Raw genomic sequence first — 56,898 nt, forward strand, 5'->3', positions numbered from 1 at the left:
GGCAAGTTTCGGCTCCCAGAAAGGTGAAATCAGGCCAATCGAGGCTCAGATCCGCCAAAAATTGTTCATTCCGAGCAAATTGGAACCTTGGCCTCTCTTTCAGGGCTCGTTGCCCAGAGGTTCCTTAAAATTCCCGCCGAATGAACCCGTCCACCATTCGGTTGGCAAGCAATAGCTTAGCCGGTCAACATGAAACGGCGGCTAGAATTTACTATTGCAAAAAGCGGAACGCCCAATGCTCCAATCTGATTTTAGTCTTCCCAGCAGACTCTTCGGGTTTCAACTGATAACTGCTGCCTATACTCCCGTTACCGCCAAGATGGGCAATGGTGACTGGCCAATCGAGCCGCAAGATAAGTCTTCACCAACCAGTTCAGCGCTCACTGCCAAGGTTGCAGATCCGGTAGAACCGATACAATCCAGCAACACTCACTTCACCAATCCACAGCGCGCTCTCACCTGACTCCCCATAAGAAATCTCTCTCAAATCAACCGACCCATGCAACATCTGACATCAGCATCCGGTCTCTTCGGTTTCATGCAATCTGGCGCGATTGAATCGCACACCACCGCCAAGGTGTCATCAGATACTGAGCCGCATCCCGATAGTCAGCGAGCTTGCGAGCCCTCTACCAGCAGCTCACACAAGACCTTTGCGATTCGCAATGCTTCATAGATACTCGCTCTAGCATCTGTTGATTGAGAACGCTCTCAACCGAGCGCTTCTTCTCAATTTGCGTCATCAGTTTAGCCTCATTCTACTACCGCATTGATCTAGTGAACACTACCCATTCCCCAGCTCCCCTCAACCTTTCGCGCGTCCCTTGGCTTCAAGCTAGTTGAGATCACAAATTCGGCTACCACTTCCAAGGTTGGTGGCTTGGAACCCATGCCCGCGAAACCACCCACCAAGCCGTTGGCCAGCTGAGTCGCCTAGTTCCCCTTCTGCGGTTCAAGGACTGAGGCTGTGATTGCTGACGAGGTCGGCCTTAGCAATAGGGTTCTTAGCTGTCTGAACAGCGCCCAAATCCACTTGGCTGAGTCTCTTTCGCTGCTTGACAAAGCTGCGCCTGATTTATCCATTGGTGATGTTGTTCGAGAGTTAAACTTGCTCTTGAGCCAACACCCTGTTGGGCTGAGCCCTTGGATTTATCTTGGCTATTACGAGCTTGGAAAAGTGGTGTTGCAGGCAGGGGGCAATCCCCATCCACCTGGTGGGCCACCCCAGCCAAGCCCTGATCAGCAGGTGGTGGAGTTCCATGCAGCAAACGCACTTGCACTGATCCAGCATGGATTGACAGCGTCTAGATTCAACACCGAAGCTCGCAATCCACAGGTCATAGGCTTCGGCGATCCCGCCGAGGCCTCTGCTCAGATGTGGGCTACACTGCTGGCCATGTTGCAGGAGGGAGGTGATTTTGTCGTCGACATTTGTTCGCCAAGCAGCGAGACAATTGGACAATTTGAAGCGGCAATTCGCGATGCCCGGCGTTTGATCTCACTGGTGAACCCAGCGCTGGATACCCTGATGAGTCGGCTGCAGCGACTGCTGCTGCTGGCTGAACCAGGTCCGCAGGCTCGTACCGCCGGGCAGAATTTCGGGGGCGCCACCGCTTTCTTCTTTCGCGGTGGCAGCGTGATCAACGCCAGCCGGCAGCTTCACCCCACAGCGATGCTGGAGCTGCTGGTGCATGAATATGCCCACGGTGAACTGTTCGCCCTGGGGCAGGAGCAGGTGCTGTGCCTGAATCAGGATGATGAGCGCTATCCGGTGCTGATCCGCAGCGATCCTCGGCCGATGCATGGCATCCTCCATTCCCTCCACGTGGTGTCGCGGGTGGTGGGCGTGATTGACAAGATCCTGCAACTCTCTCCGGCTGCACTCCCTGATGGGGGTGCATCACAGCCTGCCTTCCGCGACTTGCTGGTTCGTCAGCATGCCTACGGGCGCTCCTCCCTGGCCGCCATTCGCGAGCATGCCCGGCTCACCCCTCTTGGCCAGGAGGTGGTGGAGGCCGCGGTCTGGCGGCTGGGTCTGCAACAGGCCGAGCCGTCCTACCTGCAGACCGCAGAGAGCCTCTGAATGCCGACGACCTGCCTGCGCAACCAGCTGCAGGAGCGTTGGCTGCACATCACCGCTGCGGATCCAGGTGCACCGGCCATCGACTGGCTGGGGGAGGAGACCCTCAGCTTCCAGGACCTGGCCGAACGGGTTGCGAATGAACAGTCTCAGCTCGAACGGCTGATCACAGCAACCGAGTCGAACGCAATGCCCAGGGTGGGTGTGCGGATCGCCAATGGCGCCCAGAACCTGATCAGCGGGCTGGCACTCTTGCTGGCGGGCATTCCTCAGGCCATCCTGCCGATCACTGCCACAGCTACGGAGCAAGAACACCTGGAGCGTCGTCTCGGGCTGAGCCATCGGCTCGGCCACGAAACCCCGCAAACTGAAGGGCCTTGGACCTTCCTGGGCCGTGTGCCCTCCGGGCTGGGCTGTTGGCACAACCCCACCCAAGAGCTGACGGAACCTGGAGACCCGGGCGATCCCGACGTCTTTCTGGGTACCACGTCTGGCACCACATCCGGGTTGCCCGGAGTGATCAGGATGCGGGCCAAGGCGGTGCTGGCCCCTGCCAATCCCGATTCCCCCTACCAGCAGGTGCGGACCCCGCTGCTGGGAGAGGGTCTCCAGAATTGGAGCGCCCGCTTATACAAACTGATGACGCTGATCCGCGGTGGGCAGTTGGTGATCCGCCGATTGGATCAGCCGTTTCAACCTGGAACCATCCCGTGCCGCTGTGACGGCATGCCGATGCCCCCGAACATGCTGCGGATGCATCTGGCCTGGGACGATCTGCGCCACTGCCCGGAGGGTTTTCTGCTGATCAGCGGCAGCGACCGTGTGCCCATGGCACTGCGACAGGCAGTGGTCGCCAGCGGACCCGTGCGTCTCGGCATCACCTACGCCACCAGCCAGAGCGGCCCCCTCACCTGGCTGCCGCCCGAGGCCGTGCTGGATGAACGGGAGTCGGTGGGCTGGCCCATCCCCAGCGTGAAGCTGGAGCCCACAGGTCCGGAGCGCTACGCGCGTGACGGTTTGTGCTTTCGCGAAGTGATCGCCACAGCTCCAGGCCGCGACCCGTTCAATCCCGGAGATCTGCTGGCGTTCTCGGCATCAGGCCAGGTGATCTTCGGGGGCCGCTCCAATGATGTCTTCCTGTTTTCAAGCCTGCTGATCTCACCCTTTGAGATCGAGGAGGTGCTGAGCCAGCACCCGGCTGTGGAGCAGTGCGTGGCCTTCGGGGCCCAATCCGAGCGCTACGGCGGAGTGCCGATGGCCGCCGTGCGCCTGCGACCCGGCCATGAAGCCGCCACAGTTCTCACCGAACTCGACCAGCTGGCCCGCGACAGCCTCGGTCATCGCCGTCCCCGCCGGATCATTCCCCTGGACACCATCCCCGAGGGGCCAACGGGGAAGCCACTGCGACGGGTTCTTAGTGAGCAGTTCGCGCTCCAAACATGACCGTTCCCCCCCAACTCGCCTGGGAAGAGCTGGAGCGGCAGCTGCGCGCCGAAGACCCGCAGATCTGGTATCAGCGCCTCAAGACCTTGGAGACCAACCGCTTCAATCAGCATCAGATGCTGCTCGACCGCTTCGCCACGGGAAGCGAACTGAAAGCCCTGTTCAGGCTGGCCCGCCGCGATGCGAACGCCCATCCCGGGTTCCAGCCATGGCGACAGAAGGCAAAACAGTTCTCACCGTCCTATGGGTCGGCCACGGCGCGCTTCCGCCGGCGCGTGCACCGGGGCCGACACCACGAGATCCTGCACTATCAAGGCGCTCCTCTACCCGGTACCGACCCATGTCCTCGGCCTGTGTTGATCGGCTTCACCGGGAATGTGGGCCTACTGATGGCACCAACCCCTTACATTCTGTCGGCGCTCGGGATCATCGGACACGATCTGCTGCTGGTTCGACGGCACACGTTGGAGGGATATTTCCACCACGAGGGACAGGTTTTGCGAGACATCTCCCGTCATCTACGTCAGCGTCTGGAAACGCTCGCCCGCCGCGGCCTCTGCCGTTCCCAGGTGCAGTCTCTGGGCACCAGTGCCGGAGGACTTGCAGCCCTGGCGGTGGCCCAGAGGCTGGCACTGGCCCAAGGAGTGGCCATCGGTGCAGGGGGTGGGCCGGAAACCTTTCGTCCCGGTGGCCCAGTGCAGAGGGCCCACTCCGGGATCGGCAGCTGGTGGCCGCGCTCCCAGCGGACACCCCTGGTGCTCGCGTACCCCGAGCACAACGATACCGACCGCGTGAGCGCCGGCTGGGTCGCCAACTACTACCAGCAAAAGCACCCTCGCCAAACCACCATCAGCGGACGTGCCTACAGGGGCTGCACCAACCACACACTGTTTAAGGATCTCATCCAGCAGGGGGTGACTCTGGAGGACGCCCTGCCCGGCCTCCTGCGCCGAGGACCTTGGGCCGACACTGCGGCGAAACATACTGATCCGCTGGCCCGGAAGGTGGGGGCGGCAGAGCTGCAGGCTGGACGAATGGTCGCTGGCGAGAATGTCTGAGCCGTCGCTGGCCTCCAGGACGTTCAGTCCACCTGGGCCCGGATCGACTGGATCAACGCCTCCACCGACTCCATGGTGATCAGGGTTTCCGGGGTGATCACCACCCCATGATCAAGTTCCAGATGGATGCAGAACTCCATGCGGCCGAGGCTGTCCAGCCCAAACCGCTCGATCGGCAAGGTGGCGTGATGCTGACGCAGCTCAGCCTCCAGCCCCTCGAGATTCGGCGGAGGCAAGGAGAGCGACCGAAGCCCGTTCAGGATCAGGTCAATCTCCCTGGCAGGGTCAAGGACCTCATCCACACTCACTGTTCCAGATCCTGGCGAATCGCTCACAGTCTGCTCCACACCAGGCAATCGACCACCAGACTGCCCCTGCATGACAGTGACGAAGCTCCATTCGTGAGGAACCAGCCGAAACTTACCGCACCAGTAGGGGCGCCACAGCTGATCCGCGAGGTCGAATCAGCTGTGGCGCCATCGCTCTTGCAGCCCTGGTCAGCAGCCTTGGTTACCCCTGCTCGGCAGAGGAAATGGAACAACGACTTGACTCCATGCCCCGGCATCTCTACAAGAAATTCGTAGCCGGGATAGATGGAGTTGCCACAGGACTGGTAGGAGTTATCATCGCTCCCGTTTATACCCACAATGAGCCGATTGGCTGAATCCTGGTGCTGGTAGTCGATCCCGCACAGCGAGGACAGGGCATCAGCAATCGACTTCTCATCCATGCCGAGCACTACATGGTCAGCCGGGGCGTGCGGGCATCCCAGCTCTACTCAAAGATGTCCAACCGGCCGGCCCACCTCTTTTACAGCAAGCGGGGCTACGCGCCCGAAGCATTTCGGTTTCTCAAACGCCTGGCTGGCTGAATTCGCCGTGGGGATCGGGTCCAGCCCATCGACAAACTGCACCACAGCCATGGGAACGGCGCCATAGACGCTCGACTCAGCACCGAAGACCACAGCTTCTCGAACACCAGGCTGGGCTTCAAGGAAGGCCTCCAGTTCAACCGGCGAAACCAGCACGCCTCTCAGCAGAAAAACATCGTTGGCTCTGCCAGCGAAGGCAAACTGGCCATCCTGCAAACGACGGAGGTGATCCCCCGGACGAAAGCCGTGGAGGTGTTGCTGGTGAGTTCGCCACCCACCACCGACCTCCGGGACAGCGAGCATCTGGGTCTTCTCCACAATGATTTCGACAGCCCCGTCAGCACCCGCTCCTCCACAAACCCCAGGCACACCCCCGGAACAGGCCAGCCGACAGACGCCTCCGCTCCCATGGGCTGATCGGAGGGAAGGAAGGTGATCGGACCGCACTGTTGCTGGCCCCAGGTCGCCAGCCCTGAGGTGCGAAGCCGGGGCTATCGCTAAGTATCCAGTCACAACCATGCATCCCCACCAGAGCCTCGATCTCCTGGGAAGGGGCATAGCCCGGCAGCACAATCTGGCAGTGTCCGACCAGCAACAGTGCGATCCCCAAGACGAGATTGGGCAGGCCATCTTCAAAGTGGATGCCGATCTGACCGGGGTCATCAAGCCAGCCACCACCTACCAGCGCGGAAGTGGGCCTGGTGCACGGCAAAGGCGAATGCGTCGCGGGTCGCAGCCCGTTCCGTGCTCCACACGACATCCGCAGCCGGAGCCTCTTCCTGCCAGCCTTGAATAAAGATCCGGAGAAGCTGGCGCAGGTCGCCGCAGGCCTGGGCCAGTTGCTGGTGCCGAGGAAGACCTCCCGCTCCGGGCCAGCCGCACAGGCGGTTCACTGCAACAGGGGCATGGTGATCAGCGGATTGCTGAGAGCACCTTGTGAACAACCCGCTGTTCCAGCCGGCTCACCGAAACGACGGCCAACAGAGGAGTCGCTCTCCCCCACTCGCTCACCCCTCCAGCTTGAAGTCCTGCAGGGCGGTGAAGTCAACCTGCACCGAGGGGCCCATGGTGGAGGTCACGTAGAGGGAGCGCCAGTAGCGGCCCTTGGCGCCGCTGGGTTTTTGGCGGTCGATGGTTTCCTGCAGGGCCTTGAGGTTGTCGAGCAGCTTGGCGGCGTCGAAGCTGGCCTTGCCGAAGCGCACGTGCACGATGCCGGTGCGGTCGGCGCGGAACTCGAGTTTGCCGGCCTTGAATTCGGCGATGGCCCCGGCCAGGTTGGTGGTGACGGTGCCGGCCTTTGGGTTGGGCATCAGGCCGCGGGGACCGAGCACCCGGCCCAGCTTGGCCACCTTGGGCATCATGTCGGGGGTGGCGATCAGCAGGTCGAAGTCCATCTGCCCCTGGGCGATGGCGTCGACCAGGTCCTCGTCGCCGGCCAGGTCGGCCCCGGCGGCCTCGGCGGCGGCAACCGCTTCACCGCGGGCGATCACGGCGATGCGGATGGACTGACCCGTGCCGTGGGGCAGGGCCACGGTGGTGCGCAGCTGCTGATCGGTGTATTTGGGGTCGATGCCCAGGCGCACGTGGGCTTCGATCGTCTCGTCGAACTTGGCGGTGGCGTTGGCCTTCACCAGCTCAATGGCCTCGAGCGGGGCATAGGCCCGGTCGACCACCTTGGCGGCCAGTTCGGTGTAGCGCTTGGAAATCTTGGGCATGGCAGGAGTGGGGTACGGGCGACCTTGCGGTCTCCCCCGGGTTGGGTGAACGGTGAACGGGACTGGCGCGGGTGGCCAGGGCGAATCGGTCTGCGAATCAGTCAGCGAATCAGTCGTTGACGGCCACGCCCATGTTGCGGGCGGTGCCTTCGATGATGCGCATGGCCGACTCCACACTGCTGCAATTCAGGTCGGGCAGCTTGGTCTTGGCGATCTCCTCGAGCTGGGCGCGGGAAATGGCACCCACCGACCCCTTGGCGGAGGTGGCGGCACCCTTCTCGATGCCGGCGGCCTTGGAGATCAGCACCGAAGCGGGCGGGGTCTTGGTGACGAAGGTGAAGCTGCGGTCTTCAAAGACCGAGATCTCCACCGGAATCACATAGCCGGCCTTGTCCTGGGTGCGGGCGTTGTACTCCTTGCAGAACGCCATGATGTTGACGCCGTGCTGACCGAGGGCAGGGCCCACGGGAGGTGCCGGATTGGCTTTGCCGGCCTGGAGGGCCAGCTTGATTACGGCAACGACTTTCTTGGCCATCGTCTGGGGCTAGGGGGCGGATCTGCGGATGACCCCCATCGCCGGGGGTATGCGGGAGACGGCCGCCCTCCGCAGGGAGACGGCCGCTGAGCCTTGGCCGCGGCCTCAGCTCTGCTTGCTGATCTGGGAGAACTCCAGTTCCACCGGGGTTTCGCGGCCGAAGATCGAGAGCAGGGCCTTGAGCTTGTTGCGGTCGCCCGACACCTCGATCACCTCGCCCTGGAAGTCCTTGAACGGACCGGCAGTGACCAGGATCTGATCGCCTTCGGCCAGATCCACCTTCACCACCGGCTTCTTCTCGGCCGCGCGCTTGAAGATGCGGTCTACCTCCTGACGGCTCAGGGGGCGGGGCTTGATGTGGCCCCGGGCCCGCGCTGTGGCGCGGCGCTCTTCGGCCCCCACGAAATTGATCACGTTGGGGGTGCTGCGCACCGCCATCATCGTGTCTTCATCGAGCACCATGCGCACCAGCACGTAGCCGGGGAACACCTTTTCCTCGGTGCTGGTGCGGTTGCCGTCCTTCTTGATCTTCACCCCGGGGGTCTGGGGGATCTCGATCTCGAGGATGCGGTTGTCCACGCCGAGGGTCACGGCCCGCTGCTCGAGGGTGGCCTTCACCTTCTTCTCACAGCTGGAGGCCACCTGCACCGCATACCAACGGGCCACCTGGCGCTTCTCAGCCTGCTCAGCTGCAACCGCCTCACTGGCCTCAGCGCTGGGGGCGTCGATGACAGCTGGGCTGAGGAGGCTCTCGGGCAGGGACTCGGACACGGGGCTCACGGAAAAAACGATCGACGGTTATGGATTGGCGAACTCAGCGGAACACCTGGGAAGCGCCCCATCCGAAGAGGCGGTCGATGGCGGCGATGGCGGCGGCCGACAGACCCACCATCAGGATCACCGCCACCGATTCACTGAACAGCTGCTGGCGGCTCGGCCACACCACCTTGCGCAGCTCATCGAGGGTGGCGGCGGTGAAGCCGGCCGGCTGCAGGTCGCTGGTGTCCGCGGTTTCAGCCGCGGCTGCCCCCACAGCACCATCTGCCGCGCTCCCAGGTTCCGGTTCGGTGGCCGTGGCGGCCTCCTGACGGGACTGGGCGGATTGGGGCGAGTCGGGCTCCACGGCGGGCTCGGCTGGGGTGGACAGTCAGGGCGCTGGAGACGCCACGACGCTGGGGCCGCGACGCTGAGGCGGATGACTGTGCGTCTGGGCAATCTCTCACCCTACCGGAGGGACTGGAAGCTCAGCTCCCCGCCCCCCTCGGAAGCCAGCTCCACCCGCACGCCGGCAGCGCCGCTGAAGCACTCCGCCAGCAGCTGCGTGGCCAGGGGATTCTCGAGACGCCGGCGCAACACCCGCCGCAGGGGCCTGGCGCCGTATTCCGGCTCATAGCCCTGCTCCGCCAGGGCCTGCACCACCGGCTCCTCCACCACCAGCTCCAGCCCCTGCTCAGCCAGCAGCGCGCCCAGTTCGGCCAGCTGCAGGCGCACGATGCGCTGCAGATCGTCGGCCGCCAGGGGGCGGAAGCGGATCACCTCATCGATGCGGTTGAGAAACTCGGGGCGGAAATGGCTGGCCAGCGCCGCCTCCACCGCCTCATCGAGCTGCCGTTCACGGACCTCGGGATCGGCGCCCGAGCGGGCGTTCTCCAGGATCGCCCGGCTGGCCAGGTTGCTGGTCATGATCACCACGGTGTGGCGGAAGTCCACGGTGCGGCCCTGGGAATCGGTGAGGCGGCCGTCGTCGAGCACCTGCAGCAGCAGGTTGAACACCTCGGGGTGGGCCTTCTCCACCTCATCGAGCAGCAGCACGGCGTAGGGGCGGCGGCGTACCGCCTCGGTGAGCTGGCCACCCTCCTCGTACCCCACATACCCGGGGGGGGCCCCCACCAGCCGGGCCACGGCGTTGCGCTCCATGAATTCGCTCATGTCAAGGCGCACCAGGGCCTCCTCCTCGTCGAACAGGGCGGCGGCCAGGGCCTTGGCCAGTTCGGTCTTGCCCACGCCGGTGGGGCCCAGAAACAGGAACGAGCCCACCGGCCGGGTGGGGGCCTGCATGCCGGCCCGGGCCCGGCGGATCGATGCCGCCACCGCCGCCACCGCCTCCACCTGGCCGATCACCCGCTTCTCCAGCCGGGCCTCCAGTTCCAGCAGCTTCTGGCGTTCACCCGCCAGCAGGCGCTGCACCGGGATGCCGGTCCAGCGACCCACCACATCGGCGATGTCACCGGCCTCCACCATCTCCCGCAGGATCGACTCCCCACTGCGCTGATCAGCCAGCTGCTCGGACTCCAGGGCCTCACGGCGCTGCTGCAGCGCCTGCAGCTGGTCCACCTGCAGCCGGGCCGCCTCCTCCCAGGCCCCATCGCGCTCGGCCTCGGCGATGGCCTGGCGCAGCTCCTCCTCCTGCTGAAACAGCTCCCGCAGCTCGGCGAGCTGCTCCCGCTCCCGCTGCCAGCGCTGCCGCACCTGCTGCAGGGCCTCGGTGACCCGCTGGCGCTGCTGCTGCAACGTCACCCGTTCGGCCTGCGGCGCCGCCTCAGCCGAGAGCAGGGCCAGCTCCACCCGGCGCAGTTCGGCCTCGGCGGCCTCCACCGGCTGGGGCTTGGAGGTCACCTCCATGCGCAGCTGGGCGGCGGCCTCATCGATCAGGTCGATGGCCGAATCGGGCAGGCTGCGGTCGCTGATGTAGCGCTCGGCGAGCCGGGCGGCGGCCACCAGCGCGCCATCGCTGATGGTGACGCCGTGGTGCAGCTCGTAGCGCTCCTTGAGGCCGCGCAGGATGGCCACGCTGGTCTCCAGGTCGGGCTCGCGCACGACCAGCTGCTGGAAGCGCCGCTCCAGGGCCGGATCCTTGGCGATGCTGCGGCGGTACTCCTCGGAGGTGGTGGCACCGATGCAGCGCAGTTCGCCGCGGGCCAGGGCCGGCTTGAGGATGCTGCCGGCATCGGCGCTGGAGCGGTCGCTGCTCACCACGGTGTGCAGCTCGTCGATGAACAGGATCACGCCGGGATCGGCGTCACGCACCTCCGCCAGCACGGCGCGCAGGCGCTCCTCAAACTGACCGCGGAACTTGGCACCGGCGATCAGAGCCCCCAGATCGAGGGCCACCAGGCGCTGGCCGAGCAGGGCTTCGGGCACCTCCGCGGCCACGATGCGCTGGGCCAGCAACTCCACCACGGCGGTCTTGCCCACGCCCGGCTCGCCCAGCAGCACAGGGTTGTTCTTGCTGCGGCGCGAGAGCACCTGCATCAGCCGTCGGATCTCGGCGTCGCGGCCGATCACCGGATCGAGCTCGCCGGCGCGGGCGGCGGCGGTGAGATCCCGGCCGTAGCGCTCCAGGGCCGTGGGCTCGCTCGCCTCGGCCTCCAGGCGCAGCTCCCCGGCGGCGGCCTCGCTGTCGGCGCCGCGGGCGGGAGCGGGCCTGGGAGCGGGGGCCTGAGCCGGGCCTGGAGAGGCGGCGGCGGGGGGGTCGATCCAGGCGTCGGCGGCGGCAGGCGCCGGAGCCACCGGGGCCGGGCGTTCGCTCCGGGGCTCGGACACCCCCGGCCGCAGGCAGCGCAACAGCTGCTCCTCCCCCAGCCCCTCGGCCGCCAGCAGCGACGCGCCCAGGCGCGGTTCATCCAGCAGGGCCAGCAGCAGATGGGGGAGATCGATCAGCCGCGACCCCCAGGCGGCCCGGCAGCGGTCGGCCTGCTCGAGCAGATCCTCAAGGGCATCGCCCACGTAGAGCTCCGGGCCCTGGCCGCCGGGCTGCTCCAGGCAGAAGCTCTCCAGGCCATCGAGCACCCGGTCGGCATCGATCGGCAGGCGCCCCACCCAGCTGGCGAAGCGCCGCTCCAGCAGCAGGGCCTGGAGCAGATGCTCCACATCCATGGCGCCGTGGCGCCAGCGCCGGGCGGTGTCCTGGGCGGCCAGCAGCAACTCCCAGGCGTCGTCGCTGAAGCGCTCGGGTTCGCGGGTGAGGCTCACGCCCAGCTGCTCCTCGGCCAGGACGGGGGAATCGCTGGGCATCTCAGGCGGCGGCGCGGGAGGAGAGCTGGATCAGCTCGACTTTGTAGCCGTCCGGATCCTCCACAAAGGCGATCACGGTGCTGCCGTGCTTCATCGGCCCCGGTTCGCGCACCACCCGGCCGCCCTTGGCGCTGATCTGCTCACACACCCGGTGGATGTCCTCCACCCCCAGAGCGATGTGGCCGTAACCATCACCCAGCTGATAGCTGCTGGTGTCCCAGTTGTGGGTGAGCTCCAGCACCGTGTGATCGCTCTCCTCGCCATAGCCCACAAAGGCCAGGGTGAAGCGGCCGCCGGGGTACTCCTTGCGGCGCAACAGGCGCATGCCCAGCACCTCGGTATAGAAGGCCAGGGAACGCTCCAGATCACCCACCCGGAGCATGGTGTGCAGCAGTCGCATGGGCAGGGGGCGCAATCAACCCATTGTGGTGGCGCCGGTGATCGCGCCGGTGGGGGTGTCGGTTGGCCCATGCAGTGCCCTCAGGCACTGCGGCAGCCCCCGGGGTGACCCATAAACTCCACCCCAGCACTTCAGCACCGTCCCTGTGATCGATTCCCTCGACCTCGTGATCGACACCGTGGTGGCCCGCGAGGTGCTGGATTCCCGCGGCACCCCCACCGTGGAGGCCGAGGTGCTGCTGGAGGGCGGCGCCAGTGGCCGGGCGATCGTGCCCAGCGGCGCCAGCACCGGCGCCCACGAGGCCCACGAACTGCGCGACGGCGGCAGCCGCTACATGGGCAAGGGGGTGCAGCTGGCGGTGAGCAACATCGAAGAGAAGATCGCCCCCAGCCTCTGCGGCCTCAGCGCCCTGGATCAGGGTTCCGTGGACACGGCCATGATCGAACTGGATGGCTCCGACAACAAGAGCGCCCTGGGCGCCAACGCCATCCTGGCGGTGAGCCTGGCCACCGCCAGGGCGGCCGCCAACGGGGTGGGCCTGCCCCTCTACCGCTACCTGGGCGGGCCGATGGCCAGCCTGCTGCCGGTGCCGCTGATGAACGTGATCAACGGCGGTGCCCACGCGGCCAACAGCCTGGATTTCCAGGAATTCATGCTGGTGCCCCACGGCGCCCCCAGCTTCAAGGAAGCCCTGCGCATGGGCACCGAGGTGTTCCACACCCTCAAGGGTCTGCTCAAGGACAAGGGCCTGAGCACCGCCGTGGGCGATGAGGGCGGCTTTGCCCCGGATCTGGGCAACGAGGAGGCCGGCGAGCTGCTGGTGCAGGCGATCGAGAAGGCCGGCTACCGCCCCGGCGACCAGATCTCCCTGGCCCTGGATGTGGCCAGCACCGAATTCTTCAGCGATGGTCGCTACGCCTTCGGGGGCGGCAACTACGACAGCGCCGGCATGGTGGAGGAGCTGGCCAGGCTGGTGAGCCGCTTTCCGATCGTGTCGATCGAAGACGGCCTGGCGGAGGACGACTGGGAGGGCTGGGCCCTGCTCACCGCAAAGCTGGGCGACACGGTGCAGCTGGTGGGGGACGACCTGTTCGTGACCAACACCTCCCGTCTGCAGCGCGGCATCGAACAGGGGGTGGCCAATTCGATCCTGATCAAGGTGAACCAGATCGGCTCTCTCACCGAAACGCTCCAGGCGATCGACCTGGCCGGGCGGGCCGGCTACACCAGCGTGATCAGCCACCGCAGCGGCGAAACCGAGGACACCACCATCGCCGACCTGGCGGTGGCCACCCGTGCCGGCCAGATCAAGACGGGCTCCCTCAGCCGCAGCGAGCGTGTTGCCAAGTACAACCAGCTGCTGCGCATCGAGGACGAACTGGGCAGCCAGGCCGTCTACGCCGGCGCCGAAGATCGGGGACCCCGCGGCAAGGGCTGAAGCCGCCCCTACTGGCCGCTGCCCATGCCCGGCAGTTGATCGAGGCGGCCGTCGCGCCTCAGGCGTGCCTGCAGCTTCAGCCAGCTGAGGCCCACCGGTACCCCGAGCACCAGGGGAACGGCCACCAGGGCCGGCCGGGCGCTCACCGCCAGCAGGGCGGCGGCCACGGCCAGGCCGGCCAGCAGCATCGACTGGCCGGCGCTCTGCTGGGCGAGGGCCAGGCGGCGCAGCAGGCGGTCGGTTTCGCCGGCGCGGATCTGCACCTGCAGATCCCCCTGCTCGATGCGCAGGAGGCTTTCATCCAAGCGCCGTGGAATGCCCAGGGCGCGGCTGCCCACTTCGGCAGCCTGGCGGGAGAGCTCACCGAAGAGGTCGGAGCCGCCCGGCCCCCCGCCAACGCCACCGGGTCCACTGCTCGAGGTCATCAGGGGAAGCAGGTAGGGACGGGCGATCGACACCAGGCTAAAGCCGGGATCGAGGCTGCGGCCCACGCCCTCGAAGGTGGACAGGGCGCGCATCACGAAGATCAGCTCCGGCGGCACGCGGAACGGCTGGCCATAGACCAACGCGTAGAGATCACCGGAGAGCTTGTTGATCACGTTGGCCGAGAACGGCGGCGTCAGCGCGTCGGCGAGCATCACCCGCACCAGACGCCGCACCGGCCCAGGATCCACCTCCGCCGCGATCACCCCGGCGGCCTGCAGCTCCTGCACCAGGCCACCGGCATCGCGGCCGGCGGCGGCCCGCACCATCCGGCCCAGGCGTGAGCGCAGCCGCCCGGAGATCTGCCCCATCATCCCGAAGTCGTAGTAGATGAGGGCACCATCGGGGGCCACCGCCAGGTTGCCCGGGTGGGGATCGGCATGGAAAAACCCGAAGCGCACCAGCTGCTGCAGGTAGCTGGCGGCGCCCTTTTCGGCCACCGCGGCCGGATCGATGCCGGCCTCCAGCAAGGCCTGACGATCGGTGACTTTGATGCCGGGCACGTAGTCGAGGCACAGCACCCGGCGGGCACTGAGCTCCCAGATCACCGCCGGGATGCGGATGCCGGGGTCGTCGAGAAACTGCTGGCGAAAGCGGGCGGCATGCTCGGCCTCGAGACGGAAATCCAGCTCCCGCAGCAGCACCCGCCGGCATTCCTTGGCGATACCGATCCAGTCGCGGCCCCGGCCCCAGCGGGGATGGCGCTGCACCAGGGCCGCCACCTGCTGCAGCACCTCCAGGTCAAGCCGGAACAGGTGCTCCAGCCCCGGCCGCTGCACCTTGAGCACCACCTGCCGGCCGCTGCGCAGGCTGGCGCGGTGCACCTGGGCCAGGCTGGCGGAGCCCAGGGGCTTGGGGTCGAGGTCGATGATCTCGGCGCAGCGCTCAGCCAGCTCCGCCTCCAGCAGTTCCTGCACCACCGCGAAGGGGAAGGCGGGCACGCTGTCCTGCAGGAGGGCGAGTTCCTCCACCAGCTCGGCGGGCAGCACATCGGGCCGGGCCGAGAGCAGCTGGCCCAGCTTGATGAAGGCCGAGCCGAGAGCCAGGAACTCGGCGGTGAGCCAGCGGGCCCGGCGGCGGGCCCGCTGGGAGCGGCGCTCGGGGGTGGGCCCGCCGGGATAGCTCCAGCTCTGGCCGTCCCACCACAGCCCCAGGCTCAGACGCAGGGCCAGCCACCAGATCCGCAGCGGCCGCCAGAACAGGGGGCGGGCGATCACGACACCTGATCGAGGCGACGGCTGAACCCAGCAACCTGGGACCTCAGTCCATCGATGCGCTGCTGCACGTCCGCCGCTGAGGGCACCGGTGATCCCGGGTCATGGCCAGCGGGCCAGGCCAGGTCGACATCGGAGGCGGGGGGGGCGGCGGCATCACGCTCGAGCCGCTGGGCTTCCCGCTCCACCTCGTCCCAGAACAGCCGCAGCTCCCGGCGCACCTGCTCCGGCGCGTCCTGCAGCACCACAGCGGCATTCGCGGCCGCATCCAGCAGACCACTGCCGAGGCGGGCCCCCAGCCGGGCGAACACCGCCTGCATCAGGGTCTGGGGAGCTGGCATCGGGGCCTGCCGCGGCTGGGGGAACTGTGGCAGATGGAGGCTTCAGGGGGTGAGCAGCTCGGAAGGCGCCGAGCTGGGCGGATCCAGGGGTGGCCGGGGGTCGGCCGCGGGCGGAGGCGCAGGGGCGGGCAAGGGCAGAGGGGCGGGGGCGGGCTCCAGCTCGCGGCTGAGGGGGGGCTCCAGCCGCTCGCGCTGACGTTCGGCCTCCAGCTCCTGTTCCCGCTGGCGCCGCTCGGTCTCAACCTTGCGCTGCTGCTCCTCCTGCTCCAGGGCACCGAGATCGCCGCGGATCGGCCGGGGTTCCTCGCCCAGCTTCAGCCGCAGGCTCTCCAGGGTGGTGCCGGGAAACTCCTTCATCCGGAACGACTCCACCAGTTGTCCCCCCCGAGGAAGCTCCAGCTGCATCAGGCGCTGCACCACGCCGTAGCCGAGGCCGAAGCAGAAGCCCGCCAGCAGCGGAATCCGCCAGCGCTGCGGCACCACGTGCCGGGACGAGCGAACCGGGGCGGGAGTCACCATCGAAGGAAGTTAGGTGGTGTAATCGGCGTTGATGCGCACATATTGGTCGGAGAGATCACAGCCCCAGGCCACTCCCCGGCCGGGGCCATCGCCCACCCGCAGGCGGATCAGCACCGTGTCGCCGCCGGGTCCGCTGCCGCCCAGGTAGGCGCCGGCGGCCCGTTCGCGCAGGGTGGCCGAGGCGGCCGCCCGATCGAAGGGCAGCGGCTCGCCGGCGGCCATCAGCTGGTGGTCCCCCAGCCACAGGGCCACGGCCGCCGCATCAAAGGCCACCCCTGCCCGGCCGGCGGCGGCCACGATCCGGCCCCAGTTGGGGTCGCGGCCGTGCACGGCGCACTTCACCAGCGAGGAGCCGCAGACGGTGCGGGCGATGGCGCGGGCGCCGGCGTCATCGGCCGCTCCCTCCACCCGCACCTCGATCAGGCAGGTGGCGCCCTCACCGTCGCGGGCGATGGCACGCGCCAGATGCTGCGACACCGCCGTCAGGCCGGCCTCCAGCGCGTCGAAGTGCTCAGGGCTCAGGGGCTCGCCGGCTGCAAACGCCAGGAACGTGTCGTTGGTGCTGGTGTCGCCGTCCACCGTGATCGCATTGAAGGAGCGATCCACCGCCCGCCGCACCATGGCCTGCCACAGCTCCGCCGGCACGCCGGCATCGCAGCTCAGGTAGCCGAGCATCGTGGCCATGTCGGGGTGGATCATTCCCGAGCCCTTGGCCATGCCGCCGATGCGCACCGTGCGGCCGCCCAGCGTCGCCTCCAGGGCGATCTGCTTGTCCACCAGGTCGGTGGTGAGAATCGCCCGGGCTGCCGCCGGGCCACCGTCGGGGCTGAGGGCGGCCACCAGGGGATCGAGGCCCGCGACCAGGGTGTCCATCGGGATCGGCACGCCGATCACGCCGGTGGAGCAGATCAGCACCTCCTCAGGCGCCAGGCCCAGGCGCTCAGCCGTCGCCGCCGTGGCGGTGAGGCTGTCGGCCAGGCCGCGCCCACCGGTGCAGGCGTTGGCCTGGCCGGAGTTGGTGAGCACCGCCCGGGCCCGGCCGCCTGAGGCCTGCAGCCGCTCAGCGCAGAGGTCCACGCAGGCGGCCCGCACCAGGGAGGTGGTGAAGGTGCCGGCGCACACGGCCCCCTCGGGGGCCAGCAGCAGGGAGAGGTCGGGCTTGCCCGAGGCCTTCAGGCCCGCAGTGATCGCCGCCGCCAGAAAGCCGCTGGGAGCGGTGAGGCCGCCGGGGATCGGGGTCCAGGGGTGAGTCAAGGCAGGGCGGCCAGTGTCTGCATCCTGAATCGGCGCCTGCAGCGGATCGAGCCGGAGGCCGATCCCACGGAAAATGGGTGCGCATGAGGGGCGATGCCAGCCATGGATCCGCGCAACCGCCTGGATGCCGAGGCGGCAGCGCTCTGCCACCACCTGGCGGGCACTGCCTTCCCCTGGGACATCACCCGCGCCCTGGAACTGGCCCTGCTCAAGACGTTCTGCCTGCCCTCGATCTCAGCGCTGCTCAGCCGGACCGGTGAATTCGAGCAGCGGCCGCGCAAGCGCTACGACGACACCGGGCTGATGGTGGCCGAACTGCTGCGCCATGGCCCCGACAGCCCGGACGGCCTGGCGGTGATCCAGCGGCTGAACCGCATCCACGGCCACTACGCCATCGCCAATGCCGACTTCCTGTACGTGCTCTCGGGCTTCGTGGCCGAACCGATCCGCTGGCTGGAGCACTACGGCTGGCGGCCGCTCACGGCCGGGGAGCAACAGGCCCTGTTCCGCTTCTGGCGGCATGTGGGGGAACGCATGGGCATCACCGGGTTGCCGGCCAGCCTCGAGCAACTCCTGGCTCTGAACAACCGGGTGGAGGCCAGCCTGTTTGCCGCCGCTGCCTGCAACCGGCGGGTGGCCGATGCCACCCTGGCCATGCTGCTGGCGGACTGGCCTTCTGGCCTGCGCCCGCCTCTGGCGGTGCTGCTGCGGGGGGGGCTGGGGTTGGCCCTGCGGGCCCGCAGCCGGCTGGTGAACGGCTGGCAGCGGCTGCATCCGCCGCGTCGGAGCCGGTTTTATTCAGAGCGGCCCACCCCCAGCTACGGGCGCCACTTCCAACTGGAGCAGCTGGGTCCACCGCCGTTGCTGGAGGGGCTCAACCAGGCCCGCTGGAGCGGCCAGCAACGCCGCATCGGCCTCACCGGCGGCATCGCCAGCGGCAAGAGCACCGTGGGTCGGCTGCTGGAGGCCCGGGGGCTGCCGGTGCTCGATGCCGATCTCTATGCCCGTGAGGCCCTGGCACCGGGCAGCCCGGGAGCGCAGGCGGTGCGGGAGCGCTACGGCGAGCGCCTCGGAGGAGAGGGACCCGAGGCCATCGATCGCGCCACCCTGGGGCGGATCGTGTTTGCCGATCAGGCCGAGCGGCGCTGGCTGGAGCAGCTGGTGCATCCGCTGGTGCGGCAAAGGTTCGAGGCGGAGCTGAAGCGGTGGGCGGCCGCACCGGTGGTGGTGCTGATGGTTCCCCTGCTGTTCGAAGCGGGCCTCGAGGGACTGTGCAGTGAGGTATGGCTGGTGGACTGCGCTGCCGAGCACCAGCTGCGGCGACTGATGGCCCGCGATGGGCTGCCCGAAACCGAGGCCCGGGACCGCATCGCTGCCCAGTGGCCTCTGGAGCGCAAGCGGGCCCTGGCCGATCTCGTGCTCGACAACCGCGGCCCCGCCGAAGCCCTGCATGAGCAACTCACGGCAGCGTTGGCGGGAGGGGCGGGTGACCGACCAGCACAGCCGTCCTAGGTGGCCGTTCGGGCACTGACGCGCTGGCCAATGAACCGATCGCCACGATCGAGGGTGCCGTGGCCAACGGCTCCACAACGGCGTCGCCTTCTTCGCGGAGGACTCCTTTCAGATGAACCGGGGCTTCAGCAAACCGGGAGCGCCTCAGCAGCCAGCACCGAGCTGATGACCGGCGGCCGCATCAACCCGCTTGCAGAGCGGAGACCACCCGGTCCACGCAGGCCTCGGGCCCCAGCTGACCAGAATCCAGGGTCAGGTCGTAGGTGCAGAACCGATGCACCACATCCGCCAGGCCTCTGGCCCGGCCAAGGACGCGGTCGCCGCGGGCCCTCTCCCGGGCCTCAAGGATGGCCAGGTCACAGGTGATGCCCACGCTGAACACGCGCAGCCCGGCGAAGGCGGCTGTGCAGCTGTCCATCATCTCCTGATCATGCAGGACATAGTCGAAGATCACCGGGTTGCCTCCCTCCACCAGCGTGCGCACCACTGGAGCCATGGCCCCGATCAGGCGCCGGAAGACCGGGCCAAACACGGGCCGCACATCCAGCGGATCCCCCTCCTCGGACACCCGATGCATCTGCACGCCCTGGGCGGTGAAAGGATCGGATACGTCCTGCCGAGGCGTGTCTGCCCCCCTGTAGTAGCGAGGGGCAGCGAAAAAGATCAGGTCATCGAAGCCCAGGCACAGATAGGGGTGCTCGATCCGCGCCTGCAGCCGGCGGCAGAGAGTGGACTTGCCGGCACTGGACGGTCCGTTGACAACAATGACGTCCGGCCAGTTCACGCCGTCGACCTGATCAAGGGACCCTCAAAGCTATACCGCGCACACAGCCCCTCAGCTGCTCGCTGCGGATGCGTTTGCCGGGCTGGGGGTCGGCCCGGCCGCCGGTGCGCTTCATCAGCTGCCCCACGAAGAAGCCCTGCAGCTGGGTCTTGCCGCCCCACCACCTGGAGAGCGGAGGGGTCGATGCTCATTGCCAGGCCGCGCTCCGCCACGAGCGCCTTGGCGAAACCGCCCTTCTCAAGCAGCTCCGGCAACTCCTCGGCTTTCAGACGCAGCTCGGAGATCGGTTCGTCGTACTGGGAGATCTGGTAGTTCCTGGGCAGATCGGGATAGAAATACTGCTTGCGATCAAACTTACTGTGCTCAGCGATATGAGGATTGAGGGCCATTGCTGCCTTCACTGCATACTCGAGCACCTTCCGATTGAGCACCTTCCGATGAAGCACCGGCAGGGTGCCGGGCAGCCCGCACACCGCAGGATCAATGTGGGTGTTGGGGTCGTCATCGAAGGCGGTGGAGGCGGCGGTGAAGATCTTGCTGGCGGTGCCCAGCTGCACATGGGTCTCGAGACCGATCACGGCCTCCCAGTCGGCTTGACCTGTTGCCTGCCCTGCCCGTTGCGAGTGCACCAGGGCTGATCCTATGGACCGGCCCGCCGCAGCGTCCGCCGGGGCCCCACCGTCAGGGACGTTCAGCGGGCAGGACGCAGCTCCCGTTCCTGGCCACCCCCACTGCCACCGCCGCCGTTGCCGGAGCCTCCCAGGCCGAAGCCGAACCCGAAGGAGAACCCGGGTCGGCCGCGGCGTTCACGGGCCTGCGGCTGGGGCAGCTCCACCCCCGGCACGTTCGACTGCAGATGGGCCTCCAGGGCCGCCTGCTCGGGCAGCGGCGAGCGGAAGCCCTCGAACAGGGGGCCCCGCAGGATCGCCCGGTAGTCCTCCGCTGTGAGGGCGATCTGGGTGACGAGTCCCGGGCCAGCAAACCAGCGCAGACGCTGGCCGCTCGTCAGCAACCGTGGCGCCAGACCGCTGGGCTCCCCGTCGCGCAGCAGCTCCACCTCCAGGCGGCCCTCCAGGGAGGTGACCGCCGTATCGCCGTTCTCGAAGACCTCCAGCACGTAGTTGGTGCCGCGCACGCTCAGGCGCAGCGAACGGGTGCAGCCCCCCTGCCGGCCCGAGATCAGCAGCTGACCTTCCTCCAGCCGCAGGCAGTCGCTGCCCAGCCGGAGCAGGGAACGGCGCGGCATGCGGCCGCCCGCCCCGCTGCTGAACAGCAGCTGGGCACGGGTGTCGCGGGTGCTCACATCCTGGGGCTCGCGGGCCACGTCCTTCACCCGGGCCCGTTGCCGGTCGATGAACAGGTCGGGTCCGTCAAGAATCTCCTGCACAGTGGCGCTGAGGACGGGGACCTGGGCGGCTGCCGCCGGCGGCAGCACCATCGGCACCAGCGCCACCAGTGCAACGGAGGGAACCAGCAGCACCAGCGCCGGCAGGCGGCCGGCAGGGCGATGGCGGGACTGGCTGGTCATGGACTGGTCTCCAGGGCGGGCACGGCGTCGCAGGTGAACACCGGCTGGGGATCCATGCCCTTGACCGGGGTCTCCCCCAGGCTGCGCACCGGGATGGCATTGCGCACCAGCTCGGCGGTGGCGGCATCGAACAGCACCGGCACCTCCAGGTTGCGGGTGAGGCCCTCCATGCGGCTGGCGAGGTTGACCTTGTCGCCGATCACCGTGAACTCCATGCGCCGGGGGCTGCCGATCTGCCCCACCAGCACCTCGCCCGAGGCCAGGCCGATGCCGCTCTCGAGTCCGGTGCAGCCTTCCTCCGCCCACTGCTGATTGAGACGCTGCAGGGTGTGCCGCATCGCCTGGGCGCAGCGCACGGCCGCCTGGGCTTCGGCGGCGACACCCCGGCTCACAGGCGAGCCGAACACGGCCATCACCGCATCGCCGATGAACTTGTCGATCGTGCCTCCATGGGCCGTGATCACCTCCACCATGGCGCCCAGATACTGGTTGAGCTGGCGCACGTGCAGCTCGATCTCACCGGTGCGGCTGCGCCGGTTGGTGAGCTGGGTGAAGCCCTTGAGATCGGAGAACAGGATCGTCACCGGCAGCAGCCGCCCGCGCAGCATGCCCTCGGCGTCCGCCGGGTCGGCGAGGATCTCGGCCACCACGCTGGGCGCCACGTAGCGCTCGAAGGTGCGGCGCAGGCGGCGGCGCTCGCGCTCCTCGTTCAGGTAGGCCGCCCCGCCGTGCACCAGCCCCAGCGCCACCAGCCCCGTGGCGGGCACCAGCAGGGGAATCCAGGTGTGGATCCAGAACAGCGCCAGTACGGCGGCGCCGAACAGCAGGCCCAGCCCAGCCCCCGTTACGCCGAGCCGCCAGCGCAGGCTGCCCCTGGCGAGAGCCAGCAGGGCCACAATCAGCACCGCCCCCGCCGCAAGCAGGCCCCGCTGCATGGGCCCGGCCGGCCAGATGCGCAGGCCGTCACCCTGCAACGAGTTGGCCGTGGCCGTGGCCAGCACCTCCAGCCCCGAGAGGTTGCCGAAGGGGGTGGGTGTGCCGGTGCCGCCCTGGGCCGCCACCGGGCCCACCAGCACCAGAGCCCCGCGGATGCTGCTGCGCTGGGGGTGGTTGCTCCAGCGCTGGGGGTCGAGCACCTCCCACGCCGCCAGCCGCAGGAAGCGGCCCTCGGCTCCATACACATTGAGGCTGCGCTCGGCATCGGCTTGGCGGCTGGGGCGCCCGGCCTGCTCCAGCAGCACCCGGGGCAGGGACGGCAACGCCATGGGGGGGTTCACGGTCGCCAGGGAGCAGCTGAAGGCCTCGGGATGGCGAGGGGAGACCTCGCCCGACAGCTCCGGCAGGATGTTGGAGAGTCCGATGCTGGCCGGCCCGGCCGCAGCCAGCAGCATCTCCGGAGGCTGCACCAGGCTCAGGCCGGCGAAGCCGCTCTCGCTGATGTCGAGCACCTCGGCGGCCAGGGCCACCCGACCCCGCGACCGCTCCAGAGCTCCAGCCAGGGCGGCGTCGTCGGCCGCCCCCCGGCTGCTGGCCCCCTGGAACACAAGGTTGATGCCCACGGCGGCGGGTTCGGCCTCCCTGAGCCGGTCGAGCAGATCGCCGTAGCGGGCCCGGGGCCAGGGCAGGGTGTGGATTCCCTCCGCCCAGGGCGGCACCGGCTCACCGGCGCTGCCCTCATCGCTGAACCAGGCTCCCTGCTGCAGGGTGGCGTCGTCGATGGTCACCAGCACCACCGAATCCGGAACCGACCTGGCCCCCCGCAACCGCAGGAGCCGGGCCTCCAGCCCGCGCTCGAGGGTGCGCACCGCCTGCGGCGGGAATGCGCTCAGCAGCCCCGCCGCCAGGGTGAGCAGCGCCGTCATGGCGGCCATGGGCGCCTGGTTGCGCGGTCGCATGGGCGTCAGGACAGGAGGGGGGCGAGACCGGCGCCTAGAAGAGGCGCGGCACCATGTTGAAGCCAGGGAGGACCGGCCTCAGCGGCGATGCGGGCAGATTCACGCCGGGCACCGATCGCCTCAGATAGCTCTCCAGCGAAGCGATGCCCGGTAGCGGGGTGCGGAAGCCCTCGAACAGGGGCCCTCCGAGGATCCCCCTGTATTCGCCGGCGCTCAACCGAATCAAGGTGAGCACCACTCCCTCCGGCGAGAGTGTGAGCCGCTGGCCGGCCTCCACCGTGGTGGGCTCCTCCCCGGTGGGTTCCCCATCCAGCAGGGGCTCCACCTCCACGCTGCCCTCCAGCACAGCGATCTCGGCAGCGCCATTCGCATCCACCTCGAGCACGTAATTGGTGCCCCGCACGCTCAGGCGGGCCGAGCGCGTGCAGCCGCTCTGGGGACCGGAAACCAGGATCTGGCCGCGGTCGAGCTGAAAGCAGCCGCTGCCCAGACGCAGCAGGGAGAAGCGGGTGAGACGGCCCGCGGCACCGGTGGTGAACAGCAGCTGGCCGCGGCTTCTGCCGGTGCTGATCTCCTGGGGCGCCACTGCCCGCTGCTGCACCCGTGCCTGGCGCTGATCGATGTAGAGCTCGCGGCCATCGAGGATCTCCTGCACCGTGGCCCCCTGGCGAGCCCTGGCCGGGCCGGCGGCAAGACCCAGCAGCAGGGGTAGGAGCGCGGCTGAAACCAGGGAGAGCGGAACTGCCATCTGCTGCCGCTCGGAGATGCGGAAGAGTCTATTGATCAACGCAATGGCGGGAGCACGGGGCAAACCCGAGCTGGAATCGCTGTGCAGCGAGGTGTGGCTGGTGGACTGCGCCGAAGTGCAGCAACTGCAACGGCTGATGGAGCGCGACGCTCTGAGCGAGGGTGACACCAGCCGGAGGATCGCTGCCCAGTGGCCTCTGGAGCGCAAACGAAGAAATGCCGATTTCTGATCGACAACCGAGGTAGGCCCCAAGAGCTGGAGACGCAGGTGAAGCTGACATTGACCAGGGAAAGTCAGCGGATCAGACAGTGGGAAGAGGGTCAGCAGGGCGAGGGTACTGACGAAACCACTTCGTGACGATATATTTGACGCCGCAATGAACCTTTAATCCCCCATGCAGCGTGTATGGGTTACCCCCTCCGTCGCCATACAGATTGTTCCAGGCCAGGCCCATGCCAGCCACTGGCTCGAAGCGGCGGCCAATGCGATGAAAGAGGGTCTGACCACCCTCCTCAACACTGTTGAGATAGATCATCACGGTCCAGGTACGCTGGCCCAGATAATCCAGCTGACGGCAAGCAGCGGGACCATCGGGTGAAAACCAATCCGTGTGGCCGCCATAGGCTTCACCCGGTGAATAGCGCTGTCCCTGCAGGGGATCGGAATAGGCCGGATCCATGCCGATCAGGTCCGCACAGCGGCGGTCGACCCTGCTGGCGAGATCAGGCTCCAAGGAGGCCAGGTGGCAGGTTTGGCTGCTGCGATGGGCTGAGATCCCTGCGAGGGTCTTGGAGCGTTCCAGGTTCCGATCAATAGCCTCAATCACCTCGCGGCACTCCCGCTTGTTGAGCAGTCCCGGAATCTCATAGATCTGGGCCAAGGGCGTATCCAGCCTCCAGGCTCTCGGACGGTGGTCGGGCCGAGTCAGAGGCGCAGCCACCATCGCCTGGAATAACAGGGCCGACTCCAGGTCACGGGCCGTCATCACCCCTTGAGCTTCTGGTTGAGGATCTGGTTGGCCAACTTGGGATCGGCCTTGCCGCCGGTGCGCTTCATCAGCTGCCCCACAAAGAAGCCCTGCAGCTTGGTCTTGCCGCCACGGAAGGCCTCCACCTCCTCGGGATGGGCCGCCAGCAGCTCCTCCACGATCGCCGTGATCGCCGCCGGGTCGCTGATCATGCCCAGGCCGCGCTGCTCCACGATTGCCTTGGGGGAGCCGCCCTGCTCCAGCAGCTCCGGCAGGAGCTCCTTGGCGATCTTGCCGCTGATCACACCGGCTTCGATCATCTGCACCATTTCGGCCAGCTGCTCGGGCCGGAAGGGCAGCTCGGCATAGGCGAGCCGGTTGGCATTCACGTGGGCGGCGATGTCGCCGGTGATCCAGTTGGTCACCCCCTTGGCATCACCGCCGGCGGCGATGGCCGCCTCGAAGTAGTCGGCCATGGCGCGCTCGTCGGTGAGCACTCGGGCGTCGTACGGCGACAGCCCCAGCTGCTCGGCATAGCGGTGGCGCTTGGCGGCCGGCAGCTCCGGCAGTTCGGCCCGCCAGCCCTCGCGCAGCTCGGCGCCCACCTCGATCGGGCCGAGGTCGGGATCGGGGAAGTAGCGGTAGTCGCTGGCGCCCTCCTTGGAGCGCATGCTCTTGGTGAGCTGCTTGCCCTCATCCCAGAGGCGCGTTTCCTGCACCACCGGCTCACCGGCCTCGTAGGCCTTGATCTGGCGCTGGATCTCGTAATCGATCGCCTTCTGGATCGCCGAAAACGAGTTCATGTTCTTGATCTCCACCTTCGTACCAAAGGGGGCATCGGGGCCGCGCCGCACCGAGATGTTGACATCGCAGCGCAGGGATCCCTCCTGCATATTGCCGTCACTCACCCCCAGATAGCGCATGATCCGGCGGATCTCCGAGGCGTATTCGGCCGCCTCGCGGCCGGTGCGCAGATCGGGCTTGCTCACGATTTCGGCGAGGGCCACCCCGGCGCGGTTGTAATCCACCAGCGAGTGGGTGGAGCCATCCAGACGATCGCTGCCGGCGTGCACCAACTTGCCGGCGTCCTCCTCCATGTGCAGGCGCTCGATGCCGATCGTTTTCAGATAGGTGTCCTTGCCCTTTTCCGCCACCTCCACCTCGATCCAGCCGTCTTCGGCAATCGGTTCGTCGTACTGGGAGATCTGGTAGTTCTTGGGCAGATCGGGATAGAAATACTGCTTGCGATCAAACTTACTATGCTCAGCGATATGAAGATTGAGGGCCATTGCTGCCTTCACTGCATACTCGAGCACCTTCCGATTGAGCACCGGCAGGGTGCCGGGCAGCCCGCACACCACCGGATCAATGTGGGTGTTGGGGTCGTCGCCGAAGGCAGTGGAGGCCGAGGTGAAGATCTTGCTGGCGGTGCCCAGCTGCACGTGGGTCTCCAGGCCGATCACGGCCTCCCAGTCGGCTTGACCTGTTGCCTGCCCTGCCATGCCCAATCCAATTGCGTTGGCCTGATCCTATGGACAGGGCCACCCAGGGGGCAGGGGTGTTCAGCAGACAGCCCCGAGGCGATCGCCTCAGCTCTGATCGGGATCCGTGAGCTTGCGTTGCATGGAGTCGAGATAGGTATCGAGCTCCGCCGCACTGGCGAACACCGAACCGACATCCACCGCCCGCACAATGTCGAAGACCTTCTGCACCGCGGGCCGGGCGTCCACGAACAGGGCGCGACCCTGCCGCTCCTTCATCGCCTTCTGAGCCATGAACAGCGATCTCAGCCCCATGCTGCTGATGTAAACCAGCTCAGCGAGATTGAAAACGAGCAGCTCGAACGACTCCTGCCACAGCGACAGCAGTTGCTGATCCAGCTGGTCTGCCGACTCATTGTCGAGACGGCCCTGCAGTCGCACGCTGCGGACCCCCGGCTGTGCGGCCTGCGCTGACCGCTCGATGACGACGACGAGAGCCATGGCAGCAGACCGGAACGATCCGGAACCCCAAGGAGCCCAACGGTAGACGGGCCTTCAGCCCCTGGCAGTTGGCTGCGACCCAGGCTCGCTCCGCCAGCCGACCAGGGGCCTAGGCGTCAGGGAGCGCCTGGGGCTGGTGTCGCTTTCGGAGTGTGAGCAGGTTCCTGCCGTCGCGGTAGTCGTAGGCCATCTCGTCCGCCAGCATCTGCAGCAGGTGGATCCCCAGGCCTCCAGCGCAGCGCTCCTCCACGGGAGCGCTGAGGTCTGGTGGCGCCACGGCACAGGGATTGAAGGGTGGACCTTCGTCCTCGAAGCGGATCTCCACCCCATCGCCACCGCAGCAGCCAACGATCCGGATCACCGACTGCGCGTCGGGCGCGAGAGCGTGGCAGACGATGTTCATCAACACCTCCTCGGCCAGAAGCCGCCACTCGCCGAGGTCGTCGCCGCCGACACCAGCCGCGCCGAGCCACCCCTCAAGGGCGTTCAGGACCTTTGGTATCGCGGCGGGATCCGCAGTGGTGCTGAGGGTGGTGCGCATGCCTGGGGCTGGGGGAGCCCACGGCGTCAAGACTGACTGGTGCGCTGGATGGAACGCGCCGGATGATCGGTGCTGGATGGGACCCATGTGAGCTGAACCGTCAACCTAGCTTCGGAAGCTGGCTGAGAGACCCAGGGGGGCGGTGACAGCCGAGATGGCCCACGAAACGATCCTGATTCTCGGTGGCGGGCTGATGGGCCTGACCATCGCCCACCAGGTTGCCCGCCGCGGCCTGCCGGTGACGGTGCTGAGCCGGAGCCGCCGGGAGGCGGCCGGCTTCGTGGCCGCCGGGATGCTGGCCCCCCACGCCGAGGGCCTCAGCGGCGAGCTGCTGGCCCTGGGCCAGGCCAGCCTCGAGCGCATCCCCGCCTGGGTGGAGCAGGTGGAAGGCGACAGCGGGCTGGGCTGCGGTCTGAGGCCCTGCGGGATCGTGGTGCCCTGCGCCGGCAGCGCCGAGGCGGAGGCCTATCCCACCGCCGCCCATGGCCAGCTGCTGGAGCGCGCCGCGCTGGAACACCAGGTGCCCGGCATCGGCCCCAGCTGGCAGGCGGGGCTGCTGTTCATGCAGGACGGCCAGATCGACAACCGCCGCCGGCTGATGCGGGCGCTGGAGCGGGCCTGCACCGGCCTCGGGGTGGGCTTCGAGGAGGGCACCGAGGTGGAGGCGCTGCAGCGGGATGGCAGCGGTGCCCTCGCGGGCGTGGCGCTGCGCCGCGCAGATGGCAGCCGCCACGGCCTGCCCTGCCGCCGGGCGGTGCTGGCCTGCGGAGCCTGGAGCGCCGAACTGCTGCCGGAGCTGCCGGTGTTCCCGGTGAAGGGCCAGATGCTGTCGCTGCAAGGACCACGCCAGGCCCTGCGGCGGGTGATCTTCGGGCCCGGCACCTACCTGGTGGGCCGCGAGGACGGCCTGCTGGTGGTGGGGGCCACCAGCGAGCCCGCAGCCGGCTTCGCCGACGGCCTCACCCCGGCCGGCCAGCGGCAGCTGGAGGGTGGCATCGCGGCCCTGCTGCCCGAGGCTGCCGGCTGGCCGCCGATGGAGCGCTGGTGGGGGTTCCGGCCATGTACCCCCGACGAGGGGCCCCTGCTCGGCCCGGGACCCATCCCCGGCCTGCTGCTGGCCACCGGCCACCACCGCAACGGCGTGTTGCTGGCGGCGATCACCGGCGCGCTGCTGGCACAGCAGCTCTGCCCGGACCAGCCCAGCGGTGTGGAGCCGGCCATGGCGGCGAGGTTTCTGCGGGCCTTCCGCTGGGATCGCTTCGCGGCAGCCTGAGCCGCCCGACCGCTCAGCCCTCGACGCGCCAGACCTGATCGGCGGGGGTCCAGTCACTCAGTTCGGAGGGCTGGAACCACAGGCCGATCTCGAAGCTGGCGGTTTCGGGGGCGTCGGAGCCGTGGATCACGTTGCGGCCGATGTTCACGGCCAGATCGCCGCGGATGGTGCCGGGCTCGGCCTCCAGGGGCTTGGTGGCTCCGATGAGCTTGCGGGCGCTGGCGATCACCCCATCGCCCTCCCACACCATCGCCACCACCGGGCCGGAGGTGATGAACGCCACCAGGCCGGCGAAGAAGGGCCGCTCACGGTGCACGCCGTAATGCTCTTCGGCCAACTCCCGGCTGGGGGTGAGCTGCTTGAGGCCCACCAGCTTGAAGCCCTTGCGCTCGAAGCGCCCCAGGATCTCCCCCACCAGCCCCCGCTGCACGCCGTCGGACTTGATGGCGATGAAGGTGCGTTCGGCAGTCATGGGGGCGTTGACAGGGATCGCGCCATCGTGTGCGGCGGCCCTGCCGGTTGGCAAGCAACCGGCCTGCTCAGGGCGACAGCTGCAGGCTGACGTCTCGCTCCAGGCCGTACACCGCGATGGGCTCCGGCCAGCCCCTCAGGCACTGCTCTCCCAGGGATTTGAAGGGAAGGTCGGTGGGCAGCAAGGCCAGCAGCTCGCCGCTGAGCAGCAGGTCATAGTCGGGGAAGGCATGGCCGAGAGCCTCCAGGCGGCTGGCCACATTCACCGCCGCTCCCACCACGGTGAACTCCAGGTGCCGCTGACTGCCCAGGTTGCCGGCCATCACCTCGCCGATGTGGAGCCCCAGACGCTGGCGCAGGGGCGGCAGACCCTCGGCGGCCAGCTCCTGGTTGAGCGCGGCCAGGCGACCGCGCATGCCGATCACGGCCCGCAGCGCCGCCAGGGCCTCCTGCTGATCGCCCCGACTGCGGGGCACACCGAACTCCGCCATCAGGGCATCGCCGATGTACTTGTCCAGCAGCCCTCCCTCCGCCACCACCGCTGCACCGATGGCATCGAAGTAGCGATTCAGCAGCGCGAACAGGGCTGCGGGTTCCAGCCGCGAGCTCAGCGCCGTGAACCCCTCCAGATCGCTGAACAGCACCACGCAACGGCAGCGGGCCCCCTGCGCCTGGGTCCAGAAGGGTGCGGGGTCGCGCAGGATCTCATCGAGGAGAGCCGGATCCAGACGGCTGGCCAGCAGCTTCTGAAGCACGGCGCGCTGCCGCTGCTCCCGGCTCGCCTGGCCGGCGGCCCGCAGACCCGCCGCCAGGATGGGCGGAAGCGCCAGAGCCGAGGCGGGGGAGCGCACCAGCAACAGGCCCCAGAGCAGGGCCGAGAGGCACAGGGTGGCCACGGACAGGCCCGCACCCAGCAGCAGCGATCGCTGCGAACTGCCGCTGCGGGCCAGGGCCAGCGCGCTGATCGCCACCGTCAGCAGCAGCCAGGCCGCCGCCAGGGGAACGGGCAGAGGGCGGAGGCCCTGATCGCTGAGCACCGAGGCGATGGCCGCCGCCTGCACATCGGTGCCGCTCTGAGGTCCGAAGGGGGTCTCCAGCTGGTCTCCCAGGCCGGCGGTGGTGGCCCCGATCACCACGGTGCGATCCCGCCAGAACGCCGGATCGGCCTGGGGCAGCTGCCAGGCGCTCAGGCGCCGGATGCTGCCGACCGGGCCCGGGTAGTTGATGCCGAGCGGCGCCCGGGGAACTGGACGCCGGGCGGCTGCGTAGGCCAGAGGCGGCGGCAGGGGCGACTGAAAGCCCCCCAGGTGATCCTCCATCCAGGCCGCCCCGGGAATGGCAGTGGCCACACCCTGGGGGCTCTGCAGCACTGTGGTCAGCCCTTCACGGGGCGGTGGCAGCCCCGCGATCGCCCAGTCCTCCACGAGGCTGGGGCGCCGGAGACTACCCATCGCCAGACCCGGAGCGGGCCGCTCGACGGTCCACCCTGCCGCCAGCACCAGCTGCGATCGCCAGGGCTCCAGGCGCCGCCGAAACGTCGCATCGTCGCTCGGCCCGTAGCGGCTGGGTTCGGCCAGCACCACATTCAGCACCACCTGGCGGGCCCCTCGCTCGAGCAGCTGGGCCGCCAGTTCAGCCTGCAAGGCCCGGGGCCAGGGCCAGGGGCCCATATCCCTCCAGAGCGGCGACGCCTGGCGCTCCTCGGGCGTGAGCAGCTGATCCAGCGTCAGCGAGGGGCTGTCGATGGCCAGGATCACCACCTGCTCCGGGGCGGGACGTGCCCCTCGCAGCTGGAAGGCGAGCGCCTCGAGCTGGGCGTCGACAGCGCTCAGGCCTCGCCCCACGGGACTGGACGCCAGGGGCGGCAGGGCCAGCAGCGGCAGGACCAGGGGCAGGCCCCACAGCGGCGGGACTCCCCTCACCGCACCTGGATCCCCAGTTCCGCCTCGATCAGCGGCAGGGTCTCCATCGGCGTGTCGAAACCCTGCAGCAGCTCACTGCGGGCACTGCGCGCCGCCGCCTCCTCTCGGCTGAGACGCCGTGGCGGCTGCCAGGCGCCATCGCGGAAGGCCAGTTCCTCGCCACTGGTGAGAATCACGGTGTCGCCGGCATCGGTGACCACCCGCACCCGCCCCTCCCAGCTGAACAGGCGCAGGTCGTGCTCCGTGGCGTCCACGAACACCGTGGTGCCCTCGATCGAGGCGGTGGCGCTGCGGGTGCGCACCTCCAGCGGGCCGGAGCCGGGACGTCCCGGAGTGACCCAGGCGATGATCTGGCCGCGCTCGAGCGTCAGAGAGCTGGGTCGCACGCGCAGCAAGGCATCACCGCCGAGGCGGAAACTGCGGCCATCGGCCAGCTGCACCTGCAGGCGTCCCGGTTTGCTGGTGCGCACCAGGGAGTCGCGCATCAGGCGCTGACCGACCGCGGCAGGGCGCTCCTGTCCCCCCGGTGGCTGCACCCAGGCCGGACGGGTGGGAACGGCCACCACCTGGGGCAAGGGGCGTGCTCCCCCCGCCCGGACAGGGACCAAGGCCAGGTTGCCGGCGATGAGCAGCAGCACAGCCCCCACACCCGCGCCCCGGCGGCACGGCGGTGCGGGCAGAGGCGCGGGCCTGTCAAGCGGCATGGCTGTCACGCGATGGGGCTCCGGTACGCATGGTTGGCTCTGCTGCACGATGCGGGTGTTCAGGCGATACGGGAAGCCCTGTCCCGACAGCAGGCCCACCCTCCGCGATCCGACAGGGCCGTGCACGGGGCTGACAGAGAACCGACACCCGTGATCCCCCCAGGCCAGGCGGATCAGGATGCCGGGCAATCCACGTACATTCACCAATTGTTGCAACGAGCGGTGGACACCCCCCCAGTTCCGATGGTGCTCGCCGATCCTCCTCACCCCGATCGGCCTGACCAGGATCGGCACCCCACGGCGGCTGCGCCGCTCTGGAGCTCGGCCGACGGCGCCGCCCTCTATGGCCTGGATCGCTGGGGGGATCCCTACTTCTCGGTGAGCGAGCGCGGCCATGTGATGGTGCAGCCGCGGGGGGATCGCGGTGGCTCGCTCGATCTGGTGGAGCTGGTGGGGGAGTTGCAGGGGCGCGACCTGGGCCTGCCGCTGCTGATCCGCTTCGACGACATCCTCGAGGACCGGCTGGAGCGGCTGCACGCGGCCTTCGAGCGGGCCATCGCCCAGTACGGCTACCCCGGGCGCTACCAGGGGGTGTTCCCGGTGAAGTGCAACCAGCAGCGCCACGTGGTGGAGCAGTTGGTGGAAAGCGGCAAGCGCTGGCACTTCGGCCTGGAGGCCGGCAGCAAGGCCGAGCTGCTGATCGCCCTGTCCCTGCTCGACGACCCGCACGCCCTGCTGATCTGCAACGGCTACAAGGACCAGCGGTACATCGAGACGGCGATCCTCGCCCGCCAGCTGGGACGCCAGCCGGTGGTGGTGATCGAGCAGGCCGACGAGGTGCCGCGGATCATCGCCGCCAGCCATGCCCTGGGAGCCGCCCCCCTGATCGGCATCCGCGCCAAACTGGCCACCCGCAGCACCGGTCGCTGGGGCAGCTCGGTGGGAGAGCGGGCCAAGTTCGGGCTTTCGGTGCCAGACCTGCTGGCCTGCGTGGAGGCCCTCGATCAGGCCGGCCTGCTGGGCGACCTGCGGCTGCTGCACTTCCACATCGGCAGTCAGATCAACGACATCGCCGTTCTCAAGGACGCCCTGCAGGAGGCCGGTCGGATCTATGTGGAGCTCACCCGCCTGGGGGCGCCGATGGGCTATCTCGATGTCGGCGGTGGCCTGGCGATCGACTACGACGGCAGCCGCACCGCCACCGCCGCCTCCAGGAACTACTCGCTCCAGAACTACGCCAACGACGTGGTGGCCACGGTGCGCGAGTGCTGCGAGCCCCACGGCGTCACGCCGCCCAGCCTGGTGAGCGAGAGCGGCCGGGCGATCGCCAGCCACTTCTCGGTGCTGGTGTTCAACGTGCTGGGGGCCGCTGCCCTGGCCGGGGCGGTGCCTCAGGCCGCGGGGGAGGAAGCGCTGATCCTGCGCAATCTGCGCGACACCCTGCACACCATCGAGGCCTGGCGGGCCCGGGGTGGCGAAGACGACGCGAGCGCGGGGGTGGGCGCCGCTGCGGCGAGCGGCGGCCTGGAGCACCTGCAGGAGGCCTGGAACGACGCGCTCAAGTTCCGCGATGACGCCCTGGCGGCGTTCCGGCTGGGCTACCTGAGCCTGCCGGAGCGGGGACGGGCCGAGCAGCTCACCTGGGCCTGCTGCCAGGCGATCGCCGATCACCTGGCGGCGCTGCCCGCGGAGGCGCCAGTGCCGGAGGAGCTGCGCGCCCTGCCGGCCGTGCTGGCCGGCACCTACCACGCCAACCTCTCGGTGTTCCGCTCCGCACCCGACACCTGGGCGATCGACCAGCTGTTTCCGGTGCTGCCCCTGCAGCGCCTGCACGAGCGGCCCCTGCGGCTGGGCAGCTTCGCTGATCTCACCTGCGACTCCGACGGCAAGCTGGCCCGCTTCATCGACCGGGGGCAGGTGAAGCCGCTGCTGGAGCTGCATGACCTGAGGCCAGGTGAGCCCTACTGGATGGGACTGTTTCTGGCCGGGGCCTACCAGGAGGTGATGGGCAACCTGCACAACCTGTTCGGCAGCACCAATGCGGTGCACATCCGCCTGGCGGCCGGCGGCGGCTACCAGGTGGACCACGTGGTGCACGGTGACACCAACGCCGAGGTGCTGGAGGCGATGGAGCACGATCCCGAGCTGCTGCTGGAGCGGCTGCGGATGGCCAGCGAGGCGGCGATCGCCAGTGGTCGCCTGGGAATCGGTGACGCCAGGCGGCTGATGGCCCACCTCAGATCGAGTCTGGAGCAGACGACCTATCTCGAGGACGAATGAAATCTGGACAGTGGCGTGCCGAGGGCAGCGTGGGGCTGCATCACACCAGGCGCAGCAGGCCCGTGAGGCCCAGCCAGCCGTTGGCCAGCATCACCAGCACCCACACAAGTTTGCAGATGAGATGCAGCAGCTGATCGAAGCCAAGACTGTAGCGATGGCGGCACTTGCCATCGTCGATCAGCATGTGCACCACCCATTCCGCCAGGCCCAGCCACACCACGCCGGTGAGCACGGCTACAAAAAAGCCATGGATGGCGGCATGGGAGAGCAACCACCACTGCCACGGCAAGGTGCAGTCCTTGCCCCGGCACTTCTCCGTGGCCATGCGGTCACTCTGCAGGCCGAAATCGGCCAGGAAATGGCCCATGGCCAGCAGCAGGAACGACTGGACCCCAGCCTGGAGGACAACGCTGGGGGTGGCCATTTAGCGGGTGATTGTGTTTAGGCATTTTGCCCCATTGTCAAGGTGGACGGCTCAGGCCGGGGCCCAGCCATGCCCCGGCCTGAGCCAGCGGTTCCGAAGCGCTCACCGCATCAACGGGCGCAGAATCGTACCGACAACTGCACACGGTCGATGGGCTGGGGCAGTTCGTCGGGGTCGAACTCCGGCGCTGAGGCCATGTCCCGCTGAGCCGCAGCCATGGGCACCGGGCGAAAGGCCGACTCGATCTGCACGTGCAGCGGTGCAGGGCTACCCACGCCGATCGCCTCGGCCATCTCCCGGGCCTGGGCCAGGGCGTCCTGGTAGGCGGCCCGCAGCAGCTGGGGCCTCACCACCGCGGCTTGGGCGTCATCGGCCACAGCGCTCACCGGTGCCAGGCTGACGCCGGGGAGACCGCCCACCTCCCGCACCAGGGCCTGCAGCCGGGCCGGCTGCAGCTCGCCGCTCACCCGCAGGCTGGCGTGCGCCACGGGGGCCCGGCCACGCTCTGCCGGCCGCATGAAGGTGGACGGGGAGGTGACATCCAGCTCCTTGACGTCGAGGCGCTGCAGCGCTGAGCGCACCGCAGCCAACCGCTGCTGCAGCAGGCCGAGGGCCTCATCCGTCGAGGCGCCCTCGGCCTCCAGAGCCAGGGAGAGGCGGAGGCGCTGGATCGGGCGTTTCTGCTCGGCACTGCCCTGGGCCTCCAGCAGGGTGCCATCACAGCGCAGCTGCACCTGCTGGGCGTGGGTGGGGGTGAGGCCGGAGCTGAAGCTGACGCCGAAGGCAGCCACAACGCCAGCGGGGCCAGCCCAGCGATGGGGTCGAAACAGCAGCGATGACACGGGGCTTGGTCTCCACCGGGGGGATGCAGATCTCTACCACCGCTTCGATCGCTCGACCTAGCCTGCCGGCGAGCCGAACTGCGCCGGCCGCGAGATCCACCACCGTTCCCGTTCACTGCCCGGATGCCACTTCTGCAGGTGTGGCTCGCCGCCATCACGCTCCTGGCCCTGCTGCTGCCCCTGCAGCAGGGCGCACGCCGCCTCGGACTGCCAAAGCTTCCCGTGGGACTGGCCGCAGCCGTTCTGCTGGCCTGGGCCCTGGTGGAATCCCTGCCCCAGGGGCTCCCGCCCCACCCCTACCGCCCCTGGATCCTGATCACCGACAAGCTGCTGGTCAGCTACCTGGGGATCAGGCTTCTGCTGTGGTTGACCGTGGAACTGCCGGCAGCCCTGGGCTGGCGGAAACCCCCGCCCCAGATCCTGGTGCAGTTGCTGATGCTCGGCGGCTCCGGCCTCGCCACCGTGATCGTGCTGAGGGAGCTGGCCCGCTTCGATGTGGTGGGCCTGGTGACCACATCAGCCGTGCTCACGGCCGTGCTGGGGCTGGCGGCGCAGGAACCCCTGAAGGATCTGTTCGCCGGGCTGGAACTGCAGCTCGACGACATCTTCAAGGTGGGCGACTTCATCCAGGTTGGCGAGCAGCACCAGGGGGTGGTGGTGTCGGTGAACTGGCGGGACACCTGCCTGAGAGACGTCAAGGGCGCCCTGGTGGTGGTGCCCAACACCATGGTGACCGAGGCGGTGGTGGAGAACTTCTGCCGCTACGGCTCGATGGGCAACCGCTTCAGCATCGGCCTGGACTACGCCCTGCCACCGGCCCAGGCCCACACGTTGGTGCTGGACGTGCTCAACCGGCATCCGGACGTGCTGAGCCTGCCCCCTCCCGCGGTGCGGGTGGAGAGTTTCGGCGAGAGCGCGATCACCTATGAGATTCTGGTTTTCCAGATGCCGGGAAACTCCGCGGATCTGCTCAACCTGCGCAGTGAGCTGCTCGGCCAGATCTGGTATTCCCTGGAGCGAAACGGTCAGAGCGTGCCCTATCCGGTTCGCGAACTGCGGCCCAAGCGCACGCCGAAGGACAGCAACCACCCCACCCGGCTGGCGACCGGTGAGCGCATCGCTCTGCTGGGGAGGAATCCGCTGTTCGGCGCGCTCAACGACGACGAACTCGCCAGCCTGGCCCAGCAGGCCGATTGCCTGAGGTTCTCCCCCGCCGAAGCCGTGGTTCAGGAAGGTGCTCCCGGCCATTCCCTCTACCAGCTGGTGAGCGGCCGGGTGGAGGTGCGGAAACGCCAGGCCAGTGGCGCCATGGTGCCCGTGGCTCAGCTCAGCCCCGGCGACATCTTCGGAGAGATGTCGCTGCTCACCGACAGCCCCCGCAGTGCCAGCGTGGTGGCGATCGACGAATGCGTGATGCTGAAGGTGGCCCAGCAGCACGTGGCCCCTCTGCTGCAGAAGAACCCTGCCCTGTTGGATGAGCTGGCACGCTTGGTGACGGCCCGGCGCAACCAGTTAGAGGATCTGCACTCGGAAACAGTGATCGCCCAGGAAAACCAACTGCTGAAACGCATGAAGCAGATCTTCGCCACCCGCATCTGGTGAGCGGGAGAAAGCGTCACTCGCAGCGGGAGATCGATTCCTGGATCCTTTCGGCCACACCGGGGGGCAGGGCGAGCTTGTCATCGGTGAAGCGGTTCAGGGCCGCCAGCAACTGGGTGCGGCTCAGCACGGCCTGCTGCATGAAGTCACCCTCCAGGCTGAACTGGGCTACCTCGCAGCCGCAGATGTAGGTGGTGCGGCCACTCGGGTCACCATCGACCACCGGAATCGAGCTGCCGGGGGGTCGCCCAGGAGGGTCCTGGGCGCGCCGAGGAGGTTCAGCACGCTGCGCCAGGAGGTCACCGTCGGCCACCTGCAGGGAACTGCGGGGAGTGTCGCTGGCGGGGGAAGGGGTCGTGCCGTCCCCGGGTGCGGACTGAAGGCGCTGCTCCTCGTAGCCATCCGGCTCTCCCACGTAGGCCACGCCCTCGAGGGTGATCACGTTGAAGGAACCCTGCTCGCGCTGCACGATGGTGGTGGTGCCTTTCACCCCGAGCACCTTGGTGCCCAGGCAGGTTCTCTGAGGGCCGCTCATCAGCACCGCACCGCGATCGAGGCGCAGACACTCGCTGCCCACGTTCAGCACGCTCGAGCGCCCCATGAACCCCACCGTGCGGCCGTCGAAGAGAAGCTCGGCGCGGCTGCGGCCCGTGCGCAGCTGCTGGCCGGAACGGGCGACGTTGCCCGGCTTGGCGGTGCGGCCATTGATGAACACCTCACTGCCATCGATCACGCGCTTGATCTGGGCGGACTGGATGACCGCCGCCCGGGCGGGTGCTGGGGCAATGGCGGTGAGCATGGCCGTGGCCAGGGCGATGACGCCGGAATGTCCGAGCCGAAACCGTTGGCCCGCTGGCACACAACGAACAACAGAACGGACAACTCTGGCGCCCATGGATGGGGTGCGCATGGATGGGACCGGCCGGTGATCGTTGCAATCAATCCTAGGAGACCTGTCCGGCGCTGGCATCAGCGTCAGCACGTCCGATCAGGGTGAACAGTTCCTGGCTGCCCTGACCGCGGACCTCGTAGTCGCCGAGTGTCTGAATGTTCCACTCCTGGCGGGCCTGAGCGGCCACGACCTGGTTCACCACCACGCCGCTGTCCGCCTCCTTGGCCACCGACTCAAGACGACTGGCCATGTTCACGGTGTCGCCGATCATCGTGTAATCCATGCGGCTGGCGCACCCGATGTTGCCGCTGATCACAGGCCCGCCGGAGAGCACCAACACATGCTCCCAGGGTTCGCGGCCCTCGGAGATCCAGCGTTGATTGAGCTCCGCGAAGGCGCCTTGAATCTCGGTGACGGCCTCGAGCGCTGCCTGCACTTCATTCTCCAGACCCCGGCTCAGGGGAACCCCGAAAACCGCCAGCACCGCATCGCCCATGTACTTGTCGATCGTGGCGCCATGGCGCTGGAGCACACCCACAAGGACGGCGAAATACTCGTTCAGCTGAGCCACCAATTCGCTGGCCCGGCCCTCCTGGCTCATCTGGGTCGTGCGCTGGGTGAAGCCACGGACATCGCACAGAAACACCACCACCTCCGACACCCGCCCACCCAGCAGCTCATCAGCTTCCTCGGGCTGGCTGGCGATCTGGGCCGCCACGGCCGGAGACAGATAGCGCTCGAGCATGCGCCGCAGGCGCAGCCGGTTGAGCTGCAGGCGCACGGTGGCCTCCCCCGCGCTCACCAGGCCGGTGGCGAGGGTGAACCCCGACAGACCCACCAGCACGATGCCCATTCCCTTGGAACTGATCAGGATCAGGGCCACCAGAAACAACACACCGGCGATCAGCGCCAGGGTGCCCAGTCGCGCCTGGGGTTGCTCCCAGCGCGTGGAGAGCAGGCCCAGCAACAGCACCCCCAGGCCGAGCAGCGGAGCCCAGAGCGGTGAGGTGAAGGGCACGAACAGGGCCCGGCCCTCGAGACGGTTGGCGATCTCGGCGGCGTGAATCTCTACCCCGGGCATGCCCTCCGCCCCGGCGAAAGCGGTGCGATGGATGTCCTGCAGCACACTGGCGGTGGGGCCGATCAGCACCACCTGATCCTTGAGGACTCCACGCTCCAGCAACTGCTCGAAGCTGGCCGTCTCCAGCACCTCCCAGATGGAGATGGTGGGGATGGTGCGGGCGGGTCCGTAGGGGTCGACCAGAGGGCGCCAGGAGGCCACCAGACGGGGTGGGGGCAGTTCTTCGAGAGCGCCCTTGCCGATCAGCCGATCCGCCAGACCGGGAGGCACATCCAGCGCCCCGCTCTGGCGCAGCTGTTCGGCATAGGTGGTGGGCCGGAGGCGGATGTAACCGTCGGGGTCCTGAAGGCCATTGAGCAGACCGGAACTGGCGTCACCGGCCGCGGCACTGAGCTGGTCGATCGGGCTGCTGAGGGTCAGTCCCCCCACCCGTCCCCGGGATTCGAACACCTGGGCCCCAAGCACCACCTTGCCCTGATGACGGCTCAGGGCCCGGGCGAAACGGTCGTCGTCGTTGGGGCCGTGGCTGCTGGGGCCATCGAAGAGAAGGTCGAAGCCCACCGCCAGCGCTCCGGCGGCGAACAGGCGCTCCAGCACGCGGTCGTAGATGGCGCGGGGCCAGGGCCAGCTCACCAGCCGACTCAGCTCGGGATCCGCACTGAGATCGGCATTCGCCCCCTGCACGAGGCTGTGGTCGTCGATGGCGACGATCACCACCCCATCCGGCGGCTGTCTGGGTCCCCGCAGCTCCTGGGTGCGGGTGGCCACCATCAGCTGCCACTGGTCGTAGGTGTTGGCGAACACGGCAAACCCCACCGTGCAGGCGGAGGCCCAGACCACGAACACCAGGTGGCGGCGAAGCCAGCGGAACGGACGGGCCTGGATCACGGATTGACCTGGATCACGGGACGGACCTGAGGGGAGATGGGGAGCCTGCGGGAGAGGGCGGACGGCGCCCAGCCACCAGGCCGAGGCGATGATCCCAGCGCCGATCGGGAGCGGGGTCTGTCGCCGCGACTACGGCTGGTGGGCTGAGGGGATGGAGGATCGCCAGCCCCGCCAGGCCATTGCCTACGCCTATCACAACTACGCCATCACCCAGGAACTGGAGCCTGGACAAGAGGCTTCAACGGACCTTGGCTTCGATCACCCCAGGAGAGAACGTTCCAGTCAGACTTGGCATACCTTGGAGCGAATTCAGCAGCGCATACCCAATCCGTTTCAGGAATTGAAGCGCCGCACAAAAATCTCGATCCCAAAGACCCGGCGGGCTACGACGCAGAGAACAGGATGGCGATTCGGCGCCCAGGCCCCCTGTTCGGCCACCTGAACCATGGGCAGCTGGCCGACATCGCTGCCCTGAACCCCTGCCTGCGCTTCGCACCCCTGCCTGCGCTGCTCAGCCTTGGGCCGCCCCCAGCTCAGCCAGGAGAGCAGTGCGCGCCCCCTCCAAGGCCCCATCCAGGGCGGCGCCGTCGCGGCCGCCGGCCTGGGCCAGGTTGGGCCGGCCGCCGCCGCCGCCGCCGCAGGCCTTGGCCACACCGCCGATGAAGGCCCCGGCTTTCGGGCCGGCAGCGATCACCGCCTTGCCGAAGGCCGCCACCAGGATCACCTTGCCCAGGTCGGCCGGATCGGGCAGGCCGCCGAGCACCACCGCGGCGCTGTCGCCGAGCTGGTCGGCCAGGCCCTGGGCGGCACCCTGCAGGCCAGCCCCATCCACGCCGTCGAGGCGGGCCACCAGCAGCTGGAAGGCCTGGCCATCAGCGCCGGCACCTGACGTTGGCAGCACCGCTTCGGCACGGGCCGCCAGAGCCGCCGCCTTGGCCACCGCCAGCTCGCCGCGGGCCGCCGCCAGGGCTTTTTGCGTGGCCTTGAGCTCCTCGGCCAACTGGGCCACCCGCTCCACGATCTCGCCGGGCTGGGCCTTGAAGCGCTCGGCCAGGGGCTTCACCACCGCCTCGCGCTCCTTGAGATAGGCCAGCACCGCCGGACCGGCCACCGCCTCGATGCGGCGGATGCCGGCGGCCACGCCGCTCTCGCCCACGATCTTGAACACACCGATCTCGGCGGTGTTGGCCACATGGGTGCCGCCGCAGAGCTCCATCGACACGCCGGGCACATCCACCACCCGCACCACATCGGCGTATTTCTCGCCGAACATCGCCACGGCGCCGGCGGCCTTGGCCGTCTCGATCGCCATCTCCGCCACCTCGAGGCTGTGGGCCTCGGCGATCCAGCCGTTGATCAGCGCCTCGATCTGCTCGAGCTCCTCGGGCGTCACGGCCCGGGGGCAATGGAAATCGAAGCGCAGGCGATCGAAGTCCACCAGCGAGCCCGCCTGGCCGATGCCCGGATCCACCACCTGCTTGAGCGCAGCCTGCAGCAGGTGGGTGGCCGTGTGGTTGGCCTGGGCCCGGCGCCGGCAGGCCGCATCCACCCGGGCGGTGAGCAGGTCGCCCACGGCCACGCTGCCCCGATCGATGCGGCCGCTGTGCACGAACACCGAGCGGTTGCGGCTCACCCCGGCGATGCTCACGATCACCCCCGCATCCACGCTGGTCTGGTCGCCGCCGCCCAGCAGCACGCCCCGGTCGCCCACCTGGCCGCCGCCCTCGCCGTAGAAGGGGGTGACATCGAGCACCAGCTGCACGTCGTCGCCAGCCGCGGCGCGCTCGGCCGGCTGGCCATTCACCACCAAGGCGAGCACGCAGCTGGGGTGCTCCAGGGCTTCATAGCCCTTGAAGGCGGTGGCTTCAACGGCGGAGGCCACCTGATCAATGGCCTCCTGCAGGGTGAGGTCGATGCTCACCGCCGCCGCCTTGGCCCGCTGGCGCTGGGCCTCCATCGCCGCCTCGAAGCCGGCGGTGTCCACCGTGAGGCCGTGCTCCTCGGCGATCTCCTCGGTGAGCTCCAGGGGGAAGCCGTAGGTGTCGTAGAGCTCGAAGGCCTGCTCGCCGCTGATCTGCTGGGGCTGGGCGGCCAGCACCTCGGCCAGCAGCTTTTCGCCCCGCTCCAGGGTGTCCAGGAAGCGGGCCTCCTCGCGCTGCAATTCGGCCAGGATCACCTCACGCCGCTCCACCAGCTGGGGGTAGGCGCTCTGCATCAGCGCGATCGAGGCCTCACCCAAGGCCGTGAGGAAGGGTTTGGTGATGCCGAGCAGGCGGCCGTGACGCACCACGCGCCGCAGCAGCCGGCGCAGGATGTAGCCGCGGCCGAGATTGCTGGCGGTCACGCCATCGCCGATCAGCTGGGTGATCGCGCGCGAATGGTCGCCGATCACCTTGAGCGAGGTTTTGCCCTTCTCATCGAGGCTGCGGTAGTCCACGCCCGCCAGCTGCGCCGCCGTTTCAATCAACGGGTAAATCAGGTCGGTTTCGTAGTTGTTCGGCACGCCCTGCAGGATCTGGGCCATGCGCTCCAGCCCCAGACCGGTGTCGATGTTGCGGTTGGCCAGCGGCGTGAGGGTGCCCTCCGCGTCGCGGTTGTACTGCATGAACACCAGGTTGTAGAACTCGATGAAGCGGCTGTCGTCCTCCAGATCGATGCCGTCGTCACCGCGTTCGGGCTTGAAGTCGTAATAGATCTCCGAGCAGGGGCCGCAGGGGCCGGTGGGGCCGGAAGCCCAGAAGTTGTCGGCCTCATCCATGCGGATGATCCGCTTGGGATTCACGCCCACCAGGTCGCGCCAGATCGCCTCGGCCTCGTCGTCTTCGCGGAACACGCTCACCACCAGGTTGTTCGGCGAGAGGCCGAACACGCCGGTGCTCAGCTCCCAGGCCCACTGGATCGCCTGCTCCTTGAAGTAATCCCCGAAGGAGAAGTTGCCGAGCATCTCGAAGAACGTGTGATGCCGCGCCGTGCGGCCCACGTTCTCGATGTCGTTGGTGCGGATGCACTTCTGGGCGCTGGTGGCCCGCGGCGCCGGCCTCGGAGATTGGCCCAGGAACACCGGCTTGAAGGGCAGCATGCCGGCGATGGTGAGCAGCACCGTGGGGTCGTCCGGCACCAGCGAGGCGCTGGCCATCGGGGTATGGCCCCGTTGCTCGTAGAAATCAAGGAAGGCCGCGCGGATTTCGGCGCCGCTGCGGGGGCGCAGGGAGGGCTGACCCGAGGCCTGGGGAGAGGAAGGGGCAACGGCCATGGCGGAACGGGGGCGGATCCTTGCAAGGCATGATGGCTCAGCGCCTCAGTAGTGCTCCATCAGGGTGAGCTGAACGCTGGTCTGGCTGAGTTTTGTGCCCATGTCGCAGGTGAGGGCCTTGAGCAGGGAGATCACCACCTGTGGGTGGCTGTGGCTGAGGGCATCGAAATCATCCCGATGCAACACCCAGCATGCCCCCGCTTCTGTGGCGACGATGTCGGCCGTGCGCGGGTTCTGAGCAATGAAACCGATCTCACCGAAACAGAGCCCCGCGCCGAAGGTGGCTAACCGGGTGGAGTGGTGCACCCCATCGCCACTACTGATCTTGAGAGCGATGTCGAAGGATCCGGACTGAACCAGAAAAAGCTCGTCGCCAGGGTCCCCACCACGGATGACGACATCACCGGATTCAAACAATCTAAGGCTCATCCGCTCGGCCAGCACCACGCGATGCTCATCGGGGAGCTGGCCCAGAAAGCCCGGATACCGGGGATCGGCCAAAACCGTCACAGTCGCGGGGGGTGCCTCCGTGTCGTACAACGACAGCAGCATCTCCTCAGCCGCCTCGAGGGCTGAATCGAGATGCTCATAGGCTTCGACACGCTCAGTGATCCTCCAGTCAGGCATGCTGACCATGGGCAGCCTCCCGGCACGGGAGAGGAGAATATCCACCCCCTTGTCCTCCATGGAACAGAGCTGGCGATCCAGGAGGCCGGAGGATTCCACCGGACATTCCGTGACATGGGCCAGATCGAGAATCAAAATTCGCACCTTGTCCGACAGCTTCGCCAACTCTGCGGCCATCTGCTCGATTCCACCGAAATCAAGCACTCCCTGGACATGAATGATCTGCACTTCGTCGCGATGGGGGTCCAGGATCCGCAACTCCCGATCGCTGCGCCAGCGCCGTGACGTTCGCTGGGATCCCAGGTAAGAACGCCGGATGGTGGCATCCACTTGGTAGTATTGATTGAACAGGCTTAGCCCTACCCCTCTTGAGAGCTGCCGGCACACAGCTACGCCACGCACGCTGTTGCCGAAGCTGTCGAGCGAAGGGGAGTAGGTGGCGATGCCGAGCCGCCCCGGAATGACCGCCATAACCCCACCCGCCACGCCACTCTTGGCCGGAATACCCACATCATGGAGCCACTGGCCGGCAAAGTCATACATGCCGCAGGTCCCCATCAGGGCAAGAACCCGCACCGTGATCTCCGGGGAAATGGCCTGACCGCCGGTGAAGGGATTGCGCCCTTGGCAAGCCAGCGTCGTGGCCATCACCGCAAGGTCTCGACATGTGACGGAGATAGCACACTGGCGAAAGTAGAGATCCAGAGCCGGCTCCGGATCAGATTCAATGATGTTGAAATTACGAAGCAGATGGCCGATGGCCCGGTTGCGGTGGCCGGTCTCTTTCTCTGATCTATAAACATCGAAATTGATACTCAGCCGCCGTCCGGCCAGCTGCTCGAAATAATCAAGCAATTGCTCTTCGGAATTTCCAGGGAACGCATCACAGATCTGGGCCGATGCAGCGATGGCACCGGCATTGATCATGGGATTGCGCGGTTTTCCCGACTCCGGATCAAGGCTGATGGCGTTGAACGCATCACCAGAGGGCTCCACATCAATCTTGCTGGCAATGAACTCCAGGGAGAGCAGCTTCAATGCCAGCGCATAGATGAACGGCTTCGAAATTGATTGGATGGTGAACTCCTTTCTCGTTGCACCAACCTCATAGATTCTGCCACCGGGGGTGGCGATCACGATGCCAAAATCGTCAGGGCAAGCCTTGGCCAACTCAGGTATATAGTCGGCTACCCGGCCTTCATTCAAACCAGAATAAGCGTGGTACAGCTCTTCCAGCAGCTCCTGAATCACGTTGGCACTACACTGATGAACCTGCACGGTCATAGCCTCGCCAAGGCCGTCACATTACCAAACCCTGAAAGACCCAGATTGCTGTAGGAATTGCTACACCGGCTTCGAAAGGACTTGAAGGACATGTGGCGACGGCTGGCTGCATCACAACTCCTTCGCAGCAATCAGCCCGGTCTGGATGGTCCCCGGACCAGAAGGCACGGGCACAATCTGTGGTGATCCAGGGCGTCCTGCCCATCGGCACACCAGGGAGGGGAGATCCGCCCCGCCATACAGGCATCCAGGCTATGGCCACCCCAGGAGTCGAGCAGTCCGGCCTGGCGTCGCACATAGCGGCCAGGGCCTCGGGCGAGTCCAGCTGAGGAACGCAGTGCTCGGCACTCAGCAATGGATCGACGCTCCAGCGCCGCTGCCTGGCCAGCCACTGATCAAGCTACTCGAAGCGACCGGCCCGCCGATCGGTGCTGGCCGCTTTGTGGGGGCCGACTGTTCCTGTGGGGTGACACCTGGCGCGTGGCCAGCCCGGTGGAGCCCGACCGGGAGGCGCCGGCCCACCCCCTGGGCCTGAGCGCCGACGAGGTAGCCGACTGGCTGGACGACAACGAACTCTGGAGTGAGGCCCTGCGGCCGGCCCGGGCCACCCTCACCCTGCCCAGCCGCACCCAGGCCGGCAGGGGACGGCGCAGCGGCGACAGCTGGAGCGGGCTGCCGCTGCAGGCGGGCGAGCCGATCCCCAAACAGCTGGAGTGGTGGCCCTGGCAGGTGGAGGGCTGGGCCCTGGATCCGCCCGGGGCCGCTGGCTGCCGATGATCGAGGAGGGCAGAGCCCGCTGGCAGCCCCTGCTCAACCGCGAGGGCGACCGCCGCCGGCTGGAGGAGCTGGCCGTGGGCATCCCCCAGGTGGCCACCTGTGCCCTGGCGGCAGGACTGGAGGGCCACCCTGCCCTGGCCTGCCGCCGGCCCAGCAGCGGCCGGCTGCGGGTGGCCAGCCTGCTGGCGGCCCTGCTCGACGGCCAGCTGCGTTCCGGATTTCAGTGCGCGCCGGAGGGTCTCGACCCCCTGCTCCTGGCCTGGCAGAAGGGCCTGGGCAAGGGGGACGGCAGCCTGCGGCTCGATGAGGAGGAGCTGGAGCGCCTCAACGAGGCGATCAGGGCCAGCCAGCCCAGCAGCAGCAGCCAGCGCAGCAGGTGGGCCTGCTGTTCCGGCCACCGCGAGAAGAGCCGCATCGGGACCCCAGCAGGGCCTACAGATTATTGGGATGACGTTATTGGGATGACGCCGCCAGCAACCGTCGCCGATAGCCCTTGAAAAGCTGCTCGGCCTCCCGCTCCACCTCGCCATCCAGCACCAGCCCCGCCGGGGCGGGGACGCCTGGGCTGGCCTCTGCGTCGGCCGGACCGGGGGCGGCCGGACCGGGGGAGGCGAAGCAGGCGTTCCAGGGCTGCCCCCACACCCGGGCGGCGAAGCGCCCATTGGCGGCGCCGTAGCGCTGGCGCACCCGCTCCAGCAGCCCGGCCTCCCAGCCGCTGAAGCGCTCCTGCACCCAGCCGCGCTGCCGGGCCCGCGCCCGCAGCCGCTCCACCAGCCGGTTGAGACCGTGCTCAGCGATCAGGCGGTTGCGGCGCAGGGGCAGGCCATCGAGGCGCTGATTGAGCAGAAGGGCCACCCCCAGCCCGCGGCGGCCGAGCTGCTCATTGGCCTGGTCCGGCGGCGCCGGCCGCCAGGGGCCCGCGGGCAGCTCCAGGGTCGCCATCAGCTGCTCGAACAGGTCCCCCTGGCGCGGGCGGAAGGGCAGGAACGACCCCCGCACACCGTCGGCGGCCAGCAGGGGAGCAAAGCGCCGCTCGAAATCCAGCGCCAGGGGGGCCATGTGAATCCAGCGGCGCCGGCCGGCACCGCGCACCCGCCGTCCCGCCAGCTGGGCGCGCACGTAGGCCCGGAAGCCCGGGCCGCCGTAGAGCCGGCCCAGGGCGTGGCAGTAGAAGGAGTTGAGCAGCTCCTCCTGGGGCCGCACCACGCTGATCACGTGCAACCGGTAGCCGTGGGCGTCGGCGGCCTGGCGCAGCTGCGCGATGGCCTCGGGCCGCTCCAGCAGGGGCACGAAGTGCTCGGCGCTGAGCAGCAGGTCGCCGCTCCAGCGCCCCTGGCGCCGCAGCAGCTGATCGAGCGCCTCCAGCCGGCCGGCCCGCAGGGCCCGGGCCAGATGGCGGTGGGAGTGTTCGCGCCAGGGGGTGGGGTAGCGCAGACCCAACCGCTCCAGGGCCCGGCCGTTGCGGTGCAGCCGGGCCTGCAGGTAGGTGCTGCCGGTTTTGTGGGGGCCGGCGTGGAGGTGCAGGGTGCGCTGGGGCGGCATGGCAGACCGGCAGGGGAGCATGATCGCCCGTCAGAGGCCCTGCCCCCTCGGGCGTCACCGTGAGCCAGGCCGCCACCTCGCCATCCCGCCAGCAGCTGCGCCAGCGCTCGATCGCCTGGGCGCTGGCTGCCGGCGTCGCCGCGCTGCTGCTGGGCCTGCCGCTGGGGCTGGCAGCGGCCCTGCGGGCCGGCGGCTGTGGCCTGCTCTACGGCCTGCTGGCCTTCCATCTCCAGCGTGTCGATCCCGACGACAGCCACCTGCAGGCCGGCCTGGTGGGAGCCGTGTGCGGCATCCACAGCCTGGGGCTGCCGGCCCTCGCCGACTGGCCAGCGCGCACCCCGCTGCCGGCCGCCCTGGTGGCGGTCGGGCCGGCTGTGATGATGGAGCTCATTCGCACCTGGTTGCCGCTGGTCGGCGCCGCCCTGGTGCTGCACGGAGCCCGCCTGGTCGCCCAACGCGTCCTGCCCTCGCGCACCGCCGGCCTGGCCGCCGGCGGCCAGGCCTCCACCCACCGGCCCTGAACACCCTGGGATGAGCCTGCTGCACGCCACCTGGCTGTTTCCCCCCGACGGTCCCGGGGGCCGACTGTTCCTGTGGGGTGACACCTGGCGCGTGGCCAGCCCGGTGGAGCCCGACCGGGAGGCGCCGGCCCACCCCCTGGGCCTGAGCGCCGACGAGGTAGCCGACTGGCTGGACGACAACGAACTCTGGAGTGAGGCCCTGCGGCCGGCCCGGGCCACCCTCACCCTGCCCAGCCGCACCCAGGCCGGCAGGGGACGGCGCAGCGGCGACAGCTGGAGCGGGCTGCCGCTGCAGGCGGGCGAGCCGATCCCCAAACAGCTGGAGTGGTGGCCCTGGCAGGTGGAGGGCTGGGCCCTGGATCCAGCCGGCGCCGCCGAATGGCTCAGCGGCCTGCCCCTGGCCGCCGGCCACCCGCAGATGGCCGATGAGCTGCGCTGGTGGAGCCATCTGCAGCGCTGGGCCCTGAGCCTGATCGCCCGGGGCCGCTGGCTGCCGATGATCGAGGAGGGCAGAGCCCGCTGGCAGCCCCTGCTCAACCGCGAGGGCGACCGCCGCCGGCTGGAGGAGCTGGCCGTGGGCATCCCCCAGGTGGCCACCTGTGCCCTGGCGGCAGGACTGGAGGGCCACCCTGCCCTGGCCTGCCGCCGGCCCGGCAGCGGCCGGCTGCGGGTGGCCAGCCTGCTGGCGGCCCTGCTCGACGGCCAGCTGCGTTCCGGATTTCAGTGCGCGCCGGAGGGTCTCGACCCCCTGCTCCTGGCCTGGCAGAAGGGCCTGGGCAAGGGGGACGGCAGCCTGCGGCTCGATGAGGAGGAGCTGGAGCGCCTCACGATCGCCACCCACCACTGGCGCGAGGCCGTGGCCGGCCGGGTGGCCCCGGCACGGGCCTGCCTGGAGCTGTTCACCCCCCCCGAGGGCGAGGAGCTCTGGGAGCTGAAGTTCAGCCTGCAGGCTGAGGCCGACCCCAGTCTGCGGCTGCCGGCGCCGGCGGCCTGGGATGCGGGCGACCGCACCCTCCAGCTCGGGGAGGTGGCCGTGCCCCAGCCCAGCGAGCTGCTGCTGGAGGGGCTCGGTCGGGCCCTGAGCGTGTTCGAGCCGATCGAGCGGGGCCTCGATTCCGGCACCCCCGAGGGCATGCAGCTCACCCCGGCCGAGGCCTTCGTGCTGGTGCGCACCGCCGCGGCGCAGCTGCGGGATGTGGGCGTGGGCGTGGTGCTGCCCAGCAGCCTCTCCGGGGGACTGGCCAGCCGGCTGGGACTGGCGATCACGGCCGAGCTGCCGGAGACCTCCCGGGGCTTCACCCTGGGCGAAAGCCTGGTGTGGAACTGGGAGTTCATGATCGGTGGCGTCACCCTCAACCTGCGCGAGCTGGAGCGGCTTTCGGCGAAGCGCAGCCCCCTGGTGCAGCACAGGGGGGTGTGGATCGAGCTGCGGCCCAACGACCTGCGGAACGCCGAGCGCTTCTGCGCCGCCGACCCGGGCCTCAGCCTCGACGACGCCCTGCGGCTCACCGCCAGCGACGGCGACACCTTTCACCGCCTGCCGGTGCACGCCTTCACCGCCGGCCCAAGGCTGCAGGCGGTGCTGGAGCAATACCACCAGCAGAAGGCACCCGATCCACTGCCGGCCCCTCCGGGCTTCGCCGGTCAGCTGCGCCCCTATCAGGAGCGCGGCCTGGGCTGGCTGGCCTTCCTGCACCGCTTCGACCAGGGGGCCTGCCTGGCCGACGACATGGGCCTGGGCAAGACGATCCAGCTGCTGGCCTTCCTGCAGCACCTCAAGGCGGAGGAGGAACTCAAGCGACCGGTGTTGCTGGTGGCCCCCACCTCGGTGCTCACCAACTGGAAGCGGGAGGCGGCGGCCTTCACCCCGGAGCTGGGCGTGCGCGAGCACTACGGGCCCCGGCGCGCCGCCAGCGAGGCGGCCCTGAAGAAAGCCCTCAAGGGGGTGGACCTGATGCTCACCAGCTACGGCCTGCTGCAGCGCGACAGCGAACTGCTGGAAGCCATCGACTGGCAGGGGGTGGTGATCGACGAGGCCCAGGCGATCAAGAACCCCCAGGCCAAGCAGTCGATGGCGGCCCGCGACCTGGCGCGAGCGGGCAACGGCGGCGGCAGCCGGGGCTCACGGGCCAGCCGGGGCAGCCGCTTCCGGATCGCGCTCACGGGCACGCCGGTGGAGAACCGCGTGGGCGAGCTGTGGGCCCTGATGGACTTTCTCAACCCGATGGTGCTGGGGGATGAGGCCTTCTTCCACCAGCGCTACCGGCTGCCGATCGAGCGCTATGGCGACATGGCCTCCCTGCGGGATCTCAAGGGCCGGGTGGGCCCCTTCATCCTGCGGCGGCTGAAAACCGACAAATCGATCATCTCCGACCTGCCTGAGAAGGTGGAGCTGCAGGAGTGGGTGGGGCTCAGCAGCGAGCAGCGCAAGCTCTACACCCGCACCGTGGAGGAGAGCCTCGATGCCATCGCCCGCTCGCCCCTGGGCCAGAAGCAAGGTCAGGTGCTGGCCCTGCTCACCAAGCTCAAGCAGGTGTGCAACCATCCGGCCCTGGCCCTGGGCGAGGCCAGCGACACCGTGCTGGCCGGCAACGGCAGCGGCGACTTCGCCGCCCGCAGCGCCAAGCTCCAGCGCCTGGAGGAGATCCTCGAGGAGGTGATCGAGGCCGGCGATCGCGCCCTGCTGTTCACCCAGTTCGCCGAGTGGGGCCACCTGCTCAAGGCCCACCTGCAGCGCCGCTGGCGCCAGGAGGTGCCCTTCCTCTACGGCAACACCAGCAAGGCCGAGCGCCAGGCGATGGTGGACCGCTTCCAGGAGGATCCCCGCGGCCCGCAGTTGTTCCTGCTCTCGCTCAAGGCCGGCGGCGTGGGCCTCAACCTCACCCGCGCCAGCCATGTGTTCCACATCGACCGCTGGTGGAACCCGGCGGTGGAGAACCAGGCCACCGATCGCGCCTACCGCATCGGCCAGCAGAACCGGGTGATGGTGCACAAGTTCATCACCAGCAGCTCGGTGGAGGAGCGCATCGACCGCATGATCCGCGAGAAATCCAGGCTGGCCGAGGAGATCGTGGGCTCCGGCGAGGAGTGGCTGGGGGGGCTGGACATGGGCCAGCTGCGCGACCTGGTGGCCCTCGGCGACCCTGGAGCGTGAGCTGTTGACGACGCTCAACGACTACTGCGAGCGCCTGGGGCCCGGCCTGCTGGCCGAACCGGTGAATGCCGTGACCAACGGGGCCTTTCTGATCGCGGCCTGGTGGATCCAGGCCCGGGCGCGGCGGCTGGGGGTGAGCGGCGATCCCGGCATCGCCGGCCTCACCGCCCTGGCGGTGGCCATCGGCGTGGGCAGCACCGTCTTTCACACCGTGGCCACGTCCTGGGCCCTGCTGGCCGATGTGGTGCCGATCCTGCTGTTCCAGCTGCTGTTCCTGTGGCTCTACCTGCGCCGCCGCACTGCGGTGGGGGCGGCCGGCGCGCTGCTACTGGTGGCCCTGTTCCTGCTCGCCACCCTGGCCAGCCGCTCGGCGCCGCAGGTCTTGAACGGATCACTGGCGTACTACGGCCCCACCCTGCTGGTGCTGCTGGGGCTGGGCTGGCGGGAGCTGCGCCAGCGCCAGCGCCCCCAGCTGCTGCTGGCTGGGGGGGTGTTCAGTTTCTCCCTGCTGCTGCGCAGCATCGATCAGCTGGTGTGCCCGTGGCTGCCGATCGGCACCCACCTCTTCTGGCACCTGCTCAATGCCGTGGTGCTGGCGCTGGCCGCGGCGGCCCTGATGCCGCCTGCAGCCGGTGCAGCCCCGGCGGGGATCGGCGGCCACACTGACAACAACGCCCTGCAGCCATGACCAGCACTCCGATCAGCACCCAGCTCGGCGATGAGGGCCTGGCTCAGCAGCCCTGGTGGGTGGAGCAGTGGATGGAACTGATCCAGGCCTACCGCTTCAAGAAACGCCTCGAGCGCGCCTGGGAGTACGCCCGCTCCGGCAGCGTTTCCTCGATCCGCTTCGAGGGCCGGCGCGTGCATGCCCGTGTGCAGGGGAGCGACGAGGAGCCCTACAAGGTGAAGCTCTGGCTCGATGTGCTCAGCGATGAGGACTGGGGCTACGTGCTCGATGCCCTCAGCCAGAAGGCCCGCTGGTCGGCCCAGCTGCTGGCCGGGGTGATGCCGGCCGACATCGAGCGGGCCTTTGCCGCCAGCGGCAAGCGGCTGTTCCCGTTCAAGCTTCAGGAGGTGCGCAGCGAGTGCAGCTGCCCCGACAAGGCCAACCCCTGCAAGCACGTCAGCGCCGTGTTTTATCTGATGGGTGAGCGCTTCAGCGAAGATCCCTTCGTGCTCTTCCAGCTGCGCGGCCGCACCCGCCCCCAGCTGCTCAACGATCTGGCCAAGCGCCGCCGGCGGGCCCTGGCCCGCCAGGCCCGGCAGGCCCGCGCCACCGGGCAGGAGCCGGCAGCCACCGATGCCACCCCGCCGCCGGTGCATGCGGCGATCACCGACCCCACCCGCTGGTGGCGCTACGGAGCCGCCCTCGACCCGGATCTGGTGGTGATCACCCCCGCCCTCGAGGGCGACACCGGCCTGGATGCGGCCGGCCCACTGCCCCTGGCCGAAGAGCCCCGCTTCCCCGAGGCCAACCGCCTGTTTCTCGACCACATCCGCGCCCACGGCGAACATCAGGGCAGCAAGGCCATGGCCCGGGCCATGGGCAACGGCCAGGAGCAGAGCCCAGACACCAGCAGTGACTGAACACACCCGGACAGCTGACTTCCGGCTCAGCGATGGGGCGCCAGCTCCGCCGCCGTGGCTGGCGGAACCCAGGCTGGCCCTGGCGCGGTGCATTCTCGAGAGTCATCAGCGCGCCTTCGGCACACCCCTGCTGGCCGGGGTGTGCGCCGATGCCAGCCCGCTCCAGCGCGCCCAGGCCCTGTTCGCCGCCCCGCTGATGGTGCTCGCCCACGACGGCCAGGACCCGGGAAGCGACCCCGGCCCGCGGCTCACCTATGCCAACCGGGCCGCCCTGCTCCTCTGGCGGCGCCGCTGGGGGGAGATGGTGGGGATGCCCTCCCGGCTCACCGCTCCCGAGGCGGAGCGCGCCGAGCGGCGGCAGGCGCTGCTGCAGGCCCGTGCCGGGGAAGCGATCGCGGGCTACAGCGGCATCCGCATGGACAGCAGCGGCCGCCGCTTCCAGATCCATGGCGCCCGCCTCTGGACCCTGCACAACGACCAGGGACAGCCCTGCGGTCAGGCGGCCCGCTTCAGCACCTGGTGGTGGCTGTGAGGCCAGGGTGCACCGGGCCTCCCTACAGTCGAGCCAGCCGTACCGGGTGTCCATGGCAGCCGCCACCACCAGCCCGCAAGCCAGCACAGCAACCAGCCCCGGCGCGCCCCCGCGTCTCAGCCTGCAGCGGGAGACCATCGCCGCCGACACCACCGCGATCCGCTCGCTGGACTGGGACCGCAGCCGCTTCGACATCGAGTTCGGCCTGCGCAACGGCACCACTTACAACAGCTTTCTGGTGCGGGGTGAACGCACCGCCCTGATCGACACCAGCCACCTCAAGTTCGAGAGCACCTGGCTGCCCCTGCTGCGGGAGCAGATCGATCCAAAGGCGATCGACTGTCTGATCGTGAGCCACACCGAGCCGGACCACTCCGGCCTGATCGGTCACCTGATCGATCTGAATCCCGAGATCGAGATCGTGGCCTCCAAGGTGGCGATCCAGTTCCTGGAGGACCAGGTGCACCGGCCCTTCCGCAGCCGGGCGGTGAAGAGCGGCGAGCAACTGGATCTGGGCACCAACCCCGACAGCGGCGTGCAGCACCGCTTCGAGTTCCTCAGCGCCCCCAACCTGCACTGGCCGGACACGATCTTCTCCTTCGACCACGGCACCGGCATCCTCTACACCTGCGACGCCTTCGGCCTGCACTACTGCTCCGATGATCTGTTCGACGTGGATCCCGGCGCCATCGCCCCGGATTTCCGCTTCTACTACGAGTGCCTGATGGGCCCCAACGCCCGCAGCGTGCTGCAGGCGATGAAGCGCATGGACGCCCTGCCGGCGATCCACACGATCGCCGTGGGCCACGGACCGCTGCTCCGCCACCACCTCGGTCTGTGGCTGGACGACTACCGCAGCTGGAGCAGTGAGCGCAGCACGGGCGAGACCTACGCCGCCGTGTGCTATGTGAGCCAGTACGGCTTCTGCGACCGCCTCAGCCAGGCGATCGCCCACGGCATCGACAAGGCCGGCGCCCAGGTGCAGCTGGTGGACCTGCGCGCCACCGATGCCCAGGAGCTCACCGCCCTGGTGGGTGAGGCCAGCGCCGTGGTGGTGCCCACCTGGCCGGCCCAGGCCGACGCCGACCTGCAGGCCTCGATCGGCACCCTGCTGGCGGCCCTCAAACCCAAGCAGTGGGTGGCCTGCTACGACGCCTTCGGTGGCAACGACCAGCCGATCGACACCGTGGCCGGCCAGCTGCGGGCCCTGGGCCAGAAGAGCGCCTTCGAGCCGCTGCGCATCCGCCAGGTGCCCAACACCGGCGACTACCAGCGCTGCGAAGAGGCCGGCACCGACCTGGGCCAGCTGCTCACCAAGGCCAAGACCATCGCCGCCATCAAGGCCCTCGATGGCGACCTGGACAAGGCCCTCGGCCGCCTGTCGGGCGGGCTGTATGTGGTGACGGCCCACCAGGGCGAGGGGGCCGACGCCCGCAGCGGCGCCATGGTGGCCAGCTGGGTGAGCCAGGCCAGCTTCGATCCCCCGGGAATCACCGTGGCCGTGGCCAAGGACCGGGCGATCGAGGCGCTGATGCAGGTGGGCGACCGCTTCGTGATCAACATCCTGCGGGAGGACAACCACCAGGAACTGCTGCGCCATTTCCTGCGGCGGTTCCCGCCCGGGGCCGACCGCTTCGCCGGGGTGAGCACCCTGGAGGGGATGGCCGCCGGCGGGCCGGTGCTCGGCGATGCCCTGGCCTTCCTGGGCTGCCGGGTGGCCCAGCGCCTGGAGGGCCCCGACCACTGGATCATCTACGCCGTGGTGGAGCAGGGCAATGTGTCCGACACCCAGGCCCATACCGCCGTGCATCACCGCAAGGTGGGGAACCATTACTGATGACGGCCCGCGCTGCGGTGGCCAGCGACCGGCGCGTGCTGGTGCTGCCTGTCGATGACGGGCTGATCTGTCTGCGGGGCCTGAGCCCCACCCGGCTGCGCTTCGAGGTGGAGTACGGCCTGGAGCGGGGCACCACGGCCAACAGCTTCCTGTTCCTGCCGGGCAGCACCACCACCGGGCGCCCGATTCCGCCGGTGCTGGTGCATCCGCCGGGTGCCTCCTTCGCCGAGCCCTACCTGGAGCAACTGGCCACCCTGGTGCCGGCCGATGCCGCCCTCAAGGTGGTGGTGGGCCACGTGAACCCCAACCGGGTGGCGCTGCTGCGCCAGCTGGCGGAGCGCTGGCCCGCCCTGATGCTGGTGGCCTCCAACCCCGGGGCGCGGCTGCTGGAACAGCTCTGGAGCCAGCAGAAACCCGCCCCAGCCGGCGGCGCCGACGCCCCGGCCGCCAGCGAGCCGCCGCCCCTCCCGCCGCTGGATGTGGTGAAGCAGGAGGCCGGCCGCGAGCTGGGCGGCGGTCACCGGCTGCGCCTGATCCCGGCCCCCACCCCCCGCTGGCCAGGAGCCCTGCTGGCCTTCGAGGAAACCACCGGCCTGCTGATGAGCGGCAAGTTCTTCGCCGCCCACCTCTACAGCGAGAGCTGGGCGGAGGCCAACCGCAGCAGCAGCGAGGAAGACCGCCGCTACTTCTACGACTGCCTGATGGCGCCCATGGCCCGGCAGGTGGAAACGGTGGTGGACCGGCTCGAGGAACTCGAGATCCGCACGATCGCCCCGGGGCACGGTCCGGCGATCGCCGAAAGCTGGCGCAGCCTGCTGGCCGACTACCGGCGCTGGGGCGAGAGCAGTGAACGCAGCAGCCAGTCGGTGGCGCTGCTGTTCGCCAGCGCCTACGGCAACACCGCCGCCATCGCCGATGCCCTCGCCCAGGGGGTGGCGCGCACCGGCGTGCGGGTGGAGAGCATCAACTGCGAATTCAGTGAACCCGAACAGCTGCTGGAGGCGATCCGCTCCTGCGATGCCCTGCTGATCGGCTCGCCCACCCTGGGCGGCCACGCACCCACGCCGATCGTCTCAGCCCTGGGCACGGTGCTGGCCGAGGGGGATCGCGCCAAGCCGGTGGGGGTGTTCGGCAGCTTCGGCTGGAGCGGTGAAGCGCTCGACCTGCTCGAGAGCAAGCTGCGCAATGGCGGCTTTGCACTCGCCTTCGAGCCGATCAAGGTGAAGTTCAGCCCCGATGCGGCCCGCCTCAAGGCGATCGAGGAAACCGGCACCGCCCTGGGACGCCAGCTGCGGGCCGCCCAGCGCCGCGGCGAGCGTCGCGGCAGCAAAGGGGGCCTGCGGGAGAGCCGCAGCGAGCCGGCGATCCAGGCCCTGGGCCGGGTGCTCGGCTCCCTCTGCGTGCTCACCACGGTGAAGGGGAGCGGCGAGGCCCACCTGAGTGGGGCGATGGTGGCCAGCTGGGTGAGCCAGGCCAGCTTCACGCCACCGGGCTTCACGGTGGCCGTGGCCAAGGAGCGGGCGGTGGAGACGCTGCTGCACATCGGCGACCGCTTCGCCCTCAACGTGCTGGCCGCCGGCCGGGAAACCGGGCCGATGCGCCAGTTCCTCAAACCCTTTGCGCCGGGAGCCGATCGCTTCGCCGGCCTGGAGCTGGAGACAAGCCCCAGCGGCCAGCCGATCCTGCCGGAGGCGCTGGCCTGGCTGGAGGCCACGGTGCAGCAGCGCATGGAGTGCGGTGACCACTGGCTCCTCTATGCCCAGGTGGAGCGGGGCGCGGTGCTGGATGCCACCGCCGCAACGGCGGTGCACCAGCGCCGCAGCGGCGCCAACTACTGAGGGTGCACCAGCTGCTGGCGCTCAGGCCGCCTGGGGAGGCGGGGTGGGATCGCTGCCCCCCTGGAAGGGCAGCACCACGGTGACCCAGCGCTCGGGCCGGTCCGGACGGCTGCGGCGGGGGCGGCGCACGCCGAAGGCCACCCGAACCACGTTGGTGCCGCTGCCATCGGGTGGTCCGCCTGAATTGCTGCCGTTCATGATCCCCATACCGAATAACGGACAAGTGGCGCGCCCGCGTTGCAATTGCA

General features: G+C 68.7%; 51 protein-coding genes and 1 pseudogene. 19 read left to right on the top strand and 33 right to left on the bottom strand.

Annotated features, from left to right (window positions below; translation table 11 throughout):
- The first annotated feature begins 967 nt into the window (after positions 1-967).
- From KBY96_RS16380 to KBY96_RS06315, 3 genes are read left to right on the top strand one after another with little or no spacing between them, the layout of a single operon-like run.
- Positions 968-2,083 carry an aKG-HExxH-type peptide beta-hydroxylase gene (locus KBY96_RS16380; protein WP_254978491.1) on the top strand — a complete coding sequence of 372 codons (1,116 nt, stop codon included), beginning with the start codon at positions 968-970 and terminating at the stop codon, positions 2,081-2,083.
- Positions 2,084-3,523, top strand: coding sequence for a class I adenylate-forming enzyme family protein (locus tag KBY96_RS06310; RefSeq protein WP_254978492.1), 1,440 nt, complete (start codon positions 2,084-2,086; stop codon positions 3,521-3,523).
- A complete protein-coding gene (locus KBY96_RS06315) occupies positions 3,520-4,581 on the top strand; it encodes a hypothetical protein (RefSeq protein WP_254978493.1) in 1,062 nt (353 codons plus the stop codon). The genes KBY96_RS06310 and KBY96_RS06315 overlap by 4 nt, the downstream gene beginning before the upstream one ends.
- Before the next feature lie 23 nt (positions 4,582-4,604).
- Here KBY96_RS06315 and KBY96_RS06320 read toward each other — a convergent pair whose 3' ends face one another.
- Positions 4,605-4,817 (bottom strand): phosphopantetheine-binding protein, encoded by a 213-nt coding sequence (locus KBY96_RS06320; protein ID WP_254978494.1) that lies wholly within the window; start codon positions 4,815-4,817, stop codon positions 4,605-4,607.
- 434 nt (positions 4,818-5,251) lie between these two features.
- Between KBY96_RS06320 and KBY96_RS16515 the strand changes: the two genes are divergently transcribed.
- Complete coding sequence (locus KBY96_RS16515; RefSeq protein WP_396122284.1) at positions 5,252-5,452, top strand: GNAT family N-acetyltransferase; 201 nt, start codon at positions 5,252-5,254, stop codon at positions 5,450-5,452.
- Here the strand turns inward: KBY96_RS16515 and KBY96_RS06325 are convergent.
- The 7 genes from KBY96_RS06325 to gloA all read right to left on the bottom strand — a co-directional run bounded on the left by KBY96_RS06325 (position 5,360) and on the right by gloA (position 12,116).
- Positions 5,360-5,770: a hypothetical protein gene (locus KBY96_RS06325; protein WP_254978495.1), complete on the bottom strand. Its 411-nt coding sequence runs from the start codon at positions 5,768-5,770 to the stop codon at positions 5,360-5,362. The genes KBY96_RS16515 and KBY96_RS06325 overlap by 93 nt on opposite strands.
- A gap of 689 nt (positions 5,771-6,459) precedes the next feature.
- Positions 6,460-7,167 (bottom strand): 50S ribosomal protein L1, encoded by a 708-nt coding sequence (rplA, locus tag KBY96_RS06330; protein ID WP_254978496.1) that lies wholly within the window; start codon positions 7,165-7,167, stop codon positions 6,460-6,462.
- A gap of 109 nt (positions 7,168-7,276) precedes the next feature.
- Positions 7,277-7,702 carry a 50S ribosomal protein L11 gene (gene rplK, locus KBY96_RS06335; protein ID WP_254978497.1) on the bottom strand — a complete coding sequence of 142 codons (426 nt, stop codon included), beginning with the start codon at positions 7,700-7,702 and terminating at the stop codon, positions 7,277-7,279.
- Between the two features lie 105 nt (positions 7,703-7,807).
- Positions 7,808-8,473, bottom strand: a complete 666-nt coding sequence (nusG, locus tag KBY96_RS06340; RefSeq protein ID WP_254978498.1) for a transcription termination/antitermination protein NusG — start codon at positions 8,471-8,473, stop codon at positions 7,808-7,810.
- A 43-nt stretch (positions 8,474-8,516) separates the two neighbouring features.
- A complete protein-coding gene (gene secE, locus KBY96_RS06345; protein WP_315859476.1) occupies positions 8,517-8,735 on the bottom strand; it encodes a preprotein translocase subunit SecE in 219 nt (72 codons plus the stop codon).
- Positions 8,736-8,926: 191 nt separating this feature from the next.
- Positions 8,927-11,716 (bottom strand): ATP-dependent Clp protease ATP-binding subunit, encoded by a 2,790-nt coding sequence (locus KBY96_RS06350; RefSeq protein WP_254978500.1) that lies wholly within the window; start codon positions 11,714-11,716, stop codon positions 8,927-8,929.
- A 1-nt stretch (position 11,717) separates the two neighbouring features.
- A complete protein-coding gene (gene gloA / locus KBY96_RS06355; protein WP_254978501.1) occupies positions 11,718-12,116 on the bottom strand; it encodes a lactoylglutathione lyase in 399 nt (132 codons plus the stop codon).
- A gap of 145 nt (positions 12,117-12,261) precedes the next feature.
- On the opposite strand from gloA, the gene eno reads away from it, so the two are divergent.
- Complete coding sequence (eno, locus tag KBY96_RS06360) at positions 12,262-13,554, top strand: phosphopyruvate hydratase (protein ID WP_254978503.1); 1,293 nt, start codon at positions 12,262-12,264, stop codon at positions 13,552-13,554.
- Positions 13,555-13,562: 8 nt separating this feature from the next.
- Here the strand turns inward: eno and KBY96_RS06365 are convergent, their stop codons facing one another.
- The 4 genes from KBY96_RS06365 to argJ are packed head-to-tail and all read right to left on the bottom strand — an operon-like array spanning position 13,563 to position 17,407.
- Positions 13,563-15,254, bottom strand: coding sequence for an AarF/ABC1/UbiB kinase family protein (locus KBY96_RS06365; protein WP_254978505.1), 1,692 nt, complete (start codon positions 15,252-15,254; stop codon positions 13,563-13,565).
- Positions 15,251-15,592 (bottom strand): hypothetical protein, encoded by a 342-nt coding sequence (locus KBY96_RS06370; RefSeq protein WP_254978506.1) that lies wholly within the window; start codon positions 15,590-15,592, stop codon positions 15,251-15,253. The genes KBY96_RS06365 and KBY96_RS06370 overlap by 4 nt, the downstream gene beginning before the upstream one ends.
- 42 nt (positions 15,593-15,634) lie before the next feature.
- On the bottom strand, positions 15,635-16,111 hold the full coding sequence (locus KBY96_RS06375) for a hypothetical protein (protein ID WP_254978508.1): 477 nt from the start codon (positions 16,109-16,111) through the stop codon (positions 15,635-15,637).
- A gap of 9 nt (positions 16,112-16,120) precedes the next feature.
- Positions 16,121-17,407, bottom strand: a complete 1,287-nt coding sequence (gene argJ, locus KBY96_RS06380) for a bifunctional glutamate N-acetyltransferase/amino-acid acetyltransferase ArgJ (RefSeq protein WP_396122288.1) — start codon at positions 17,405-17,407, stop codon at positions 16,121-16,123.
- A 60-nt stretch (positions 17,408-17,467) separates the two neighbouring features.
- Between argJ and coaE the strand changes: the two genes are divergently transcribed.
- Positions 17,468-18,877 carry a dephospho-CoA kinase gene (gene coaE / locus KBY96_RS16385; RefSeq protein WP_315859473.1) on the top strand — a complete coding sequence of 470 codons (1,410 nt, stop codon included), beginning with the start codon at positions 17,468-17,470 and terminating at the stop codon, positions 18,875-18,877.
- Positions 18,878-19,058: 181 nt separating this feature from the next.
- Here the strand turns inward: coaE and KBY96_RS06395 are convergent, their stop codons facing one another.
- The 6 genes and pseudogenes from KBY96_RS06395 to KBY96_RS06415 all read right to left on the bottom strand — a co-directional run bounded on the left by KBY96_RS06395 (position 19,059) and on the right by KBY96_RS06415 (position 23,832).
- Positions 19,059-19,661 carry a chloramphenicol phosphotransferase CPT family protein gene (locus tag KBY96_RS06395; RefSeq protein WP_254978512.1) on the bottom strand — a complete coding sequence of 201 codons (603 nt, stop codon included), beginning with the start codon at positions 19,659-19,661 and terminating at the stop codon, positions 19,059-19,061.
- A 13-nt stretch (positions 19,662-19,674) separates the two neighbouring features.
- Entirely contained in the window at positions 19,675-19,788 is a 114-nt protein-coding gene (locus tag KBY96_RS16520) for a hypothetical protein (protein ID WP_396122289.1), read from the bottom strand.
- Positions 19,789-19,936: 148 nt separating this feature from the next.
- A pseudogene (locus tag KBY96_RS06400) lies at positions 19,937-20,290 on the bottom strand (Asp-tRNA(Asn)/Glu-tRNA(Gln) amidotransferase GatCAB subunit B); the annotation flags it as partial.
- 62 nt (positions 20,291-20,352) lie between these two features.
- On the bottom strand, positions 20,353-21,189 hold the full coding sequence (locus KBY96_RS06405; protein ID WP_254978514.1) for an iron dicitrate transport regulator FecR: 837 nt from the start codon (positions 21,187-21,189) through the stop codon (positions 20,353-20,355).
- Complete coding sequence (locus KBY96_RS06410) at positions 21,186-23,084, bottom strand: adenylate/guanylate cyclase domain-containing protein (RefSeq protein ID WP_254978516.1); 1,899 nt, start codon at positions 23,082-23,084, stop codon at positions 21,186-21,188. Before KBY96_RS06410 ends, KBY96_RS06405 begins: the two co-directional genes overlap by 4 nt.
- Before the next feature lie 34 nt (positions 23,085-23,118).
- Complete coding sequence (locus KBY96_RS06415; protein WP_254978517.1) at positions 23,119-23,832, bottom strand: FecR family protein; 714 nt, start codon at positions 23,830-23,832, stop codon at positions 23,119-23,121.
- Between the two features lie 43 nt (positions 23,833-23,875).
- Here KBY96_RS06415 and KBY96_RS06420 point away from each other — a divergent pair, with 43 nt between their 5' ends.
- Positions 23,876-24,061 carry a dephospho-CoA kinase gene (locus KBY96_RS06420; RefSeq protein WP_254978519.1) on the top strand — a complete coding sequence of 62 codons (186 nt, stop codon included), beginning with the start codon at positions 23,876-23,878 and terminating at the stop codon, positions 24,059-24,061.
- Positions 24,062-24,133: 72 nt separating this feature from the next.
- Here the strand turns inward: KBY96_RS06420 and KBY96_RS06425 are convergent, their stop codons facing one another.
- From KBY96_RS06425 to KBY96_RS06440, 4 genes are all read right to left on the bottom strand, one after another.
- On the bottom strand, positions 24,134-24,712 hold the full coding sequence (locus KBY96_RS06425) for a 2OG-Fe(II) oxygenase (RefSeq protein WP_254978520.1): 579 nt from the start codon (positions 24,710-24,712) through the stop codon (positions 24,134-24,136).
- 104 nt (positions 24,713-24,816) lie between these two features.
- Positions 24,817-26,301: an Asp-tRNA(Asn)/Glu-tRNA(Gln) amidotransferase subunit GatB gene (gene gatB, locus KBY96_RS06430; protein WP_254978522.1), complete on the bottom strand. Its 1,485-nt coding sequence runs from the start codon at positions 26,299-26,301 to the stop codon at positions 24,817-24,819.
- An 87-nt stretch (positions 26,302-26,388) separates the two neighbouring features.
- Positions 26,389-26,781, bottom strand: coding sequence for an STAS domain-containing protein (locus tag KBY96_RS06435; RefSeq protein ID WP_254978524.1), 393 nt, complete (start codon positions 26,779-26,781; stop codon positions 26,389-26,391).
- Between the two features lie 109 nt (positions 26,782-26,890).
- On the bottom strand, positions 26,891-27,322 hold the full coding sequence (locus tag KBY96_RS06440) for an ATP-binding protein (RefSeq protein WP_254978526.1): 432 nt from the start codon (positions 27,320-27,322) through the stop codon (positions 26,891-26,893).
- Positions 27,323-27,476: 154 nt separating this feature from the next.
- Between KBY96_RS06440 and KBY96_RS06445 the strand changes: the two genes are divergently transcribed.
- Positions 27,477-28,595, top strand: a complete 1,119-nt coding sequence (locus KBY96_RS06445) for an FAD-dependent oxidoreductase (protein ID WP_254978527.1) — start codon at positions 27,477-27,479, stop codon at positions 28,593-28,595.
- Positions 28,596-28,608: 13 nt separating this feature from the next.
- Here KBY96_RS06445 and ndk read toward each other — a convergent pair whose 3' ends face one another.
- The 3 genes from ndk to KBY96_RS06460 all read right to left on the bottom strand — a co-directional run bounded on the left by ndk (position 28,609) and on the right by KBY96_RS06460 (position 31,554).
- Positions 28,609-29,067, bottom strand: a complete 459-nt coding sequence (ndk, locus tag KBY96_RS06450; RefSeq protein ID WP_254978529.1) for a nucleoside-diphosphate kinase — start codon at positions 29,065-29,067, stop codon at positions 28,609-28,611.
- A gap of 67 nt (positions 29,068-29,134) precedes the next feature.
- Positions 29,135-30,988: an adenylate/guanylate cyclase domain-containing protein gene (locus tag KBY96_RS06455; protein ID WP_254978531.1), complete on the bottom strand. Its 1,854-nt coding sequence runs from the start codon at positions 30,986-30,988 to the stop codon at positions 29,135-29,137.
- Complete coding sequence (locus KBY96_RS06460) at positions 30,985-31,554, bottom strand: FecR family protein (protein WP_254978663.1); 570 nt, start codon at positions 31,552-31,554, stop codon at positions 30,985-30,987. Before KBY96_RS06460 ends, KBY96_RS06455 begins: the two co-directional genes overlap by 4 nt.
- A gap of 381 nt (positions 31,555-31,935) precedes the next feature.
- Between KBY96_RS06460 and speA the strand changes: the two genes are divergently transcribed.
- Positions 31,936-33,972, top strand: a complete 2,037-nt coding sequence (gene speA / locus KBY96_RS06465; RefSeq protein ID WP_254978533.1) for a biosynthetic arginine decarboxylase — start codon at positions 31,936-31,938, stop codon at positions 33,970-33,972.
- A gap of 40 nt (positions 33,973-34,012) precedes the next feature.
- Here speA and KBY96_RS06470 read toward each other — a convergent pair whose 3' ends face one another.
- Both KBY96_RS06470 and KBY96_RS06475 read right to left on the bottom strand, forming a co-directional pair.
- The gene (locus KBY96_RS06470; protein WP_254978535.1) at positions 34,013-34,396 is read right to left on the bottom strand and encodes a DUF3307 domain-containing protein; all 384 of its coding nucleotides are present in this window, start codon (positions 34,394-34,396) and stop codon (positions 34,013-34,015) included.
- Between the two features lie 110 nt (positions 34,397-34,506).
- Positions 34,507-35,187: an SIMPL domain-containing protein gene (locus KBY96_RS06475; protein WP_254978537.1), complete on the bottom strand. Its 681-nt coding sequence runs from the start codon at positions 35,185-35,187 to the stop codon at positions 34,507-34,509.
- 174 nt (positions 35,188-35,361) lie between these two features.
- Between KBY96_RS06475 and KBY96_RS06480 the strand changes: the two genes are divergently transcribed.
- Positions 35,362-36,840, top strand: a complete 1,479-nt coding sequence (locus KBY96_RS06480; protein WP_254978539.1) for a mechanosensitive ion channel family protein — start codon at positions 35,362-35,364, stop codon at positions 36,838-36,840.
- Between the two features lie 13 nt (positions 36,841-36,853).
- On the opposite strand, the gene KBY96_RS06485 is transcribed toward KBY96_RS06480, so the two are convergent.
- The 4 genes from KBY96_RS06485 to glsA form a co-directional block, all read right to left on the bottom strand.
- Positions 36,854-37,636, bottom strand: a complete 783-nt coding sequence (locus KBY96_RS06485) for a hypothetical protein (RefSeq protein ID WP_254978541.1) — start codon at positions 37,634-37,636, stop codon at positions 36,854-36,856.
- A gap of 145 nt (positions 37,637-37,781) precedes the next feature.
- Positions 37,782-39,698 carry a CHASE2 domain-containing protein gene (locus KBY96_RS06490; protein WP_254978543.1) on the bottom strand — a complete coding sequence of 639 codons (1,917 nt, stop codon included), beginning with the start codon at positions 39,696-39,698 and terminating at the stop codon, positions 37,782-37,784.
- Between the two features lie 511 nt (positions 39,699-40,209).
- The gene (gene alaS, locus KBY96_RS06495) at positions 40,210-42,951 is read right to left on the bottom strand and encodes an alanine--tRNA ligase (RefSeq protein WP_254978544.1); all 2,742 of its coding nucleotides are present in this window, start codon (positions 42,949-42,951) and stop codon (positions 40,210-40,212) included.
- A gap of 45 nt (positions 42,952-42,996) precedes the next feature.
- Positions 42,997-44,862: a glutaminase A gene (gene glsA / locus KBY96_RS06500; RefSeq protein WP_254978545.1), complete on the bottom strand. Its 1,866-nt coding sequence runs from the start codon at positions 44,860-44,862 to the stop codon at positions 42,997-42,999.
- 480 nt (positions 44,863-45,342) lie between these two features.
- On the opposite strand from glsA, the gene KBY96_RS06505 reads away from it, so the two are divergent.
- Both KBY96_RS06505 and KBY96_RS06510 read left to right on the top strand, forming a co-directional pair.
- Complete coding sequence (locus KBY96_RS06505) at positions 45,343-45,639, top strand: hypothetical protein (RefSeq protein WP_254978547.1); 297 nt, start codon at positions 45,343-45,345, stop codon at positions 45,637-45,639.
- Complete coding sequence (locus KBY96_RS06510) at positions 45,636-46,136, top strand: hypothetical protein (RefSeq protein ID WP_254978549.1); 501 nt, start codon at positions 45,636-45,638, stop codon at positions 46,134-46,136. The genes KBY96_RS06505 and KBY96_RS06510 overlap by 4 nt, the downstream gene beginning before the upstream one ends.
- Here the strand turns inward: KBY96_RS06510 and KBY96_RS06515 are convergent.
- Positions 46,093-47,181 (bottom strand): hypothetical protein, encoded by a 1,089-nt coding sequence (locus tag KBY96_RS06515; RefSeq protein ID WP_254978551.1) that lies wholly within the window; start codon positions 47,179-47,181, stop codon positions 46,093-46,095. The two genes, KBY96_RS06510 and KBY96_RS06515, sit on opposite strands and share 44 nt — an antisense overlap.
- Before the next feature lie 59 nt (positions 47,182-47,240).
- On the opposite strand from KBY96_RS06515, the gene KBY96_RS06520 reads away from it, so the two are divergent.
- From KBY96_RS06520 to KBY96_RS06550, 7 genes are read left to right on the top strand one after another with little or no spacing between them, the layout of a single operon-like run.
- The gene (locus KBY96_RS06520; protein WP_254978552.1) at positions 47,241-47,702 is read left to right on the top strand and encodes a hypothetical protein; all 462 of its coding nucleotides are present in this window, start codon (positions 47,241-47,243) and stop codon (positions 47,700-47,702) included.
- A 10-nt stretch (positions 47,703-47,712) separates the two neighbouring features.
- Entirely contained in the window at positions 47,713-50,856 is a 3,144-nt protein-coding gene (locus KBY96_RS06525) for a DEAD/DEAH box helicase (protein WP_254978553.1), read from the top strand.
- 4 nt (positions 50,857-50,860) lie between these two features.
- Positions 50,861-51,544, top strand: coding sequence for a ceramidase domain-containing protein (locus tag KBY96_RS06530; protein WP_254978554.1), 684 nt, complete (start codon positions 50,861-50,863; stop codon positions 51,542-51,544).
- Positions 51,541-52,443 (top strand): SWIM zinc finger family protein, encoded by a 903-nt coding sequence (locus tag KBY96_RS06535; RefSeq protein ID WP_254978555.1) that lies wholly within the window; start codon positions 51,541-51,543, stop codon positions 52,441-52,443. Before KBY96_RS06530 ends, KBY96_RS06535 begins: the two co-directional genes overlap by 4 nt.
- Positions 52,436-52,975, top strand: a complete 540-nt coding sequence (locus KBY96_RS06540) for an MEKHLA domain-containing protein (RefSeq protein WP_254978556.1) — start codon at positions 52,436-52,438, stop codon at positions 52,973-52,975. The genes KBY96_RS06535 and KBY96_RS06540 overlap by 8 nt, the downstream gene beginning before the upstream one ends.
- 52 nt (positions 52,976-53,027) lie before the next feature.
- Complete coding sequence (locus tag KBY96_RS06545; protein ID WP_254978557.1) at positions 53,028-54,812, top strand: diflavin flavoprotein; 1,785 nt, start codon at positions 53,028-53,030, stop codon at positions 54,810-54,812.
- Complete coding sequence (locus KBY96_RS06550; protein WP_254978558.1) at positions 54,812-56,650, top strand: diflavin flavoprotein; 1,839 nt, start codon at positions 54,812-54,814, stop codon at positions 56,648-56,650. Before KBY96_RS06545 ends, KBY96_RS06550 begins: the two co-directional genes overlap by 1 nt.
- A gap of 21 nt (positions 56,651-56,671) precedes the next feature.
- On the opposite strand, the gene KBY96_RS06555 is transcribed toward KBY96_RS06550, so the two are convergent.
- Positions 56,672-56,848 carry a hypothetical protein gene (locus tag KBY96_RS06555; RefSeq protein WP_396122285.1) on the bottom strand — a complete coding sequence of 59 codons (177 nt, stop codon included), beginning with the start codon at positions 56,846-56,848 and terminating at the stop codon, positions 56,672-56,674.
- Between the last annotated feature and the right edge of the window lie 50 nt (positions 56,849-56,898).

The organism is Cyanobium sp. ATX 6A2, assembly GCF_024346355.1.
Taxonomy (GTDB): domain Bacteria; phylum Cyanobacteriota; class Cyanobacteriia; order PCC-6307; family Cyanobiaceae; genus NIES-981.

What these genes read in the sequence shown, in the direction of transcription:
- KBY96_RS06310 (WP_254978492.1), top strand. Translation starts at nt 2,084, where the DNA reads ATGCCGACGACCTGCCTGCGCAACCAGCTGCAGGAGCGTTGGCTGCAC.
- KBY96_RS06315 (WP_254978493.1), top strand. Translation starts at nt 3,520, where the DNA reads ATGACCGTTCCCCCCCAACTCGCCTGGGAAGAGCTGGAGCGGCAGCTG.
- rplA (WP_254978496.1), bottom strand. Translation starts at nt 7,167, where the DNA reads ATGCCCAAGATTTCCAAGCGCTACACCGAACTGGCCGCCAAGGTGGTC.
- rplK (WP_254978497.1), bottom strand. Translation starts at nt 7,702, where the DNA reads ATGGCCAAGAAAGTCGTTGCCGTAATCAAGCTGGCCCTCCAGGCCGGC.
- KBY96_RS06350 (WP_254978500.1), bottom strand. Translation starts at nt 11,716, where the DNA reads ATGCCCAGCGATTCCCCCGTCCTGGCCGAGGAGCAGCTGGGCGTGAGC.
- gloA (WP_254978501.1), bottom strand. Translation starts at nt 12,116, where the DNA reads ATGCGACTGCTGCACACCATGCTCCGGGTGGGTGATCTGGAGCGTTCC.
- KBY96_RS06370 (WP_254978506.1), bottom strand. Translation starts at nt 15,592, where the DNA reads ATGCCAGCTCCCCAGACCCTGATGCAGGCGGTGTTCGCCCGGCTGGGG.
- KBY96_RS06375 (WP_254978508.1), bottom strand. Translation starts at nt 16,111, where the DNA reads ATGGTGACTCCCGCCCCGGTTCGCTCGTCCCGGCACGTGGTGCCGCAG.
- coaE (WP_315859473.1), top strand. Translation starts at nt 17,468, where the DNA reads ATGGATCCGCGCAACCGCCTGGATGCCGAGGCGGCAGCGCTCTGCCAC.
- KBY96_RS06405 (WP_254978514.1), bottom strand. Translation starts at nt 21,189, where the DNA reads ATGACCAGCCAGTCCCGCCATCGCCCTGCCGGCCGCCTGCCGGCGCTG.
- KBY96_RS06410 (WP_254978516.1), bottom strand. Translation starts at nt 23,084, where the DNA reads ATGCGACCGCGCAACCAGGCGCCCATGGCCGCCATGACGGCGCTGCTC.
- KBY96_RS06415 (WP_254978517.1), bottom strand. Translation starts at nt 23,832, where the DNA reads ATGGCAGTTCCGCTCTCCCTGGTTTCAGCCGCGCTCCTACCCCTGCTG.
- KBY96_RS06420 (WP_254978519.1), top strand. Translation starts at nt 23,876, where the DNA reads ATGGCGGGAGCACGGGGCAAACCCGAGCTGGAATCGCTGTGCAGCGAG.
- gatB (WP_254978522.1), bottom strand. Translation starts at nt 26,301, where the DNA reads ATGGCAGGGCAGGCAACAGGTCAAGCCGACTGGGAGGCCGTGATCGGC.
- KBY96_RS06435 (WP_254978524.1), bottom strand. Translation starts at nt 26,781, where the DNA reads ATGGCTCTCGTCGTCGTCATCGAGCGGTCAGCGCAGGCCGCACAGCCG.
- KBY96_RS06440 (WP_254978526.1), bottom strand. Translation starts at nt 27,322, where the DNA reads ATGCGCACCACCCTCAGCACCACTGCGGATCCCGCCGCGATACCAAAG.
- KBY96_RS06445 (WP_254978527.1), top strand. Translation starts at nt 27,477, where the DNA reads ATGGCCCACGAAACGATCCTGATTCTCGGTGGCGGGCTGATGGGCCTG.
- ndk (WP_254978529.1), bottom strand. Translation starts at nt 29,067, where the DNA reads ATGACTGCCGAACGCACCTTCATCGCCATCAAGTCCGACGGCGTGCAG.
- speA (WP_254978533.1), top strand. Translation starts at nt 31,936, where the DNA reads ATGGTGCTCGCCGATCCTCCTCACCCCGATCGGCCTGACCAGGATCGG.
- KBY96_RS06470 (WP_254978535.1), bottom strand. Translation starts at nt 34,396, where the DNA reads ATGGCCACCCCCAGCGTTGTCCTCCAGGCTGGGGTCCAGTCGTTCCTG.
- KBY96_RS06480 (WP_254978539.1), top strand. Translation starts at nt 35,362, where the DNA reads ATGCCACTTCTGCAGGTGTGGCTCGCCGCCATCACGCTCCTGGCCCTG.
- KBY96_RS06485 (WP_254978541.1), bottom strand. Translation starts at nt 37,636, where the DNA reads ATGCTCACCGCCATTGCCCCAGCACCCGCCCGGGCGGCGGTCATCCAG.
- alaS (WP_254978544.1), bottom strand. Translation starts at nt 42,951, where the DNA reads ATGGCCGTTGCCCCTTCCTCTCCCCAGGCCTCGGGTCAGCCCTCCCTG.
- glsA (WP_254978545.1), bottom strand. Translation starts at nt 44,862, where the DNA reads ATGACCGTGCAGGTTCATCAGTGTAGTGCCAACGTGATTCAGGAGCTG.
- KBY96_RS06510 (WP_254978549.1), top strand. Translation starts at nt 45,636, where the DNA reads ATGATCGAGGAGGGCAGAGCCCGCTGGCAGCCCCTGCTCAACCGCGAG.
- KBY96_RS06515 (WP_254978551.1), bottom strand. Translation starts at nt 47,181, where the DNA reads ATGCCGCCCCAGCGCACCCTGCACCTCCACGCCGGCCCCCACAAAACC.
- KBY96_RS06525 (WP_254978553.1), top strand. Translation starts at nt 47,713, where the DNA reads ATGAGCCTGCTGCACGCCACCTGGCTGTTTCCCCCCGACGGTCCCGGG.
- KBY96_RS06535 (WP_254978555.1), top strand. Translation starts at nt 51,541, where the DNA reads ATGACCAGCACTCCGATCAGCACCCAGCTCGGCGATGAGGGCCTGGCT.
- KBY96_RS06545 (WP_254978557.1), top strand. Translation starts at nt 53,028, where the DNA reads ATGGCAGCCGCCACCACCAGCCCGCAAGCCAGCACAGCAACCAGCCCC.
- KBY96_RS06550 (WP_254978558.1), top strand. Translation starts at nt 54,812, where the DNA reads ATGACGGCCCGCGCTGCGGTGGCCAGCGACCGGCGCGTGCTGGTGCTG.
- KBY96_RS06555 (WP_396122285.1), bottom strand. Translation starts at nt 56,848, where the DNA reads ATGAACGGCAGCAATTCAGGCGGACCACCCGATGGCAGCGGCACCAAC.